55 protein-coding genes and 5 tRNA genes (1 of these 60 running past the window's edge) are annotated in these 57,671 nt (G+C 45.2%); 43 read left to right on the top strand and 17 right to left on the bottom strand.

What is annotated here, in order from left to right; genetic code table 11:
* The 6 genes in view from thiC to thiH are tightly spaced (at most 4 nt apart) and all read left to right on the top strand, a layout consistent with a single transcriptional unit that may run on beyond the window.
* Positions 1 to 68, top strand: the end of a protein-coding gene (thiC, locus tag AACR75_RS11325; protein ID WP_047690349.1) for a phosphomethylpyrimidine synthase ThiC. It extends 1,882 nt beyond the left edge of the window; 68 of the gene's 1,950 nt are visible here — the last part of the coding sequence; its start codon lies off the left edge, out of view; the stop codon is at positions 66 to 68.
* Positions 69 to 72: 4 nt separating this feature from the next.
* On the top strand, positions 73 to 1,368 hold the full coding sequence (gene thiE, locus AACR75_RS11320) for a thiamine phosphate synthase (RefSeq protein ID WP_047690347.1): 1,296 nt from the start codon (positions 73 to 75) through the stop codon (positions 1,366 to 1,368).
* The gene (locus AACR75_RS11315; protein ID WP_047690344.1) at positions 1,358 to 2,146 is read left to right on the top strand and encodes a HesA/MoeB/ThiF family protein; all 789 of its coding nucleotides are present in this window, start codon (positions 1,358 to 1,360) and stop codon (positions 2,144 to 2,146) included. The genes thiE and AACR75_RS11315 overlap by 11 nt, the downstream gene beginning before the upstream one ends.
* Positions 2,134 to 2,343: a sulfur carrier protein ThiS gene (gene thiS, locus AACR75_RS11310; protein ID WP_047690342.1), complete on the top strand. Its 210-nt coding sequence runs from the start codon at positions 2,134 to 2,136 to the stop codon at positions 2,341 to 2,343. Before AACR75_RS11315 ends, thiS begins: the two co-directional genes overlap by 13 nt.
* Entirely contained in the window at positions 2,344 to 3,108 is a 765-nt protein-coding gene (locus AACR75_RS11305) for a thiazole synthase (RefSeq protein ID WP_047690339.1), read from the top strand.
* A 2-nt stretch (positions 3,109 to 3,110) separates the two neighbouring features.
* Entirely contained in the window at positions 3,111 to 4,223 is a 1,113-nt protein-coding gene (gene thiH / locus AACR75_RS11300) for a 2-iminoacetate synthase ThiH (RefSeq protein ID WP_047690337.1), read from the top strand.
* A gap of 194 nt (positions 4,224 to 4,417) precedes the next feature.
* Here the strand turns inward: thiH and AACR75_RS11295 are convergent, their stop codons facing one another.
* Both AACR75_RS11295 and AACR75_RS11290 read right to left on the bottom strand, forming a co-directional pair.
* A complete protein-coding gene (locus AACR75_RS11295) occupies positions 4,418 to 6,208 on the bottom strand; it encodes an aminopeptidase P family protein (protein WP_047690334.1) in 1,791 nt (596 codons plus the stop codon).
* Between the two features lie 158 nt (positions 6,209 to 6,366).
* Complete coding sequence (locus tag AACR75_RS11290; RefSeq protein ID WP_026027502.1) at positions 6,367 to 7,308, bottom strand: LysR family transcriptional regulator; 942 nt, start codon at positions 7,306 to 7,308, stop codon at positions 6,367 to 6,369.
* 116 nt (positions 7,309 to 7,424) lie between these two features.
* On the opposite strand from AACR75_RS11290, the gene AACR75_RS11285 reads away from it, so the two are divergent.
* Together AACR75_RS11285 and tsrA are read left to right on the top strand one after the other, a co-directional pair.
* Positions 7,425 to 8,624, top strand: a complete 1,200-nt coding sequence (locus AACR75_RS11285) for a multidrug effflux MFS transporter (RefSeq protein ID WP_010319414.1) — start codon at positions 7,425 to 7,427, stop codon at positions 8,622 to 8,624.
* 90 nt (positions 8,625 to 8,714) lie between these two features.
* The gene (gene tsrA / locus AACR75_RS11280; RefSeq protein ID WP_017044523.1) at positions 8,715 to 8,996 is read left to right on the top strand and encodes an H-NS-like global regulator TsrA; all 282 of its coding nucleotides are present in this window, start codon (positions 8,715 to 8,717) and stop codon (positions 8,994 to 8,996) included.
* A gap of 85 nt (positions 8,997 to 9,081) precedes the next feature.
* On the opposite strand, the gene asnC is transcribed toward tsrA, so the two are convergent.
* On the bottom strand, positions 9,082 to 9,546 hold the full coding sequence (gene asnC, locus AACR75_RS11275; protein WP_047690332.1) for a transcriptional regulator AsnC: 465 nt from the start codon (positions 9,544 to 9,546) through the stop codon (positions 9,082 to 9,084).
* Positions 9,547 to 9,700: 154 nt separating this feature from the next.
* Between asnC and AACR75_RS11270 the strand changes: the two genes are divergently transcribed.
* Both AACR75_RS11270 and AACR75_RS11265 read left to right on the top strand, forming a co-directional pair.
* A complete protein-coding gene (locus AACR75_RS11270) occupies positions 9,701 to 10,480 on the top strand; it encodes a class I SAM-dependent methyltransferase (RefSeq protein WP_047690329.1) in 780 nt (259 codons plus the stop codon).
* 111 nt (positions 10,481 to 10,591) lie between these two features.
* Positions 10,592 to 11,038 (top strand): hypothetical protein, encoded by a 447-nt coding sequence (locus AACR75_RS11265; RefSeq protein ID WP_013855620.1) that lies wholly within the window; start codon positions 10,592 to 10,594, stop codon positions 11,036 to 11,038.
* A gap of 134 nt (positions 11,039 to 11,172) precedes the next feature.
* Here the strand turns inward: AACR75_RS11265 and AACR75_RS11260 are convergent, their stop codons facing one another.
* Both AACR75_RS11260 and AACR75_RS11255 read right to left on the bottom strand, forming a co-directional pair.
* Positions 11,173 to 12,048 carry a carboxylate/amino acid/amine transporter gene (locus AACR75_RS11260; RefSeq protein ID WP_026028509.1) on the bottom strand — a complete coding sequence of 292 codons (876 nt, stop codon included), beginning with the start codon at positions 12,046 to 12,048 and terminating at the stop codon, positions 11,173 to 11,175.
* 56 nt (positions 12,049 to 12,104) lie between these two features.
* Complete coding sequence (locus tag AACR75_RS11255) at positions 12,105 to 12,530, bottom strand: universal stress protein (RefSeq protein ID WP_010319581.1); 426 nt, start codon at positions 12,528 to 12,530, stop codon at positions 12,105 to 12,107.
* A 154-nt stretch (positions 12,531 to 12,684) separates the two neighbouring features.
* Between AACR75_RS11255 and ftnA the strand changes: the two genes are divergently transcribed.
* The 5 genes from ftnA (at position 12,685) to AACR75_RS11230 (ending at position 17,519) form a co-directional block, all read left to right on the top strand.
* A complete protein-coding gene (gene ftnA, locus AACR75_RS11250) occupies positions 12,685 to 13,212 on the top strand; it encodes a non-heme ferritin (protein WP_013855622.1) in 528 nt (175 codons plus the stop codon).
* Positions 13,213 to 13,282: 70 nt separating this feature from the next.
* Positions 13,283 to 13,606, top strand: coding sequence for a universal stress protein UspB (gene uspB / locus AACR75_RS11245; protein WP_010319583.1), 324 nt, complete (start codon positions 13,283 to 13,285; stop codon positions 13,604 to 13,606).
* 145 nt (positions 13,607 to 13,751) lie between these two features.
* Positions 13,752 to 14,573 (top strand): HDOD domain-containing protein, encoded by an 822-nt coding sequence (locus AACR75_RS11240; RefSeq protein WP_019282127.1) that lies wholly within the window; start codon positions 13,752 to 13,754, stop codon positions 14,571 to 14,573.
* Positions 14,574 to 14,715: 142 nt separating this feature from the next.
* Entirely contained in the window at positions 14,716 to 15,903 is a 1,188-nt protein-coding gene (locus AACR75_RS11235) for an NAD(P)/FAD-dependent oxidoreductase (RefSeq protein ID WP_047690326.1), read from the top strand.
* Between the two features lie 653 nt (positions 15,904 to 16,556).
* Positions 16,557 to 17,519, top strand: coding sequence for a zeta toxin family protein (locus AACR75_RS11230; protein WP_047690322.1), 963 nt, complete (start codon positions 16,557 to 16,559; stop codon positions 17,517 to 17,519).
* Positions 17,520 to 17,747: 228 nt separating this feature from the next.
* On the opposite strand, the gene araH is transcribed toward AACR75_RS11230, so the two are convergent.
* The 3 genes from araH to AACR75_RS11215 form a co-directional block, all read right to left on the bottom strand.
* Positions 17,748 to 18,737 (bottom strand): L-arabinose ABC transporter permease AraH, encoded by a 990-nt coding sequence (gene araH, locus AACR75_RS11225; protein ID WP_017044518.1) that lies wholly within the window; start codon positions 18,735 to 18,737, stop codon positions 17,748 to 17,750.
* A 14-nt stretch (positions 18,738 to 18,751) separates the two neighbouring features.
* A complete protein-coding gene (gene araG, locus AACR75_RS11220) occupies positions 18,752 to 20,263 on the bottom strand; it encodes an L-arabinose ABC transporter ATP-binding protein AraG (RefSeq protein ID WP_047690319.1) in 1,512 nt (503 codons plus the stop codon).
* 75 nt (positions 20,264 to 20,338) lie between these two features.
* Positions 20,339 to 21,340, bottom strand: a complete 1,002-nt coding sequence (locus tag AACR75_RS11215; protein WP_047690318.1) for an arabinose ABC transporter substrate-binding protein — start codon at positions 21,338 to 21,340, stop codon at positions 20,339 to 20,341.
* A 365-nt stretch (positions 21,341 to 21,705) separates the two neighbouring features.
* Between AACR75_RS11215 and AACR75_RS11210 the strand changes: the two genes are divergently transcribed.
* From AACR75_RS11210 to araC, 5 genes are read left to right on the top strand one after another with little or no spacing between them, the layout of a single operon-like run.
* Positions 21,706 to 23,412: a ribulokinase gene (locus tag AACR75_RS11210; protein WP_047690313.1), complete on the top strand. Its 1,707-nt coding sequence runs from the start codon at positions 21,706 to 21,708 to the stop codon at positions 23,410 to 23,412.
* On the top strand, positions 23,402 to 24,163 hold the full coding sequence (locus tag AACR75_RS11205) for an L-ribulose-5-phosphate 4-epimerase (protein ID WP_013855631.1): 762 nt from the start codon (positions 23,402 to 23,404) through the stop codon (positions 24,161 to 24,163). Before AACR75_RS11210 ends, AACR75_RS11205 begins: the two co-directional genes overlap by 11 nt.
* Positions 24,164 to 24,172: 9 nt before the next feature.
* Positions 24,173 to 25,675, top strand: coding sequence for an L-arabinose isomerase (gene araA / locus AACR75_RS11200; RefSeq protein WP_047690310.1), 1,503 nt, complete (start codon positions 24,173 to 24,175; stop codon positions 25,673 to 25,675).
* Between the two features lie 54 nt (positions 25,676 to 25,729).
* On the top strand, positions 25,730 to 26,269 hold the full coding sequence (locus AACR75_RS11195) for a hypothetical protein (RefSeq protein ID WP_017044513.1): 540 nt from the start codon (positions 25,730 to 25,732) through the stop codon (positions 26,267 to 26,269).
* 48 nt (positions 26,270 to 26,317) lie between these two features.
* Positions 26,318 to 27,157: an arabinose operon transcriptional regulator AraC gene (gene araC / locus AACR75_RS11190; protein ID WP_029189931.1), complete on the top strand. Its 840-nt coding sequence runs from the start codon at positions 26,318 to 26,320 to the stop codon at positions 27,155 to 27,157.
* Positions 27,158 to 27,204: 47 nt separating this feature from the next.
* Here the strand turns inward: araC and AACR75_RS11185 are convergent, their stop codons facing one another.
* Complete coding sequence (locus AACR75_RS11185; protein WP_017044512.1) at positions 27,205 to 28,098, bottom strand: DMT family transporter; 894 nt, start codon at positions 28,096 to 28,098, stop codon at positions 27,205 to 27,207.
* Positions 28,099 to 28,238: 140 nt separating this feature from the next.
* Between AACR75_RS11185 and rmuC the strand changes: the two genes are divergently transcribed.
* From rmuC to tatC, 7 genes are read left to right on the top strand one after another with little or no spacing between them, the layout of a single operon-like run.
* Positions 28,239 to 29,783 carry a DNA recombination protein RmuC gene (rmuC, locus tag AACR75_RS11180; protein WP_047690307.1) on the top strand — a complete coding sequence of 515 codons (1,545 nt, stop codon included), beginning with the start codon at positions 28,239 to 28,241 and terminating at the stop codon, positions 29,781 to 29,783.
* 49 nt (positions 29,784 to 29,832) lie between these two features.
* Entirely contained in the window at positions 29,833 to 30,615 is a 783-nt protein-coding gene (gene ubiE, locus AACR75_RS11175) for a bifunctional demethylmenaquinone methyltransferase/2-methoxy-6-polyprenyl-1,4-benzoquinol methylase UbiE (protein WP_010319838.1), read from the top strand.
* A gap of 9 nt (positions 30,616 to 30,624) precedes the next feature.
* Positions 30,625 to 31,230 carry a ubiquinone biosynthesis accessory factor UbiJ gene (locus AACR75_RS11170; RefSeq protein WP_047690304.1) on the top strand — a complete coding sequence of 202 codons (606 nt, stop codon included), beginning with the start codon at positions 30,625 to 30,627 and terminating at the stop codon, positions 31,228 to 31,230.
* On the top strand, positions 31,227 to 32,861 hold the full coding sequence (ubiB, locus tag AACR75_RS11165) for a ubiquinone biosynthesis regulatory protein kinase UbiB (protein ID WP_047690302.1): 1,635 nt from the start codon (positions 31,227 to 31,229) through the stop codon (positions 32,859 to 32,861). Before AACR75_RS11170 ends, ubiB begins: the two co-directional genes overlap by 4 nt.
* Positions 32,862 to 32,912: 51 nt before the next feature.
* Positions 32,913 to 33,149, top strand: a complete 237-nt coding sequence (gene tatA / locus AACR75_RS11160) for a Sec-independent protein translocase subunit TatA (RefSeq protein ID WP_010319841.1) — start codon at positions 32,913 to 32,915, stop codon at positions 33,147 to 33,149.
* 3 nt (positions 33,150 to 33,152) lie between these two features.
* The gene (tatB, locus tag AACR75_RS11155; RefSeq protein ID WP_017050163.1) at positions 33,153 to 33,560 is read left to right on the top strand and encodes a Sec-independent protein translocase protein TatB; all 408 of its coding nucleotides are present in this window, start codon (positions 33,153 to 33,155) and stop codon (positions 33,558 to 33,560) included.
* 60 nt (positions 33,561 to 33,620) lie between these two features.
* On the top strand, positions 33,621 to 34,373 hold the full coding sequence (tatC, locus tag AACR75_RS11150) for a twin-arginine translocase subunit TatC (RefSeq protein WP_010319843.1): 753 nt from the start codon (positions 33,621 to 33,623) through the stop codon (positions 34,371 to 34,373).
* A 280-nt stretch (positions 34,374 to 34,653) separates the two neighbouring features.
* Here the strand turns inward: tatC and AACR75_RS11145 are convergent, their stop codons facing one another.
* Positions 34,654 to 35,415, bottom strand: a complete 762-nt coding sequence (locus tag AACR75_RS11145) for a TatD family hydrolase (protein WP_047690298.1) — start codon at positions 35,413 to 35,415, stop codon at positions 34,654 to 34,656.
* A gap of 188 nt (positions 35,416 to 35,603) precedes the next feature.
* On the opposite strand from AACR75_RS11145, the gene hemB reads away from it, so the two are divergent.
* The 4 genes from hemB (at position 35,604) to AACR75_RS18610 (ending at position 40,418) form a co-directional block, all read left to right on the top strand.
* The gene (hemB, locus tag AACR75_RS11140) at positions 35,604 to 36,650 is read left to right on the top strand and encodes a porphobilinogen synthase (RefSeq protein ID WP_026028265.1); all 1,047 of its coding nucleotides are present in this window, start codon (positions 35,604 to 35,606) and stop codon (positions 36,648 to 36,650) included.
* Between the two features lie 582 nt (positions 36,651 to 37,232).
* The gene (locus tag AACR75_RS11135; RefSeq protein ID WP_156117117.1) at positions 37,233 to 37,400 is read left to right on the top strand and encodes a hypothetical protein; all 168 of its coding nucleotides are present in this window, start codon (positions 37,233 to 37,235) and stop codon (positions 37,398 to 37,400) included.
* The gene (gene polA / locus AACR75_RS11130) at positions 37,384 to 40,176 is read left to right on the top strand and encodes a DNA polymerase I (protein ID WP_047690352.1); all 2,793 of its coding nucleotides are present in this window, start codon (positions 37,384 to 37,386) and stop codon (positions 40,174 to 40,176) included. Before AACR75_RS11135 ends, polA begins: the two co-directional genes overlap by 17 nt.
* Before the next feature lie 194 nt (positions 40,177 to 40,370).
* Entirely contained in the window at positions 40,371 to 40,418 is a 48-nt protein-coding gene (locus tag AACR75_RS18610) for a hypothetical protein (RefSeq protein WP_438356636.1), read from the top strand.
* A 494-nt stretch (positions 40,419 to 40,912) separates the two neighbouring features.
* On the opposite strand, the gene yihA is transcribed toward AACR75_RS18610, so the two are convergent.
* Positions 40,913 to 41,620 (bottom strand): ribosome biogenesis GTP-binding protein YihA/YsxC, encoded by a 708-nt coding sequence (gene yihA, locus AACR75_RS11125; protein ID WP_047690296.1) that lies wholly within the window; start codon positions 41,618 to 41,620, stop codon positions 40,913 to 40,915.
* Positions 41,621 to 41,787: 167 nt separating this feature from the next.
* On the opposite strand from yihA, the gene AACR75_RS11120 reads away from it, so the two are divergent.
* From AACR75_RS11120 to hemN, 5 genes are all read left to right on the top strand, one after another.
* On the top strand, positions 41,788 to 42,405 hold the full coding sequence (locus AACR75_RS11120; protein ID WP_013855644.1) for a c-type cytochrome: 618 nt from the start codon (positions 41,788 to 41,790) through the stop codon (positions 42,403 to 42,405).
* Positions 42,406 to 42,621: 216 nt separating this feature from the next.
* Positions 42,622 to 43,260, top strand: a complete 639-nt coding sequence (locus AACR75_RS11115; protein WP_013855645.1) for a class I SAM-dependent methyltransferase — start codon at positions 42,622 to 42,624, stop codon at positions 43,258 to 43,260.
* Positions 43,260 to 43,814, top strand: a complete 555-nt coding sequence (gene yihI, locus AACR75_RS11110) for a Der GTPase-activating protein YihI (protein WP_013855646.1) — start codon at positions 43,260 to 43,262, stop codon at positions 43,812 to 43,814. The genes AACR75_RS11115 and yihI overlap by 1 nt, the downstream gene beginning before the upstream one ends.
* Before the next feature lie 8 nt (positions 43,815 to 43,822).
* Positions 43,823 to 44,311 (top strand): DUF2489 domain-containing protein, encoded by a 489-nt coding sequence (locus tag AACR75_RS11105; RefSeq protein WP_017042451.1) that lies wholly within the window; start codon positions 43,823 to 43,825, stop codon positions 44,309 to 44,311.
* 138 nt (positions 44,312 to 44,449) lie between these two features.
* Complete coding sequence (gene hemN / locus AACR75_RS11100; protein ID WP_047690293.1) at positions 44,450 to 45,838, top strand: oxygen-independent coproporphyrinogen III oxidase; 1,389 nt, start codon at positions 44,450 to 44,452, stop codon at positions 45,836 to 45,838.
* A gap of 65 nt (positions 45,839 to 45,903) precedes the next feature.
* Here the strand turns inward: hemN and ilvY are convergent, their stop codons facing one another.
* Entirely contained in the window at positions 45,904 to 46,794 is an 891-nt protein-coding gene (gene ilvY, locus AACR75_RS11095) for an HTH-type transcriptional activator IlvY (protein ID WP_013855649.1), read from the bottom strand.
* Between the two features lie 143 nt (positions 46,795 to 46,937).
* On the opposite strand from ilvY, the gene ilvC reads away from it, so the two are divergent.
* Complete coding sequence (gene ilvC / locus AACR75_RS11090; RefSeq protein WP_013855650.1) at positions 46,938 to 48,422, top strand: ketol-acid reductoisomerase; 1,485 nt, start codon at positions 46,938 to 46,940, stop codon at positions 48,420 to 48,422.
* 191 nt (positions 48,423 to 48,613) lie between these two features.
* On the opposite strand, the gene ubiK is transcribed toward ilvC, so the two are convergent.
* The 4 genes from ubiK to AACR75_RS11070 all read right to left on the bottom strand — a co-directional run bounded on the left by ubiK (position 48,614) and on the right by AACR75_RS11070 (position 53,858).
* Positions 48,614 to 48,865, bottom strand: a complete 252-nt coding sequence (ubiK, locus tag AACR75_RS11085) for a ubiquinone biosynthesis accessory factor UbiK (RefSeq protein WP_010319855.1) — start codon at positions 48,863 to 48,865, stop codon at positions 48,614 to 48,616.
* 122 nt (positions 48,866 to 48,987) lie between these two features.
* On the bottom strand, positions 48,988 to 52,110 hold the full coding sequence (locus AACR75_RS11080; protein ID WP_013855651.1) for a multidrug efflux RND transporter permease subunit: 3,123 nt from the start codon (positions 52,108 to 52,110) through the stop codon (positions 48,988 to 48,990).
* Positions 52,111 to 52,121: 11 nt separating this feature from the next.
* On the bottom strand, positions 52,122 to 53,228 hold the full coding sequence (locus AACR75_RS11075; RefSeq protein WP_017042454.1) for an efflux RND transporter periplasmic adaptor subunit: 1,107 nt from the start codon (positions 53,226 to 53,228) through the stop codon (positions 52,122 to 52,124).
* Positions 53,229 to 53,246: 18 nt separating this feature from the next.
* The gene (locus AACR75_RS11070; protein ID WP_013855653.1) at positions 53,247 to 53,858 is read right to left on the bottom strand and encodes a TetR/AcrR family transcriptional regulator; all 612 of its coding nucleotides are present in this window, start codon (positions 53,856 to 53,858) and stop codon (positions 53,247 to 53,249) included.
* 139 nt (positions 53,859 to 53,997) lie between these two features.
* Between AACR75_RS11070 and rep the strand changes: the two genes are divergently transcribed.
* The gene (rep, locus tag AACR75_RS11065) at positions 53,998 to 56,016 is read left to right on the top strand and encodes a DNA helicase Rep (RefSeq protein WP_047690291.1); all 2,019 of its coding nucleotides are present in this window, start codon (positions 53,998 to 54,000) and stop codon (positions 56,014 to 56,016) included.
* Between the two features lie 69 nt (positions 56,017 to 56,085).
* Here the strand turns inward: rep and AACR75_RS11060 are convergent, their stop codons facing one another.
* Positions 56,086 to 56,493, bottom strand: coding sequence for a c-type cytochrome (locus tag AACR75_RS11060; protein ID WP_088718017.1), 408 nt, complete (start codon positions 56,491 to 56,493; stop codon positions 56,086 to 56,088).
* A 298-nt stretch (positions 56,494 to 56,791) separates the two neighbouring features.
* Between AACR75_RS11060 and AACR75_RS11055 the strand changes: the two genes are divergently transcribed.
* From AACR75_RS11055 to AACR75_RS11035, 5 genes are all read left to right on the top strand, one after another.
* Positions 56,792 to 56,868 (top strand) — tRNA-Arg (locus tag AACR75_RS11055).
* A gap of 43 nt (positions 56,869 to 56,911) precedes the next feature.
* A tRNA-His gene (locus tag AACR75_RS11050) sits at positions 56,912 to 56,987 on the top strand.
* Positions 56,988 to 57,137: 150 nt separating this feature from the next.
* Positions 57,138 to 57,214, top strand: a tRNA-Pro gene (locus AACR75_RS11045).
* Positions 57,215 to 57,289: 75 nt separating this feature from the next.
* Positions 57,290 to 57,365 (top strand) — tRNA-His (locus tag AACR75_RS11040).
* 56 nt (positions 57,366 to 57,421) lie between these two features.
* Positions 57,422 to 57,498, top strand: a tRNA-Pro gene (locus AACR75_RS11035).
* The last annotated feature ends 173 nt before the right edge of the window (positions 57,499 to 57,671 follow it).

The raw sequence follows: 57,671 nt of genomic DNA, 5'->3' as shown, positions 1-57,671 counted from the left end.
TTAAAGCCTCAGGATCAGAGCTTTATCATCCTGCTGTTACTCAACGGTCAGTCGTTAGTGAGGAGTAATTAGATGATTCAATTACTTATCCCCCGTAATGACATTGCGTTGACTGCTCAAGTACAACAGGTTTTGCTATTGGCCAAACATCATGGTTTTGATATCGATGATATTTATTTGGGTGCCAGCCCAACTTTATATTGTCAATTAGTAACGCCTTCATACTCATCTTTGATTGGCAGCGATTGCTTAGCCTCGTGCGAAGATGCGCTAAGTGTTTTAACTGATAAGCCCAATTTATTCTTGCAATACCAAGTCAATTTTTGCGCTCAAATGCCATTTGAGCACTCCCAGAAACGAGAAACTTGTTTGGTCAAGATAGGGCTTACAGCTGCTGACTCACACGACTATGTTGATGAGTGGTATCACGGAGAAGAGCTGCGTCGTATAAGATATTCTACGAATGCTCATGCTGCTGATGCAAAGAGCGAGCACTTTGCTTGGGTTCTATCATTGTTGTGTCTCGACTTTCTACTAGAGGATGCTTTAGTGGTTGCTCGCGCGGCAATGAGTGTTTCACGTGAAACATGGCCAACGGATAGCCGATATTTTCCTCAGCTACAACATTCAGTAGCTGGCATCTTTGCTGACGATAAACAAAATCATATCTGTTTTCCAAAGATAGACAAAAATATTGGCCTTTACCCTGTTGTGGATAGCGCTGAGTGGGCCGAGCGGTTATTGAAGTTTGGTGTAAAGACAATCCAACTGCGAATAAAAGATTCAACGCATCCTGATCTCGAATCACAAATTATTGCCGCTATTGAGCTTGGAAAAGCCTACCAAGCACAGGTTTTCATTAATGATCATTGGCAGCTTGCGATAAAGCATGGTGCTTTTGGCGTTCATCTTGGACAAGAAGATCTCACCAATGCAGATTTAGCACAAATTGCTCAAGCTGGGATCTGTTTAGGCATTTCAACTCACGGCTATTATGAGATTCTGAACATCGCTTCACTAAATCCCAGCTATATCGCTTTGGGTCACATATTCCCAACCACCACCAAAATTATGCCCTCTAAGCCACAGGGGCTTGTTAGGTTGAAACTTTACCAGCAGCTAATTGAGAGTTTAAGTTGTGCCGCCAACTCAGATGAAGTTGTAAGTGCAAAAATACCCACAGTTGCAATTGGCGGAATTAACCTAGAGAACGCATTGCAAGTTTGGCAGTGCGATGTATTAGGCTTGGCCGTTGTACGTGCAGTGACAGAAGCAAAATCACCTCAGTTGGTCATTGATAGTTTCAATCGAATCATACAAAACCGATTACCAAGTAGTGCTGAGGAGGTATGTGATTATGCTTTCTGATGCGCAATTTATCCGTTATCAAAGGCAACTTGCGCTCCCTGAAATAGGTGAGAATGGACAGCAATCTTTACTTGATAGCCGAGTGCTGGTTATTGGTTGTGGTGGTTTAGGGTCTGCGGCCGTTTTGTATTTGGCGAGTGCAGGTATTGGACAACTGGTAATAGTGGATGATGACCGAGTTGAAAGCAGCAACTTACATCGGCAGGTGATCTACCGAGAGAGGCAAATTGGTCAAACCAAAATCGATGCGATGGCAGAGCAAATTAAAGCCATCAACCTTGATTGCAGAGTAAGAGCGATATCTAAACGCCTTATTGGTACTCAGCTCGAACTGGAAGTGCTTAATGCTGATGTCGTTCTTGACTGCACGGATAATATCCACAGTCGTCAGCTAATTAACCAGTTGTGCCGTAAACTAATTAAGCCATTGATTTCAGGTTCGGCTATTGGATGGAAGGGGCAAGTCATTGCTTTTGATCAACTGCCGTTGTCACCTTGTTATCACTGTTTAGTGCCTGATAGCGAACTGCCTGCCGCGCAGCGTTGTAATGAATTCGGTATTCTGGGGCCTGTCGTCGGAATCATCGGAACCCTGCAAGCTTTACAAGCCATCATGATATTGACTCGACAGACGATGCGTAATGCTAACCAACTGACACTGTTTGATGCTCATTTGTTTCAATTCCAAACCTTAAATGTCGTTAAAGATCCCCAGTGCGAGGTGTGTGGGTACCCACAGACTGATCAGATGAAGGGAGAAGCCACATGTCAGATATAACCATCAAGATTAATCAGCAGTTTCATCAAGTTTCAGCGGGAACCAGTATTGCGGATCTCACCAAACTGCTTTCGATCACTATTACCGGCTATGTGTTTGCCCTGAATCAGAGCGTGGTGCCACGTAGTGCGTGGTCAACGACCCTATTAAGTGAAGGCGACCAAATATCGCTGTTTCAAGCCATTGCAGGAGGCTAAATGTTAACGATAGCGAATAAACAGTTTGAATCTCGCCTGTTCACTGGAACGGGGAAATTTGCCAACCGAGAGTTAATGACAAAAGCTATTGCCATATCTGGTTCACAAATGGCGACGATGGCATTAAAGCGAGTCGATCTTAATCAATTAAATGATGATATTTTAGCGCCACTTATCGAGTCAGGCGTCCATCTTTTACCCAACACATCGGGTGCGAAAAATGCGAAGGATGCGATTTTTGCTGCCCATTTAGCGCGTGAAGCGTTATCGACATCGTGGCTGAAGCTAGAAATTCATCCCGATCCTAAGTATCTGATGCCTGACCCTATCGAAACGTTAAAAGCAGCGGAACAATTGGTGAAAGATGGATTTACCGTATTGCCTTATTGTCATGCTGACCCTGTACTCTGTAAGCGTTTAGAGGAGGTGGGGTGCGCGGCCGTAATGCCATTAGGTGCGCCAATTGGATCGAATAAGGGACTGGTCTCACGAGATTTTTTAGAAATCATCATTAACCAAGCTCGTGTACCCGTGATTATTGATGCCGGTATTGGCGCGCCATCGCATGCGGCTTTTGCGATGGAATTGGGCGCGGATGCTGTCTTAGTTAACACCGCAATTGCGGCCGCGCGCGATCCGATACAAATGGCGTTGGCATTTAAGTTGGCGGTGGAGTCGGGTCGAATGGCTTATGAGGCTGGGCTTGCAACTCAGGTTCATCATGCTATCGCATCCAGCCCTCTAACTGCATTTTTGGATCACTAGCGATGAGCTTTTTAGAACGTTTCAAACAACTCGATTGGGACGATATTGCGTTATCAATCCGTTCCAAAACAGCGTCAGATGTCGAGCGAGCATTGCATAAAGAGAAGCGCGATTTGGAGGATTTCAAGGCATTAATCTCTCCTGCTGCTGAGCCTTATATCGAGCAGTTAGCGCAACTTTCTTACGCACTGACGAGGCAACGCTTTGGCAATACTCTTTCTTTTTATATCCCGCTTTATCTTTCAAATTTGTGTGCCAATGCGTGCACTTATTGTGGATTTTCGATGGAGAATCGCATCAAGCGGCGTACATTAAGTTTGCATGAAGTTGAACGTGAATTGGCAGTTATCAAGCAGATGCAGTTTGATAATGTCTTGCTGGTCACTGGTGAGCATGAAACCAAAGTAGGCATGAACTATTTCCGGCAGATACTGCCGTTGATAAAGCGTGAAGTCAGCTATGTTGCTATGGAGGTTCAACCGCTTCAGCAAGCGCACTATGCGGAGCTAAAGAGCTTAGGTTTAGATGCGGTAATGGTATATCAAGAGACTTATCATCCATCGACTTACGCTTTACATCATTTGCGAGGCAACAAAATGGATTTTAACTTTCGCCTTGAAACACCGGACCGACTTGCCCGGGCGGGGATTGATAAGATTGGTCTTGGCGCTTTGATTGGCTTGGAAGATTGGCGGGCCGATTGTTTTTACGTGGCCGCTCACCTGGATTATCTTGAAAAGAGATATTGGAAGACGCGCTATTCGATTTCGTTTCCTCGCTTGCGACCTTGTGAAGGTGGTCTGCAACCTAAATCGGTTATGTCTGACAAGCAACTGGTTCAGCTCATCTGTGCATTTCGCTTGCTCAATTCAGAAGTGGAACTCTCGCTTTCTACCCGCGAATCGGCGCACTTTAGGGATAAGCTCATCCCACTGGGGATTACCAGCATATCGGCGGGATCAAAAACACAGCCTGGAGGTTATGCAATGCAAGAGGCCGAGCTTGAGCAATTTGTGATTAGCGATGAACGTGCAGCCGCACAAGTTGCCGCCGCTGTTAAAGGGCAAGGCTTTGAAGTCGTGTGGCGAGATTGGCATGCTGCCTATTCTGGATGAGGTTATGGCTTGCACGTTTCACGTGAAACATATGGATGCATTCATTAAAGTATGGTGATTTGACTAATAAGGTGAATTCGAGTTAAGAGAATCATAAGTTAAAGTAAAGGCGACCCGAGGTCGCCTTTCATCTTTCTAGGTTAAGTTACTACACAGAGACTACTTACAGCGCATTTGTTTGATCATACTGCAGTTTAATCATGCTCAATAGGCAGCGTCGCTTGGTGCAACCACGCTTTGTTATCACCCTCAACGAGTGGACCAACTTGATCCCATACTTTTTGATGGTAGTCATTTAGCCATGTGAGCTCTGGTCGAGTTAACATATTGATGTTGATCGCGCGCTTATCAATCGGGCAACGTGTGAGTGACTCAAACCCCAACACAGAGAAATCACCTTGTGTTTCAACTTCGACCACCAGTTCTAAGTTTTCAATACGAATGCCAAACGCATCGGCACGGTAATAACCGGGCTCGTTCGACAGCACCATACCCGGAAGCAGTGCAACGTTGTTGAAAACTTTGCTGATGCGTTGTGGCCCTTCATGGACACTCAAAAAGTGGCCGACTCCATGACCAGTGCCATGATCATAATCGAAGCCATTAGCCCATAGGTGCTGACGGGCAAGTACATCAAGCTGATGACCACAAGTGCCTTTTGGAAAGCGTGCTCTGGCTAGTGCAATATGACCTTTAAGCACTAAAGTGAACTGTTTTTTCATCTCTTCACTGGGGTTACCAATGGCAATGGTACGCGTAATGTCAGTCGTACCATCACAGTATTGGCCGCCAGAATCGACAAGATAAAGTGAGTCTTGGGCTAATTGTCCTGGTTTTACTTGGTTGATGTGGTTGTAATGGCACATAGCTGCATTACTGCCTGCCGCTGAAATAGTATCAAAACTAAGATCGGCTAGAGTTGGGTCTTCCTCTCTAAATGCTTGTAAGCGGTCAGATAAATAGCCTTCGTCGTGCAGTCTTTGGCTAGCCACTTCATTATCCAACCAAGCAAGAAATTTGGTCATCGCCACACCATCACGCACGTGGCACGCTTTCATTCCAGAGACTTCGGTTGCATTTTTTGCCGCCTTTAGCAGTAAGCACGGATCGGCGTCATTAATGATTTCAGCAGCGGAATTTTGTAAAGTCAGCGTAAACCATGCATTACTGGTAGCAGGGTCGATTATCACTTTTTTACCTGCGAGTAAATTAAGCTGCTTTTCTAGTTGATCTGGATGGTTAACGCGAACGCCGCCACCGACATGCTTGTCAAATTCCGCAGGAAGACGAGCAGGGTCAAGGAAGAAATCGACGTTGGAGTCAGCATAAATAATGGCATGGGAAAGTAAGACTGGTAATCGGGAAACATCAAGGCCACGGATATTTAGCAGCCAGCAGATGGAATCAAGTTCTGTCAGTACCGCCGCATCAATCTTTTTCTTACTCAGCTGATGGGCTATTTGCTCACGCTTATCATGGCTACTGATACCGACGAGTTCATTACCCATTAGGCGCACTGCTGAAATTGCAGCGCTAGGACGGTCCTTCCATAACTCATCGATTGGGTTACTGCCGACGGCAATAAGCTGTAACTCATCAGATAATTTTGCCTGTGCTGCTTTAAGCCAGCTTGCTCGATGCATGCGCGGATCAAATCCCACTTTACTACCTGAGACCAATGCGCTTTGGAGCCAATCAAGAACGGGCTCTTCAATCAAGTGACGGTACTCAAAGGTTGCCTCTGGCACTTGTTTACGAACTTGCACGGTATAGCGGCCATCCACAAAAATAGCCGCGTTATCGTGGGTGACCACAGCCGCGCCTGCCGAGCCAGTAAAACCAGTTAACCAATGCAGGCGTTCGTTGTGTTGCGGTACATATTCCCCGAGATATTCATCTTCGTGTGGAATGATGATGGCATCAAGCCCTTGTTGTGTGAGCCAGCCACGTAAGGCTGATACGCGTTGTGCGATTGAATCATGCATCTGTGTTATATCCTTTCTTATAACCGTCCGTTGTAGGTGTAGGGGGCTGTGCAAATCCATAGCAAACCCTGACTTTATTATTGTGTCTATGGGGTTGTGGCGATGGGGACGAGCTTCAATAAGCTACTCTTTTTATCGAACTGGCGCAAACCGCAGCTTCACCTGAGATGCAGAGTTTTGGTTTGGATCATCTGCCTTAACCAGCTCAATGCGGGGTCACTTTCTCTGTCTCTGTGCCAAAATAACGTATAAGCCATAGGTGGAAATTCCATCGGTAATGGCAACACGACGAGATCCATCTGCTTAGCTACTAGGTGGGTGAAGTGGCTCGGCGCGGTAAAGATAAAATCAGTATAGGTACAAAGGCTGGCGGCACTATTAAAATCCGGTACTGTAATTGCGATGTCCCTTTCTCGGCCGATATCCGCCAAGCGATAGTCGAGTAGCCAGCGATCATTACCATCGCAGCGTACTTGTACGTGACGTAGCGATAAATAGCGCTCTAACGTCCAATTGTCTCGTAATGCTGGGTGGTCTTTACGTACCACGCACATTTGGCTATCTCGATAGATCTCTTGCTCACAGATATCACTGGGTGGCAGCATCGTTAATTTGGCATCATTGATATCAATGTCCTTGCCGGTAATGCCTAAATCCAACTCACCAAGCTGCAATTTCTTAAAGGTTTGGTCATTCCAAGAGTGAGTATTGATGTTGAGATTTGGACCTTGGCTGAAAATAGCGGGCAAAAAATGGGGGAGAATCAATGGGTAGACGCTTTCTACTGCCGCAATATGAAAACGGTATTCACTGCTTTGTGGTGAAAACTGTTGTGGTTGAGTGAGTAGCTCGAGCTGATTGATGAGGGTGTCGAGTTTGGGTTTGAGATAGAGCGCCTGCGGTGTGGCCTTTAAGCCATGTGAATTACGAATAAACAACGGGTCATTAAACTGCTGACGAAGCTTGGCAAGCGATTTACTGACGGCAGATTGACTCAAACAGAGGCGATGGGCGGCGCGTGTTACGTTCAGTTCTTCTAGCAGTACGGACAGACAAACAAGCAAATTAAGATCGATTCTGGCTAATTTTTCTATATTCATCTGTATTTCCATTTGGGAATAATTGTGATGAGTATAAGCCATTTCTATTCATATCATCATTGCTCTATTATAGCCGAGTTGTAAAAGTGTGTTCTTTCTCATTACTGGAGTGTTTCGTGAAGCAAATAACCTCTGACGCGCATAGCAAGCGTCAATTGGCATTACTGATTTTGTTGGTTCTGTTTAGCCCGTTAGCGATTGATATTTATCTACCAGCTTTGCCGCAAATTTCTCAAACGTTTCACGTGGAACACGCTTATGCACAAGATACGATTACTTGGTTTCTGTTTGCTATGGGAGTCGGTCAACTCTTTGCTGGCCCGCTAGCGGACAAACTCGGTCGTCGAACTGTTGCATTAGGAGGGATCAGTATTTATGCATTGAGTGCTTGCTTGGCGTGGGCCGCTCAAAGTATTGAATGGATGCTGATGGCTCGGCTACTACAAGGCTTCGGTGCGTGCGCGACATCGGTAGCGGCTTTTGCAACAGTTCGCGATATTTTTGGCCCACAACGTAGCGGCAAAATGATCAGCTACTTAAATGGTGCAATCTGTTTTATTCCTGCATTAGCGCCAATCCTTGGTAGTTGGTTAACTCAGCAATTTGGCTGGCGCAGTAACTTCAGCTTTATGGCTGGTTTTGCCGTGGTCGCGGGTTTAATGATGGTGATTGGTATGAAAGAAACCAACCCGCAAGCCACCGAACAGCAAGCGTTCTTTAAGTTATCGCGTTACTGGTCCGTATTGAAAACACCATCTTTTCTCTTCCATGCTTCATTGTGTATGTTAGCGATGGCGGTTATTTTAGCCTATGTCACTTCTGCCCCAGTGGTATTGATGGAAGGTTATGGATTAACCATGAACGAATTTACTTTCTGGTTTGGGCTCAATGCCATCATTAATATCGTTGCCTGCCTAAGTGCGCCGAAATTTATGGATAGGTTTGGTACCCATATGGCGCTGGTGGTTGGAATTGGCACGTTATTGGTTGCGGGGACTACCATGGTCGCGCTGGCACAACAGAAAACGGCGATTGCCTTTATGCTGCCCATTTTTATGTCATCAATCGGTTTTGCTTGGATTCTGGGAGCGGCCGCAGGAAAAGCACTGGCGCCATTTGGTGACCGTGCAGGAACCGCCGCGGCACTGCTTGGTTTGTTTCAGATGAGTGGTGCTGGCCTATTAGTTGGCACCATGCAGCGTGTTGGGTTAGAACCTCAGATATTAATTGCACTGCAAATGTGGCTGATTGCGCCAGCGTTGTTTATCCTGTTTTCTAAAGCAGGGCGTTATTGGCATCAATTAGTGGTGAATTAATAAATTGTCACCTGCTGTTTTATATTCTTTTTAACGGGTGTATATTTAGCCACTTAATTATTTCAATTGCACTTTGGAAACGAAACAACAATGTCAATGACAACCTATGAAATGGCTCGAATTTGGGAACAACTCGACGAGTCTCCAGAAAAGGTCATGTTCGGAAAATTGCTGAATGAATTAGGCAACCAAAGTAGTGAGCGTATTCGCAGTGCCGCCAAACAAGTACCATTACCAGTTCTGCGTGATTTAGTCTTTCAGTTTCAACAAGTGATTGAAGCGCGTAAAGGCGAGCAAGTCGAAATCATGGCGAAGGAATTGGCAAAGCAGGGTATTTCGGCTGAAGAGCTTTTAACTTATCTGAACAAATAATTTATTATCAGTACCGATGCCATAGCCCGGAATTTAGTTTCGGGCTTTTTATTGCGTTATTGCGTGGTGTTTGCGGCTTCGGTGATTAAGGATTCACATTTCGGTTAATCGGGTTCTGCAAGGAAATAAGCGTCTCTGTGGATTGCACTTCATCAATTGCCTGTAATTTGTCGATCAGCACAAATTGTAATTCCTCAATCGAGCGGCACATTAACTTCACAAAAATATTATAGGCTCCTGTGGTGTAATAGGCTTCCACCACTTCATCCAGCGCATTGAGTTTGGCGAGCGCCGAATGGTAGTCTCGCGCGGCATTGAGATTGATACCGATAAAACAACACACGTCATAACCCAATTTTTTGGTATTGACGATCACTTCCGTACCCTGAATGATATCGGCCGATTTCATCTTTTCAATGCGAACATGGATAGTGGCAGGACTAACGTTGAACTGCTTGGCCATTTCTGCGTAGGGCGTGCGTGCATCGTCCATTAAAATTTTTAAAATGGCGCGGTCGAGTTCGTCCAGTTTAGCGGTAGTGGTTTGCATCACAGCATCCTTATCATTGAAATGGTTCGTCAGTTTATCACTGGTCGTTGTTTCTCGTAAGCCGCCGTTTAAGAAAAGCGATAAGCTTTAGTCACGTCAGTGAAAATTGGGTAAACTCAAGCCTCCTCATTATTTCCTTGGTTTCGGAGTTAACTTGCAGCTACAACTGATTTGCGAAGTTCCTGCTCAGCAAGCACATTTGGATACATTAGCCGCGCGTTGGGGATTAAAACCATGCGCCGAGAGCCCATTTGCCTTGGTATTAACTCAGTATCGTCTTGAGTTGCGTAAACTGGATGAGCCTAAACTCGGCGCTATTTATGTCGATTTAGTCACGGGGGCGGTTGCTCACCGACGTAAATTTGGTGGCGGTAAAGGTCAGTCGATAGCCAAAGCTGCTGGACTAAACAAAGGAGCGACACCGACCGTGTTAGATGCAACGGCAGGGTTAGGTCGTGATGCTTTTGTGTTGGCCTCGCTCGGCTGTAAAGTTCAAATGGTCGAGCGGCATCCCGTTGTGGCCGCGCTGCTTGATGATGGTTTAGAGCGTGCCAAGCAAGATGCAGAGATTGGCGGCTGGGTAAGCGAGCGAATGTCGTTACTTCACGCTTCGAGTCATGATGCGCTCGAAAAACTGGCGCAAGATGAAAATTTTGTAAAGCCAGATGTGGTGTATCTTGACCCCATGTACCCGCACCCGGAAAGTAAAAAACAAACGGCTTTGGTAAAAAAGGAGATGCGCGTCTTTCAATCGCTGGTGGGCGCTGACTTGGATGCTGATGCATTATTAAACCCAGCCTTAAGTTTGGCGACCAAACGCGTGGTGGTGAAGCGTCCTGACTATGCCGATTGGTTAGACAAACAGAAGCCGAGTATGGCGATTGAAACCAAGAAAAATCGTTTTGATGTGTATGTGAAAGCGGCGATGATCTAACGCATTCAATACGTTAGCTTTGGCGAGAAAATCTCGTGGCCCATAGATGTAATTTAGTGCTTGCTTAATCGTGTTTGGAATTGTATATCTAACTAATAATTATTCCTATTCGTGATCGAGGCGTACATGAATAAGCGTTTATGCAAATTGAACCGACACGATATTACTAGCCAGCTTGGGGATATCCATCAGATTGTGGCTGCGCCAAAATTTCTTTGTCGCTCATGTGCTCGTTCATCATCGGATAAAAACACGCTGTGTAAGCCTGCTGCTATTCCGAGTGCATCGACAAAGCTTGTTTCGGAAGGGAAGAAACAACTGCGCTCTGGTACGTCAAATGGCATGACGGACAAAGGTAAAAAGGCCGCCAAGCGATCGGAAAAACAGAACAAGAAAGCGTTAAAAAAACAAAAAAAAGTACTGAAGAAGTTAGAAAAAGTGCTGAAACAGCAGCAAAAACTGTTAAAGAAACATCCTGCATTACAAGTAAAGTTTGCCGATGTGAATCAACGAATTTCTTCGGTTAGTGAACGTTCACTACAACGGCAGATTCACTAAAAACAGATAGTTTACTAAAAATAGATGGTTTACTGAAAGCAGATGGTGAGTTAAACCGAGCCACGATAGCCCCTTTTTCAACAACAAAGCCCGCGATGATTGCGGGCTTTGTTGTTTTTAACACTCAACCTGATTCAGTGAGTACGGCTGGCAGCGACTTTGCGCTTTACCCAAGTTTCATTGACCCACAGTGAGAGCAAAATGATCACGCCGCCAATTGCAAGGCGCATTAAATCTACGTCGCGATTCCAAATCAGAATGTTCACCACTAATCCGGCGGGAACCAGCGCATTATTCATAATCGCTAATGCGCCGGCATTGACTAAACAGGCTCCTTTGTTCCACACGAAGTAACCAAGCCCAGAAGCAATTACCCCTAAGTAGATCAAAATACCCCATTGCAAAGAGGTAGTGGGCAGTTTTTCACTATTGCCAAACAGTAAAAATGCCACGCTTGCTACCACCAATGCACCTAAGTAGAAATAACCGAATACGCTGTGTTGCGCTAAAGTGATGGTCTCTTTTTCCATGACGTATTTATAAGCCACTTGGCCGATAGCAAAACAGAGGTTAGCCCCTTGCACCACCAAAAAACCCAGCAAAAAGTGCTCGTTTATTGCTGCAAATTTAATAAAAACGGCACCGATTACGGCAATGGCCGCCGTCACTAAGTACCACGGAGAAAAGCGGCCTTTCAGTAGATCGTAGATCAGCGTGACGTAGATTGGTGTAAACACCGTAAACAGCAAAACTTCAGGAACCGATAGCAGTAAAAATGATTGATAGTAGAAACAGTACATCAGGCCCAGTTGGATTCCACCAATGGTCATCAACTTAGCGATCAACGGAGCGGGAACGGTTTTAAACCTGATCAAAGGTAGAAATACTAAGCTCGCTAATGCAACGCGCATCCAAACCGCGAACCAAGAATCAACTTGACCGGCGAGATAAACGCCGATCAAGCTAAATGAAAATGCCCAAAGTAGGGTGACTGCAGAGAGATAGGCCATAACAAACAACGCTGAACAGTAAATAACCTGCAGTCTAACCGAGTTTTGGCTTGTCGTCAGTCGTGAAGTGGTATTACAAGCATGTCGACTGGCGAACAGTTAATCAGTTGCCGAGTGGATGAGAGTAACTTGCTCCAAAAATCTTGATGATGACCGCAGACCACCAAATCAACACTGAATTCGGCGATGGTTTCGCATAGCTCATTACTAAGGTCGCCGCTGCCTACTAGTGTATGGCGGATAGGGTATTGCGCGTGTTCCGCTAAGGCTTGCAGCTGCTTTTGTGACGCTTCCATCGCGTGATGTTGAGTTTCTGCTAAATTGATATCAATGAGTCCGGTATACAGCTCGGCATAGTTGACATCAATGTGAATGAAAGAAACGTCAGCATCGAGTGGTTTTGCCAGTGCAACAGCTTTGTCGACTAAGAGTTTACTGTCTTCTGAAAGATCAATGGCAACCAAAATATGTTGATAACTCATTGTATTATCTCCTGATGGGGTACTGATTAAAGATTAGCACTGAGGCCGAGAGTTTTTTGTCGTCGTGATCTCATATCCGCATACCTGACTCAAAGTGTTATGGTGAGGTTCATGGTATAGTCAATTCAAATCGTTACATAAACTAGGAGTCGACATGTTGTCACAAGCTATGGTTGAAAAACTGAATGAACAAATTAATCTGGAATTTTTTTCATCCAATCTATACTTACAAATGAGTGCTTGGTGTGAAGATAAAGGATTTGAAGGTGCTGCCGAGTTTTTACGCGCTCATGCCGTAGAAGAAATGCAGCACATGCAGCGTTTATTCACCTACGTGAGTGAAACGGGTGCACTGCCTATCCTTGGTGCGATCGCAGCGCCAAAACATAAGTTTACGAGCCTTGGTGAAGTGTTTCGCGAAACTTATCAACATGAGCAGATGATTACTCAGCAGATTAATAAACTCGCTCATGCGGCGTTCACATCTCAAGACTACTCAACGTTTAACTTCCTTCAGTGGTACGTTGCGGAGCAACATGAAGAAGAGAAGTTGTTTAAAGGGATTTTAGATAAGCTAGAGCTTGTGGGTGATGATGGTAAGGCGCTGTTCTTCATCGACAAAGACCTAGCCGCAATGGCAAAAGCCGGCTCATCTTCTGTAATGGATACCCAAGCTGTGTAATCGCAGCAGAAAGAGTATGAAGCGATCGTCTTTTTCTTTGGGTTCTATGCAAAGGTGTAGGGAGGAAAAGATGATCACTGGGGATACAATTTTATTTGCGCTAATGCTGGTCACTGGGGTTAACCTAGTCAGGTATCTTACGGCGCTACGCTCACTTATTTACATCATGCGTGAAGCTCATCCATTGCTTTATCAACAAGTGGATGGCGGTGGCTTTTTTACCACTCACGGTAATGTCACCAAGCAGGTTCGTCTTTTCCACTATTTGAAAGGTAAAGAGTATCACCATCACCACGATCCCCTATTTACGGGCAAGTGTGATCGCGTTAGAGCGCTGTTTATCTTGTCGATGTCATTGCTGGCGGTGACAACCTTCGCGGCTTGTATCGTATAACTGAGCCAGTCATTGTATTGATTAAAGGAGCTATCGTGCTCCTTTTTTATCGTCTGTATAAAGTCATCGACTTATTTCTTCACTATTATGCATCTTCATTGTGCGGCGACTATTATTAGCAAGAGCAATCGAAAGGAGAAAAATAATGGATGAAAAAGCACTGCTCGCACGTTTGAATGAGTTACCTCGTATTCAACAAGTATTACAAGAACTACTCGAAATGGTTAATAAGGAAGAGGTCGATTTTGGTGCGCTCACAAAAAAAATTGCCATGGAACAAGTGTTGAGTGCGCGGCTGCTTCGCCTTGCAAATTCGGCACATTTTGGCGGAAGCCGCACAGTGGCCTCTATCAATGATGCGGTGATTCGTGTCGGAAGTGGCTCGGTGAGAACTATGGTGGTGGCATCGGTATTATCCAGTGCTTTTCCTAAAATTGACACCTTGGATCTGCAGCAATATTGGTCCGATACCTTTGAAATTGCCATTATCGCCAGCAAACTGGGGGCCGCTTGTAAACTCGATGCCAATAGCGTCTTTACTACCGGAATATTGCACAACATTGGCCAATTGATGATCCACACATTAGCGCCGCAAGAAGCGTTGAAAATTCGCCTTTGTGTTGATGCTGGTGAAGTTGAACTAGAAGCACAACAGCAAATCATCCATACCGATGCGAATGTACTGGGGGCGAAGCTAGCCAAAGCTTGGAAGTTTCCTGATGAGATGGTCGATGCGATCGCCTACTCTGCGCAGCCAGAAAAAGCGCAGCTTTCACCAAAACTTGCCCGTGTATTGCATTTTGCCCGTGATATCCACCATCAATGGGATATCCTGACCGAAAAAGAAAAACGTTTATTTCTGGCTGAGCACCCAGATGCTCGTGTGCTGGCAATATCTGCCACATTTGCTGAAACAATTGACGCCGTTCGCGGAAAAGGGCGCGAGCTTGCCGAGCAACTCGTCTAATACCGTCGCTGGTGGATTAACCTTGTCTTCACTCAATTAGTCGTTAAAATGTCCCCCATTGATAAGGATGTACGCCACCAGCGCTGCATCCTTTTTGTTTGTCATTAGGTGCGTGTGCGTCTAGTTAAATGAAGGTGAAAGCATGAGTCAGTCGTTTGATGTTGTCGTTATTGGTGCTGGCGCCGCCGGGCTAATGTGCGCCGCGCAAGCTGGCCTGCGCGGGCGCAGCGTATGCGTTCTCGATCATGCCAAAAAGCCTGGCCGTAAAATTTTGATCTCAGGTGGCGGTCGCTGTAATTTCACCAATTATGAACTATCGGCCGCCAACTACTTATGCCGCAATCCCCATTTCGTTAAATCAGCGTTATCGCAGTACAGCCAGTGGGACTTTATCTCGCTGGTCAGTAAATACAATATTGCGTTTGAAGAGCGCGATCATGGCCAGCTCTTTTGCCTTGATTCGGCGAAGGACATCGTCAATATGTTGCTAAAAGAGTGCGATTTACCGACGGTCAAGCAGCGTTATCAAGTCGAGATTCAATCGATAGATAAGGTGCCAAACGGCTTTCAGCTCACCACCAATGACGGGCCGATCGAGTGCCAGTCATTGGTGGTCGCAACGGGCGGCTTGTCGATGCCCAAGCTTGGTGCGACTCCTTTTGGTTACAAAATTGCAGAGCAGTTTGGACTGGCGGTGATCCCAACCACGGCCGGGCTCGTGCCTTTTACACTGCATAAACAAGATAAAGAAGATTTCGCCGAACTGGCTGGCATTGCCATTCCAACTGAAATCACTACTGAAGATGGCACTGTGTTTAAAGAAGCACTGCTGTTTACTCATCGTGGTTTATCTGGGCCGGCGGTGTTGCAAATTTCTTCTTACTGGAAAGCGGGGCAGAAGGTTAGTATCAACTTAGTGCCGGAAGTAGACATCGAGCGGTTATTGAATGAATCACGTGAAGCACACCCAAATCAAAGCTTAAAAAACACACTCGCGAAAGTACTGCCTAAGCGTTTGGTTGAAGTGCTGATTGAGCGTAAAGCTTTTGTCGATAAACCGCTCAAACAGTTAAACCCACACGAAATAACCGCTATCGCACACGACTTACAACATTGGCCGATTCTTCCCAATGGTACTGAAGGTTATCGCACAGCCGAAGTCACATTAGGTGGCGTAGACACCGATTGCCTCTCATCGAAAACCATGGAATGCAAATCGGTTCCGGGCCTCTATTTTATTGGTGAGGTAATGGATGTAACGGGCTGGCTTGGCGGCTATAATTTCCAATGGTGTTGGTCAAGCGGTTATGTCGCCGGACAGTGGGTGTAAGTGTGTAGAGAAGGCCCAAAAGGGGTGACGAGGATCACCCCAAGGATACAAACTTTATTATCTCTACACAGTGCTTTCACGAACGGACTAGCCTGTCTCATTTGTAGGCGTTGATAGCCTCACTTGCCCGCAACGGGGCAAGGCGTTGTTCAAATAAGGTCGGCTGGTTTTTGCACCAGACGCAATATCAGGAAAAATCTTCTCGCCCTTACATTACTCAAGCGAATGCGTCTGCATATCAAATGCTTGGTTCTTTGTACTTATCCTTTGATATCCAAAAATCATAAAAAGTTCGCGCTATCCTTCTGCTTTTTGTTTACTCGAAGATTGAACATAGCAACGGCTTTTTCATGCTTATCACTTTTAGCTCAAAGCATGTGATTCGATATGCTGTAAAAGTATGAATAAATGTGCATTTTATTGAACCAGTAAACGGCTAAAAATTATATTCACAACGGATGTAAACTCATCTGGATGAAATCAATCTTCTACATTTACTCACAAATAAAGACATGACCTTTTAGTCATCCTCACGTCCAATAAGATGCATCTCTATACATCATACCGCGGTGATAATATAGCGCCTTCCACTGTGCTGACTATGGTTCGCTTAGATATCGTTTGAACAAAGCCTAATTTTATAAGGATTTGAAATGAAAACATCTTTTACATTTACGGAGCCTCAAAGCTATTCCCTCGAACGGGCAACATCACTACAAGAACCATTCTTTGTTAAACAGGTAAAGAATGTACCAGTCAGTGCAACGCAAAGCGCTTTGGAACTTCGCCAGCGCCGGGTAAAAGATATGGATGATAATCGGTTCCTCTCTGAACCGAGTGATAAAATTAACTTATTAAAACATGTGCAAGAGAAGCTATGCCAAGGGGTTACGCCTCAAGAACAACCAAGCGCCTTTGTTGTTACAGGGCAAATGGGCGCTGGGAAATCGACCGCGATAAAAGCATGTTCGTCACAGCTCAAGAATAACTGTGTGGTGGTTGATTATGATGAACTGAAAAAATACATTCCAGGTTATTCGGAGTTAGCAAGCAATGGGCACCCAAGCACGGTGTCAAACTGCCAACAAACGGCGTTGTTTCTCTGCGAAGGTTTAATAAAGTACGGACTTGAAAAAAAATTCAACATGGTGATACAACGCTCCATGTTAGATCAGCAACACTCAATATTACACGTTCTGGATGATTGTAAAAAACATGGCTTTAAGACTCATTTGACGGTGCTAGCCGTTGATAAGTCGTTAAGTATGATGGGGGTTTTCACAAGGTATGAGTCAGCACTTAAAAGTATTAGAGAAGGAAAGTTAGTCCCTGATGGTGCTAGAAGAACGCCATTGAACAAACATGATGAAGCCTATAGCGATATGGAAAGTGTCGAGAAGTTTCAAGAGCTTCTTCCATTATTAGATACGATCACTGTGACCTCAAGAGCGGGAATAGAGCTCTATACAGGAAGAAATCCTGACGAAATTGTCAAAGCTTTACAAGATGGTCGAACGGCTAGTAAAAACGATAAACATTTACAGATGGAGGCATTTAACACTCTAATCGGGCTAGTGCGGTATAACGTCCAATTCCCCAATTACGACTATAACTAAGTGGTCGATTCTGTCGAAACCTTTGACGTTTTAAGTCTAGATACCCTCTGATAGGTCAGTGTATCTAGAGGCCGTTACCTGTACGTCAAGAATAAGTTTTGCGATAGAAGCCATCCTTAGCGATAAATGTCACTAAAAAGCACTGTCAAACCAATGGATAGTTTTTTAGAAAAAAGAAGAGCTGCACAGGTTAGCCCTTCTTTTTTGTTGTGTGGCAATGAGTTGCTTCTAGCTGGATTTATTTTGTTTATAGCGGTCAAAGATAACCGCCGCGAGCAAAATAGTTCCTCGCACTACGTATTGAGAAAAAGGTGACATATTCAGTAGATTCATCGCATTCTCTACCGTACCGAGGATGAGCACACCCGCAATAACGTAAGATACTTTACCTATCCCGCCTTTGAGCGATACCCCACCGAGCACACAAGCCGAGATGACCACTAACTCAAAACCGACGGAAGTCATCGGCTGACCGCTGGTCATACGCGCGGCTAAAATAACCCCAGCGAGCGCAGAGATAAAGCCAGAGATAGTGAAAATGATGATTTTAGTTTTTACGACGTTGACACCCGCTAATCGTGCGGCCTCTTCATTACCGCCAATCGCTAATGTATTGCGCCCATAAACCGTACGATTTAGTAAAAAGGCAAAAATAGCGAAGGTGACTATGGTTAACCAAATTGGCGTAGGGATACCAAGTAAAGAGGAGTTACCTAGGGTGAAGAAATGTTCTTCAGTGATCCCAACCGCCTTACCGTCAGAGATGATATAACCAAGACCTCGAGCTATTTGCATCGTTGCGAGAGTCGTTATCAGTGCATTGATCTGCAATTTGGCAATAACGAAGCCATTTAGCAAACCAAAGAGTACACCTGAAAGTAAGCCTGCGCCGATACCCAATACCACACTGCTGGTTGCGTTAATCGCTACCGCCGTGACTACGCCAGAGCAGGCAATAACCGAAGCAATCGAGAGATCTAAATCCCCGCAGGCTAGGCAAAATAGCATGGCGCACGCAACCATGCCGCTCATGGAAATAGCCAGACCGAGCCCTTTCATATTAATGAATGTAGCAAAATAAGGGACAAATAAACTGCAAAGCAAAAATAGGCCAGCAAAGACCATCAGCATACCGAACTTATCCCAGATGGAAGAGAACTTAAAAGAGCGAATCGGGCTCTCGGTATTGTCTATTTTGGTTGAACTCGTTACAGCCATTAGGATATTCCTTTTTACGCAGCGACGTCGTTGCCAATCATGGCAAGACGTAACGCAGATTGTTCGTTAAATTCAGTTCGTGTTAATTCACCCGTTACTTTGCCATCTTTCATAACCAGTAATCGGTCAGCGATACCAAGCACTTCAGGCATGTCACTAGAGACAACTAAGACAGTCACGCCATTTTCTGCCAATTTGAAGATCAACTCGTATATCTCAGACTTAGCGCCAACATCAATGCCGCGCGTCGGCTCATCTAGCAAAATGACGCTCATATCGGTAGATAACCAACGACCAAGGATCACTTTTTGTTGATTGCCACCGGAGAGCTCGCCAATGGGTTGATCTAACGAAGCAGTTTTGACGTTTAATGACTGGTTTTGTTTGAGGGCATTGCTCGACTCCCACTGGAAGTTGATTAACCCGCCAAGCTTTAGATGCCATGGACGAGCGCTAATGTTGGTGTTTTCTTGCACCGATAAAATAGGCACGATACCGTCTGCTTTGCGATCTTCAGGGCATAAGGTAATGCCCGCCCGAATGGCATCTTCAGGTTTAGTAATCCGTATTTTTTGTCCGTGAAGATAAACATCGCCCGCGGTGGCTTTTTCTGCTCCGAAAATCAAACGGGTAAGTTCTGTTCTGCCCGCACCGACCAGACCAAACAAACCTAATATTTCGCCTTGCTTTATTTCTAGCGAGAGAGGAGCGGTGAGCCCTCTGCCCATCAGGTTTTTAATCGCTAATCCACTTTGACCAAGAGGACGAGAGCGGTAGTTGTAAATGTCATTGATTTCCCGGCCAACCATTAACTCAACTAAACGGTCATGAGTGAGAGTCGAAAGGTCATAACAGGTTTGCACATGGGTACCATCTTTGAAGATGGTGATTGCATCACACAGAGCGAATATTTCTTCCATACGATGAGAAACGTAAAGAATGATTTTGCCGTCGTCGCGCAATTCGCGGATCACTTTAAATAGGTTTTCAATTTCACGTTGAGACAAGCTACTGGTTGGTTCGTCAAAAGCGATGATGTGTGCATTGCGACTTAGCGCTTTAGCAATTTCAACCATTTGCCACTGGCCAATAGAAAACTCTTTTAATGGGCGAGAGGGGTCAAAATTTTCCCCCAAGCGCAATAGCTGTTTACGTGCGTTACGATTGAGGGTTTCGGTATCGACCCGGCCATGTTTAGTGGGAAGTTGCCCTAAGAAAATGTTTTCTGCCACGCTGAGTTCAGGAACCAAATTAAGCTCTTGATAAATAATGGCGATACCTTGCTCTAATGCGTCAACCGTTGATTGAAATGTTACTGGATGCCCATCAATGAGCAGCTTGCCGTGAGTGGGTTGATGCAGCCCGCTTAGCGTTTTCAATAGAGTCGATTTCCCGGCCCCATTCTCTCCCATTAAGGCATGAACACTACTGCTGTTAACGCGAAAGCTAATGTCGGTCAGTGCCTTAACACCCGTAAAGTGTTTTGATATTTGGCAAAACTCTAAGCAAGAGTGTGAAGCTGCCATAGTCTGTACTCCTGTTTACTTCGCGAAAGCGGTACGAAGAAGCTGTACCGCTTTTAGCCATTGACGACGAACGCCTTACAGGCCTTTCTTCGCCAGTTCTGCTTCGTAGTTGTCGCGAGTAATTAAGACAACGTCCGTCACTTCAACGAATTTTTGTGGTTCAACACCGTCTTTCACCCATTTATAAAGTGATTCGATGCTTTTGAAGCCGTGTACATCTGGGCTCGGTAAAAGAGAACCATAGAACCCTGTTGGTTTCGATTTAGCTAATTCACTGACAGCATCGACGCCATTAATGCCAACACCAATAACATTACTTGCGTTAAACCCTTGTCCTTCTGTCGCACGAACTCCGCCGAGAACGGTATTGTCGTTCATACCGACGATAAGCCACTGCTTGACCATTGGGTATTGCACCAGTAGCGAGTTTGCTGCATCCAGAGCGCCAGGGATGTCATTTGCTTTGGTTGGCACGCGGTAAATTTGGTTGGATGGGAAACCCGCTTCTTTCAGTGCCTTAATCGAACCATCGACACGACGACGCGCGGTATCCAGCTCGTCTGCGGTTATGGCCATAACGCCCGTTGTTGCGGTATCCCAGTTACGTTTTGTCATCTCTTTGTACAGTTCAGAACCTTGGCGATAACCAATTTCACTGGCAGCCATCATCACCAAAGGCACGTTTGTCATCGGTTCGCCTTTCGCATTAAGGAACTGGTCATCAACCGTGATGACTTTCAAATCGTAGCTTTTTGCTTTAGCCATAATTGCAGGCCCAAGCTTAGGGTCAGGTGTGCAGATGACAAAGCCTTTGGCGCCACTTGCCGCTAGCGTATCGATAGCGTTCAGTGTTTTTTCTCCATCAGGCACCGCCATTTTGATCACTTCAAAGTTATATTGCTTACCTGCTTGCTCAGCAAAATTCCATTCTGTTTGGAACCAAGGCTCTTCAGGTTGTTTTACCAAATAACCTAATTTGAGTTCATCGTTGCTACCGAAAAAGGCATTAGCAGAAATACTGAATAATGCGGTTCCGGTGAGTATTGCGGCAGCGAGTGTGGTTTTTATGCTTTTCATCTTATTTGTCCGTCCACTGGTAGGGTTGTTTCATCTCCATACTTAAGGAAGTTGACGAGCTTTGAAGTGATGAAAATCACAGCAGAAAAATGTAGCGTTTTTGTCCATTCATGTAGCGAGGTAGGGCATGAAGTACCTCTCACTTTTTATGGTTTTATGTGTTTGATTTTATATGTCCATCGGCTATTTGGCGTTTTTATGCGCTTTTTTTTCTGGAGAAAAGCTGAAGTGATGATTTTAAAACCATTAGCACAGAATGAGTGTGTCGACTAATTTATCCATATTTTTAGCTATTGGGTTCATGGTGATATTGACGTAAGACCGTTATAAAAATAGGCAGTTAATCGGTCTGATGTGGAGTGACCATGAATAATTTGAATATAGATTCACCTTACGTGATCGGCTTAGATTTTGGCTCTGATTCTGTACGAGCTTTATTGGTGAATGCTCGCAATGGTGAAGAGGTTGCGTCTGGCGTGGCTAACTACCCAAGGTGGGCAAAAGGACAATACAGCGACTCGAACCAATCTCAATTTCGTCATCATCCTCTTGATTATATTGAGTCTCTGACCGTTGCTGTCCGAGAAACGTTGGCGCAGGTTTCCACAGAGATCGCACAATCTGTTGTTGGCATTGGCGTGGACAGTACGGGTTCAACTCCAGCCCCTATCGATAAAGAGGGTAATGTGTTGGCGTTGCTTCCTGAGTTTGAGCATAACCCCAATGCCATGTTTATCTTGTGGAAAGATCATACTTCCGTGACCAAAGCGGAACGCATTAATGAGCTGGCCCATTCACACACTTTTCCAGACTACACCAAATACATCGGGGGATTGTATTCATCGGAGTGGTTTTGGGCGAAAGCCGCGTGGGTAGCGGAACAAGATGCAGGGCTTGTTCCTTATATCCATAGCTGGGTTGAGTTGTGTGATTGGGTTCCAGCTCTCCTTGCAGGGTGTCAGCATCCTACAAATTTACGCCGCGGTATTTGTGCTGCAGGGCATAAGGCGATGTGGCATGAAAGCTGGGGCGGTTTACCTTCGCAAGATTTTTTATCGGCCATTTCTCCCACGCTCGATGACATGCGAGATCGAATGTTTACTGAGGTATACACCTCAGACCAATTAGCTGGGCATCTGAGTGCGGAGTGGGCGCAGCGGTTAGGCTTACCAGAGGGAATTGCCATTGCCATTGGTGCTTTTGATTGCCATATGGGCGCGGTGGGCGCTGGCGCTGGCGAACATGATTTAGTGAAAGTTATTGGTACGTCAACATGCGATATTTTGATGGTGGATGCACAAAGTATCGGTGATCGAACCATTCATGGAATATGTGGCCAAGTTGCGGGTAGTGCGATGCCAGACTTAATGGCACTGGAGGCTGGGCAATCAGCATTTGGTGATATTTATGCTTGGTACAAACGTGTGATGTTGTGGCCAATCGCACAACTGGCTAAGCAAAACCCACAATTAGGAGTTGATCTGGACGCCGCTGAGGCCTTGTTAATTCCTCAACTTACGGCGGAAGCACAGTCAAAACGTCTGCAACTGGAAACGCCTCTTGCCTTAGATTGGCATAACGGGCGGCGAACGCCTTATGCCAATCAGCGTCTCAAAGGCGCAATTACGGGGCTGAATTTAGGCTCTAGTGCACCAGATATCTTTGCATCACTGGTGGAATCAACGGCTCATGGCGCGAAATCAATCGTCGATTGTTTCGTTGAGCAAGGTGTCGAAGTGAAACGTGTCATCGCCATTGGCGGAATTTCTCAGAAGTCACCATTTGTGATGCAAACCTGTGCCAATGTCATTGGGCGAGAAATCGCCGTTGTTGCTTCAGAGCAGTGTTGTGCATTAGGTGCGGCCATTTTTGCAGCTATTGCGGCCGGGGTTTATAGCGATGCCGAGCAAGCTCAAACTCAAATGGCGAGCCCAATCTGCGATGTTTACTACCCAGATGCTGATACCAAAGGGACCAGCGAATGGCGTTATCATGCTTATCGCCAGTTAGGGCGGCAGATCGAACAATTTTCTGAATTCTTGTTGGCACAGGAGTGTACTGATGAGTGTTAAGACTTCTCTAGGCTTCAATTTAGCAAGCGACCCACAAGCAAAGCAACGTCTGAGTGAGCTTCGGCAGCAAGTATGGCAAGCCAATATGGCGCTACAGACCCACGGTTTAGTTACCTTTACTTGGGGCAATGTATCAGGCATTGACCGCTTAACAGGGTTAGTTGTGATTAAGCCAAGTGGCGTCGAATACGAAGCACTCAATGCCGGCAATATGGTGGTGGTTGATCTGAATGGCTTAGTTGTCGAGGGCGATCTTAAACCCTCTTCTGACACGGCTACCCATTTGGCCTTATATCGCGCTTACCCAGAACTTGGCGGCATTGTGCACACGCATTCTCCTCATGCCACCTCTTGGGCTCAAGCAGGTAAAGCCATTCCAGCATTGGGTACTACTCATGCTGACTATTTCTACGGCAGCATTCCCTGTACTCGCCCCTTGACCAATGCCGAAATCGCAACCGACTACGAACACCATACAGGCAAGGTCATCATTGAAACGATCAGTGGTGGTGAAGTGTTGGCCATTCCTGGGGTTATTGTTAATGAACACGGCCCATTCAGCTGGGGTAAGGATGCTGATCACGCCGTTCATAACTCAGTTGTCATGGAGGTTGTCGCCAAAATGGCACTGCAAACTTTGCAGATCAACCCTCAAGTGACATTCATCAATCAAGCCCTACTGGATAAACATTACTTACGTAAACACGGAGCTAATGCTTATTACGGTCAAAGTAATGTAAAAAATAAATAAGGGATAACAATGAACACGTTTACCAATCAACAAGTGTGGTTTGTCACTGGGTCGCAGCACCTTTACGGACCTCAAGTATTACAAAATGTCGCGCAAAATAGCCAAGAAATTATCCATGGTTTAAATCACTCTCCAGCCATTTCAGTTCCTTTGGTGAACAAAGGTACAGTGAAGACGCCAGATGAGATATTAGAGGTTTGTCGCCAAGCCAATAATGATGATTCATGTATTGGTCTCGTGCTTTGGATGCATACTTTTTCGCCTGCAAAAATGTGGATTTCAGGGTTAAGTCAGCTCAACAAGCCGTTCTTGCATCTTCATACTCAATTCAATGCGGCCTTACCTTGGGATGAAATTGATATGGGTTTTATGAACCTAAATCAAAGTGCCCATGGTTGTCGTGAGTTTGGTTTTATTGGCACGCGACTGGGGATTGATCGAAAAGTAGTCGTGGGGCATTGGGAGAGCCCGATTGTTCACCAACAGGTGGATGATTGGTGCCGTGCAGCGATTGCTATTCATGAAGGGAAGTCGCTTAAAGTAGCGCGTTTTGGCGACAACATGCGTCAAGTCGCGGTGACGGAAGGAAACAAAGTCTCTGCGCAAATTCAATTTGGTTATGAAGTTCATGGCTATGGCTTGGGTGAGCTGAGCGAGAGCGTCAATCAAGTTTCAGACAGTGACGCTAAGGCTTTAATGGATGAATACGCTTCTTGCTACACCATGAGCCCTGAGCTTTTTAAAGACAGCACAAGTATCAATATTCTAACTCAAGAAGCGAAGTTGGAATTGGGCATGCTGCGTTTCTTGGATTCCGTGGGCGCGAAGGCGTTCACCAACACCTTTGAAAATTTATCGGGTATTTCGAACTTGCCAGGCTTGGCCACACAACGCTTGATGGAAAAAGGCTTCGGGTACGGCGGTGAGGGGGATTGGAAGACCGCAGCGATGACTCGCATTATGAAAGTGATGGGGCAAGGCCGAGTGGGCGGAACATCGTTCATGGAAGACTACACCTACAACTTTGGTCAGCAAAGCCAAGTGCTCGGCGCTCATATGCTGGAAGTTTGCCCTTCCATTGCTCAAGACAAGCCAAAGATTGAAATTCATCGTCACACTATTGGCTGCAAATGCGACATTGCTCGTATGATGTTCAGCGGAAAAGCGGGGCCTGCGGTAAACGTATCCTTGATTGATCTTGGAAATCGCTTTCGCATGATAGTCAATACGGTCGATACTCAAGCTCCACCACAATCGCTACCTAAATTACCCGTGGCGCATGCGTTATGGACGCCGCAACCCAACCTTGAGACGGCAGCCGCAGCATGGATCCATGCGGGTGGCGCGCATCATACCGTATACAGCCAAGCGGTGAGCGTTGAGATGTTAGCGGATTATGCCGAAATGGCGGGGATCGAAATGGTATTAATCGATAACCAAACCTCCTTGTATCCATTCAAGTCCGCACTCAAAACAAACAGCGTTTATTACCGTTTATCTTCAGGTATTTAAACCCGCGGAACACTCCCTCATCTGAGGGAGTGTTCATTAAGCTATGGTGTGAACATGAATGCTCTTCCTTTATCCACTGGCTTACCATTACTGCGTTATAAAGAGTGGTATTTGGAATTAAAAGCCGATACACCCGATCAATTTCAGCTGTGTTGTGAGGATAAACCTGTATTCGTTGGGCAGCTTGAGCTGATCAACAATGGGCTTATCATTGATATGCGCTCTGTGGTTTGGCATTTCAGATCTAAGCAAAACCATTTAGAGCAGTGGTGCAACATTCAGCTTAACGAAACACTCTCATTGAGTATGACTTACACCTTTTTTCAAGGTGCATTGGTGATTGATTATCTTGCGCGAAACAGCATCCCAACTCGGCTTGATATTCGACATCACATTACTCAAACAGACGTTAGCCACCAACTGGCCACGCAACCTGAAGACATCATCTCTTCGATTAAAGGTTGGCAAAGAAAACGTAATGACCAACCCAGTGAATACTTAATCGAACCCGTAGGACATGGCTTCTGTGAGGCTTTTTCTGCGACCCAATGGATAGTCTTAGATGAAAAGTGTGAACTGAAAAATCGTACTTAACGAAGAGGTTGCTTACACTACACGTAAATTACAGTGAATATTGCCCCCATGCAGAATAACCCTCTAAAACCTGGATATAACTTTAATGCTCATTTAGTGGCTGGACTAACGCCAATTATTGAGGGAGATGAACTGGATTTTACGATTGATCGACCTAATGGCATGAAAGGTTTTATTGTCAATTTTACGAGCAAAGGCGAGGGAACCATTTTTTATGGCGAAGATGAGTTTCACGTGAAACCTGGAGACTTACTTCTTTTCCCTCCAACAGCGGCTCACTATTATCATCGAAAAAAAGATTGTGCTTCTTGGTTTCACCGTTGGGTTTATTTTCGGCCACGAGCCTTTTGGCATGACTGGCTAACATGGCAACAGCAAAAAAATGGCGTCTACTTAACGCAAGGGTTGGATGAGAATACCATTCGATATATTGAAAACCTGTTTATCGATATTGAATACACTTCAAAACAAGATGTCCCTTATCGAAATGATTTGTCGATTAACTTGCTCGAACAATTATTGATTAGATGTAAGACACTGCAACCGGACGTTGTCAGCAAACCGCTTGACCCTAGGGTGGTGGAAGCGATGAATTATATGACGCAAAACCTCAATCAAGACTTCACTATCGAGGATGTTTCGGCCCATATCTGTTTATCACCATCGCGTTTAGGCCATCTATTTCGTTCTGAAATGGAGATGACCATAACCCAATGGCGCGACGACCAAAGGATCAGCCGAGCCAAACAATTACTGGTCACGTCTAACTACTCGGTCAATCACATTGGTCGAATTGTGGGCTATTCAGACCCACTCTATTTTTCTCGTGTTTTTAAACGTAAGGCCGGTGTGAGCCCTAAGATTTACCGCGATCAAATTACTTTGTAAACCTATGCAATCTGTCCGTTTGGGCTTTTCGTCAATTTGGGTCGCTGTCATTGAGTGATCGTTTTAGGCGTTTTAAACTGCTGCACGACAAGCCCTGTGATGATCAGCACTAAACCAATCAGAGTGGTGGGGTGAATAGTTTCGCCAATAATAGTAGCCAGCAACAGCAGTGAGATGAAAGGTGAAGCAAAAATGAGATTGCTGATCCTTGCGGTGTTGGCCGTGAGTTTTAATGCACTCAACCACAGCACGAAGGTGATCCCCATTTCAAACAAGCCGACATAAGTTACCGCGCTCCATCCTTTAATCGTAATCTGATGCCAGCTTGCACCTTCATAACAACTTAAACCAATCGCAAAAGGGATGGCGATCAAAAACCCCAGTAAAACGCCAATCACGGGGTCGGCGGTGTTTTTGGTATTAAGAATCCAGTAGCCAGCCCAAAGAAGCGTTGATAGTAGTGCCAGCCCAACACCCAGCGGGCTATCAAACTGCATGGCTAAAATATCACCCTTAGTCGCGATAACCACTACACCAAAATAGCTCAGTGCACACGCTATCCAATCTTGTTTACGGATGGTTTGTCCTAAAAATACAGCGGCCATCAGTGTCAGGGTGATGGCCCAACTGTAGTTGATCGCTTGCGCTTGAGAGGCGGGCAGCAGTGAGTAGGCCTTAAACAGAATGAGGTAGTATGCGAGAGGGTTAATTAAGCCCAACAATAAGTAATACCAAGGGTTAGCGAGAAAGGTACTCACCACTTGGTTGAGCTTGCCTTGCAGCGCGCAAATGCCCAGCAGTACGCACCCAGAGACAGCACTCGCAACCGTCAGCATCTGGATCGGCGTAAATTCAGCCAGCGTAAGTTTGAAAGCCGTGGCAACCGTTGACCACAATAATACGGCAGATAAGCCAAAGCCGAGTGCGCGTCGTTCGTCCATGAATCCTCGTTAGAATAATTGTTGAAATAGTGTTCAGCGGCGCAAGTCTATAGTTTGCTGTTAACTTGTACAAACTGGACATTTATCCAGTATCGAAATACCATTTGTCCATGACTGATAAAATGAGTTAACCCGTTATCATGCAATGGATTATCGAAAATCAAGCGTTAGTGCTTTCAACGTTAGGCAGCGCCGTACTGAGTGGCTCAGTCGCTGGCTGGTGGGTTAAGCAGAAGCTCAATTTGAAAAGTGAGCTATTACAACAGCAGTTAGAGACTCATCAAGCCCATCATCAGCAGCAGATAATCGAACTCAAACAAGCTTTGCAGCAGGCGCGACAAGAGTTGGATGAGCTGGATGAAGAACGAGATAAAGCCGCATTTGAGCTTAAGCAATCGCACGGGAAATTCATGGCCGCGATGGAAAAGTTACGCTATTTCGAAGTGGTTAAGCAAGAGCGGCAACAGAGCATGGAAGATGCGCACGCTCTGCGTGAGCAGAAATCGCAACTAGAGGCTCAACTGCGTGAGCAAGAAGCGCGGCATGAACAGCAAATTCAATCGAGCCAAGAAAAACTACAGTTACTTGAACACGCTGAGGAACGCCTAAAGCAGCAGTTTGAGCAGCTAGCCAATCAGTTATTTGAAGTCAAAACTGCGAAAGTGGATCAGCAGAACCGTCAAAGTTTGGAAGGGCTACTTTCTCCACTGAAAGAGCAGCTCGAAGGGTTTAAAAAGCAGGTCAATGACAGCTTCAATCATGAAGCGAAAGAGCGCCATACGTTGGTTCATGAATTGAAAAACTTACAACGCCTCAATGAACAGATGGCGCAAGAGGCACTCAATTTGACCCAAGCACTGAAAGGCGACAATAAACAGCAAGGCAATTGGGGCGAAGTGGTTCTCGCGCGGGTGCTGACCGAATCGGGCCTGCGTGAAGGGCACGAATATCACACTCAAGTCAGTTTGCAAAACGAGGCTGGTAAGCGCTATCAACCGGATGTGATCGTCAATTTGCCACACGACAAACAGGTGGTGATTGACTCGAAAATGGCGCTGGTGGCTTATGAGCGTTATTTCCATGCTCAAACTGAAAGTGAACGTGCTCGCGCATTAAGTGAGCATTTACTTGCACTGCGCGCCCATATAAAAGGACTCGGCCAGAAAGATTATCATCAGCTCAAAGGGCTACAAAGTTTGGATTACGTGCTGATGTTTATTCCCGTCGAACCTGCATTCCAAGTGGCGATTCAAGCTGATCCCAGCTTGGTAAAAGAGGCGATGGAGCAAAATATTTTGCTGGTTAGCCCAACCACCTTGTTGGTTGCGCTGCGTACGATCGATAATTTATGGCGCAATGATCGACAAAACCAGAACGCGAAGTTGATCGCTGAGCGGGCCAGCAAATTGTACGATAAATTACGCTTGTTTATGGAGGACATGGAAGGGCTTGGCAGCGCGTTAGACCGTGCAAACCAAAACTATCAAGGGGCGATGAATAAGCTCGCGACAGGGCGCGGCAACGCACTGCGTCAAGCCGAAAGTTTTAAACAGCTTGGCGTCGAGATAAAACGTTCCATAAACAGTGAATGGGTCGAACAAGCACAAAATGAGGCATGGGCAGACAGTGCGGTGGAAAATGCACCTTTAGTAGAAAGACATCACGCTGAGGATAAAGTAAACTGATCGCTCGCAGTCGCCTTTAACAAAACAGTGCTGCCCAAGAGGAACCTTCATGACGGATACCAGCGTGCAATCAAAAACAGCATTAGAGACACAAAATACCACTCACTTTGGTTTTGAAACCGTAGCGAAAGAAGAAAAAGTCGCCAAAGTCGCGCAAGTTTTTCACTCGGTTGCGGCCAAATACGACATGATGAATGACCTGATGTCTGGTGGCATTCATCGCTTATGGAAGCGTTTTACCATTGATTGCAGTGGCGCTCGCCCGGGCCAACGTATTTTGGATCTTGGTGGTGGTACGGGCGATCTAACCGCCAAATTTTCACGCATTGTGGGCGAAAAAGGTCATGTTATTCTGGCTGATATCAACAACTCGATGCTCAATGTCGGACGTGATAAATTGCGTGATAAGGGTGTAGTGGGCAACGTACATTACGTGCAAGCGAATGCCGAAGAACTGCCTTTTCCTGATAACTATTTCGACTGCATCACCATCAGTTTTTGCCTGCGTAATGTGACGGACAAAGATAAAGCGCTGAGCTCGATGTTCCGCGTTTTAAAACCGGGTGGTCGTTTGTTGGTACTTGAGTTCTCCAAGCCAGTGCTTGAGCCATTATCCAAAGTATACGATGCGTATTCGTTCCATCTATTGCCGAAAATGGGCCAAATCATTGCCAATGATGCCGACAGCTACCGCTATCTTGCGGAATCTATCCGCATGCATCCCGATCAAGAAACCTTAAAAGGGATGATGGATCAGGTTGGTTTTGAACAAACGAGTTACTACAACTTAACGGGCGGTATTGTTGCGCTGCACCGTGGTTACAAATTCTAAGGATTGGGCATGCCGTTTGAGCCTTTAGTTACCGCCGCGATTGAGACCACACTCAACACCTTAATTCAAGACGATCCTGAGTTGGTGCGCCGATTATCACGCCTGAAAGGGCAAGTCATCCAAGTGCATCTCAAAGAGTTCAATAAAACGCTGACCTTCATTTTTAGCCAGCAAATTGATGTGTTAGCGGCTTACGAAGGCGAGTCGAATTGCTACCTGTCGCTCAATGTTTCCATTTTGCCCGAGCTACGCGAGCAAGCGAACATCACCCAACTGATCAAACAAGATAAGTTGGTGCTGGAGGGCGATATTCAACTGGCGCAAAAATTTGCCCAGTTGATCACCGATTGCAAGCCGGATGTTGAAGAGTGGTTGTCACGCCTGACGGGCGATGTGCTGGCTCACGCTTTAGTGCAGGGTGTGAAAGACATAGGCCAAGCGCTGCAATCACAACGAAGCAAGCATCAAAACCATCTCAGCCAAGTGTTAACGGAAGAGTGGCGTTTATTACCCAGCTCGCTCGAGGTGGCCTATTTTTGTGACCAAGTGGATGATCTCAATAGCCAAGCGGCGCGTATCGAAGCCAAAATTCAACACTTGTTGGAGCAAGCATGACGCCAACTGAACTCAAGCGGTTGTACCGAATTATCAAGGTACAATTGGAATATGGTCTAGATGAACTGTTGCCAGAACATCAACTCACTAAAGCGCCAATATTAGCGCGTAAAGGATTGTTCTGGATTAAAAATCAGCATGCGGACAAACCATTAGGTGAGCGCTTGCGCTTAGCCTTGCAAGAGCTTGGCCCAGTATGGATTAAGTTTGGTCAGATGATGTCAACGCGGCGTGACCTGTTTCCACCGCACATCGCAGACCAACTTGCGTTACTGCAAGATAAAGTCGCTCCGTTTGATGGTGTACTTGCTAAAACTCAGATGGAAAAAGCGTTGGGCGGCGCTTTAGAAACTTGGTTTGATGAATTTGATATTGAACCACTTGCTTCTGCATCGATTGCTCAAGTCCATACCGCCAAACTCAAATCATCTGGCCGGGAAATCGTACTCAAGGTGATTCGGCCAGATATTCGGCCAGTGATTGATGCCGATATCAAACTCATGTATCGCATGGCGAAAATTGTTGCCAAAGCATTACCTGAAGCAAGGCGACTGAAGCCCGTTGAAGTGGTACGTGAATACGAAAAAACTCTGCTTGCTGAACTCGACCTACGCCGAGAAGCAGCCAACGCCATTCAACTGCGTCGTAACTTTGAAAATAGTGAAGAGTTATACATTCCAGAGATAATTCCTGACTTTAGTAATGAAACTGTCATGGTTTCTGAGCGAATATACGGCATTCAAGTTTCTGATATTGAAGGTTTAGCGGCCAACGGCACTAATATGAAGTTGCTTGCTGAACGCGGGGTGAGCGTATTCTTTACCCAAGTGTTCCGCGACAGTTTTTTCCATGCCGATATGCACCCGGGTAATGTCTTTGTTAATCCCGCGCATCCTGACAATCCACAATGGATTGGCTTAGATTGTGGTATTGTCGGTACCTTAAACAGTGAAGATAAACGTTATTTAGCCGAAAACTTCTTAGCTTTTTTCAACCGAGATTACCGCCGAGTGGCACAATTGCACGTTGATTCTGGTTGGGTTCCACGTGAAACCAACATCGATGAATTTGAGTTTGCTATTCGCGTGGTCTGTGAGCCAATTTTTGCCAAGCCATTGTGCGAAATCTCATTTGGTCACGTGTTGCTAAACTTGTTTAACACGGCTCGTCGCTTCAATATGGAAGTGCAGCCGCAATTGGTCTTGCTGCAAAAAACGTTATTGTATGTCGAAGGGTTAGGGCGTCAGCTTTATCCTCAATTGGATTTGTGGCAAACCGCTAAACCATTTTTAGAAAAATGGATGATGAACCAAGTTGGGCCGCAAGCGTTTATCCGCGCAGTGAAAGAGCGAGCTCCGCTTTGGGCTGAAAAATTACCTGAATTGCCAGAGCTGCTTTACGATAGCCTCAAACAAGGTAAAGCAATGAACCAAAGGTTGGATCAGCTGTACCAAGGTTATCGAGCCAGTAAGCGTCAACAGGCAACAGGAAAGTTTTTATTTGGTATTGGCGCTACTTTGGTCGTATGCTCGGCAATATTAGTGACCAGTGCTTATCAGCCGTTTGCAATAACCAGTGCGATTGTAGGTGTTGTATTTTGGCTACTCAGTTGGAGTGCTTACCGTCGTTAAGCGGTCTTTTATTTGAAATCAATTTGTTGAGAAATTCCTGAGGTGTAGAGAATGGGTGGTATCAGTATTTGGCAACTTCTAATTATTGCCGTGATTGTTGTATTACTATTTGGAACCAAGAAACTGCGTGGTATCGGTAGCGATCTCGGTGGTGCGGTTAAGGGGTTCAAAAAGGCGATGAGTGATGAAGAGCCTGCCAAGAAAGACGCAGATTTTGAACCTAAAAATATAGAGCAGCAGAAGACAGAAGCGACTGCTGAGACTAAAAAAGATAAAGAGCAGGCCTAACACGTGTTTGATATCGGTTTTTGGGAGCTGGTATTAATATCGGTTGTCGCGTTGGTCGTTCTTGGCCCTGAGCGTTTACCTCATGCTATTCGCAGTGTGGCAAAATTTGTTAGCACAGCAAAGAACATGGCGAACAGTGTCAAAGATGAATTAGCACATGAGCTCAAAATTCAAGAGCTGCAAGAAAACTTGCGTAAAGCAGAGCAAATGGGAATGGAAAATTTATCTCCAGAGCTGAAATCTTCTGTGGATCAGCTCAAGCAGGCTGCGCAAGATGTACAACGCCCTTATGCGAACTCATCGCCCTCTGAAACAAAAACAGAGCACGATGGACAAAGCGTTGAAGTGATTCCCGCTACAACGATTTCGTCGCCTGAAACGGCCGATAAGAAAGCCGACTCATCTCTGTAGGAGGAGTTATTGTTACCACTGTAATTCCTCCTCTTAAGCTCTATTTATACGAGGTTCGATATGTCTTCCGTTGAGCAGACACAGCCTTTAATCAGTCACTTGCTAGAACTACGCGATCGTTTATTGCGTTCAATAGCTGCGGTGATCGTGATTTTTATCGGCTTAGTCTATTTCTCTAGCGACATCTACGATTTTGTCTCCAAACCATTGGTTGAGCGTTTGCCTGAAGGGGCGACGATGATTGCGACCGATGTTGCCTCGCCCTTTTTCACGCCACTCAAACTTACTTTGATCGCGTCCGCTTTTCTCGCGGTGCCTTTTATCCTTTATCAAATCTGGGCCTTTGTCGCTCCAGGTTTGTATAAGCATGAACGCCGTTTAGTCATGCCATTGATGTTTTCAAGCTCATTGTTGTTCTATTGCGGTGTGGCGTTTGCGTACTTTGTGGTATTTCCGCTGGTGTTTGGCTTTTTTACGGCCATCTCTTTAGGCGGTGTTGAGTTTGCAACGGACATTGCCAGTTATCTCGATTTTGTGCTTGCGCTCTTTTTCGCTTTTGGTATCGCCTTTGAGGTTCCCGTCGCCATCATTTTACTGTGTTGGACGGGGGCGACGACGCCGAAAACCTTGAGTGAGAAAAGGCCTTATATCGTGGTTGGGGCATTTGTTGTGGGTATGTTACTGACGCCGCCTGATATGGTGTCGCAAACCTTGCTCGCCATTCCGATGTGTTTATTGTTTGAGGTTGGACTTTTCTTTGCTCGTTTTTATGTGCGCAAAGATGAGGAAGAGCCGGAAGATGAAAGTCATTAATACATGAAAAAAGCGGCGAATAGCCGCTTTTTTTGTACCTATGATAGTGGACTATTTAATCTTCAAAAGATAACCGCACTGAGAGCATCGATAGACTTCCTTGATGCCCAGAAGTTTTTGCCAGAAGGTTCGATGTTGACGTTGTAAGTGATTACCATGTTCACACATATTAGCCACGTTTATGTATTAAAATTTTGCCGCATACTATAGTGTTTGCATAATTATTTTTGTGATATAGATCACGCTGATGTGTATGTCACTCTATCTATAGTTCTATAAATTATAATTTAAACAGTGAGTTAGCATTAGTGTTTGTAATGTTATTCACTTCAACCAACGAGAGTTCGGTGAGTTCTGCGATGCGTTTGGCAACTAGCGTTGTGTAAGCTGGTTCGTTGCGCTTACCTCTGTGAGGGACAGGGGCTAAATAGGGACAATCTGTTTCTAGCAGAACAAAGTTCATATCGAGATGCGGTAATACTTTATCCATACCGCCATTTTTAAACGTTGATACACCACCAATCCCAAGATGAAACCCTAGCTCATTAATGGCTTTAGCTTCTTCAAGCGTGCCGCCAAAACAGTGGAATACACCGCTAAGTGAGCCATCTTGCTCTTTTTCCAGCAGTTGTAGAGTTTGAGTGATGGAATCACGGGTGTGGATGACAACAGGCAAATCGCGCTCTTTGGCCCAATTAAGTTGAGTGACGAAAGCCATCTCTTGTTCGGCCTGAAAGGTTTTGTCCCAATATAGATCAATGCCAATTTCACCAATGGCGATAAAGGGGTGTTTATCTAGCCAAGATTCGATAACCGCTAGCGTTTGCTTCACATTTCCATCCACATAGCATGGGTGCAGCCCCATCATCGATCGGCAAAGTTCAGGGTAAGCTGCTTCTGTTTTAAGCATAGGCTCAATGGAGGCAAGATCGATATTGGGCAACAAAATAGCCTCAATGCCTTGCGCCTTAGCGCGTTGCACGACCTCATCTCGATCGTGATCAAATTCAGCGGCATAAATGTGAGCGTGAGTGTCAATCATGGTGTGTCTCGATAAACAGAGAATGGGAGAGCAGTATACGGAAGTGTGAGCCTGAGGTCATTTTTCTGATTTTTGTCGATTGGCGCTAGCGTCAAAAAGCGAGAGTGATATGATTTCGCCACACTTGAGCGATAGCGGTAGTGAAGAAAGAATGCTTTCTCACACCGCGTATAAACAAGGAGAAGAGAGTGTCAGTATCCATTCAAGGTCAGTTCCCAGGGCGTCGCATGCGTCGCTTACGCAAGCATGATTTTAGCCGCCGTTTGATGGCTGAGAATCAGTTATCGGTTAATGATTTAATTTATCCCATGTTTATTTTGATGGGTAAAGATCGCCGCGAGCCAGTGGAGTCTATGCCCGGTATTGAGCGTCTCTCTATCGACTTAATGCTCGAAGAAGCGCTGTATTTGGCTAATCTCGGCGTGCCAGCCATCGCACTTTTTCCAGTGGTTAATCAAGATGCTAAAAGCTTGTGTGCTGCTGAAGCACATAATCCTGACGGCTTAGTGCAACGTGCGGTGAAATTATTAAAAGAGCATATACCACAAATGGGTGTCATTACCGACGTCGCGCTGGATCCTTTCACGACCCATGGCCAAGATGGCATCATCGATGAAAGTGGCTATGTGATGAATGATGAGACCACCGAGGTGTTGATCAAACAAGCGCTGTCTCACGCTGCAGCCGGTGCCGATGTGGTTGCCCCTTCCGATATGATGGATGGACGAATTGGTAAGATCCGCGAAGCGCTTGAAGAGGCAGGTTTTATTCACACACAGATCATGGCTTACTCTGCGAAATACGCATCATGTTATTACGGCCCATTCCGCGATGCGGTTGGTTCCTCTTCGAACCTGAAAGGGGGAGACAAGAAAAACTATCAGATGGATCCGGCCAACAGCGATGAAGCCATTCACGAAGTGGCGATGGATATCAATGAAGGGGCTGACATGGTGATGGTGAAGCCCGGCATGCCATACCTTGATGTGGTGCGCCGCGTGAAATCTGAATTACAAGTTCCTACGTTTGCGTATCAAGTGTCTGGCGAATATGCGATGCATAAAGCGGCCATTTTAAATGGTTGGCTTAAAGAACGTGAAACCGTAATGGAGTCATTATTGTGCTTTAAACGCGCTGGGGCAGACGGCATTTTAACCTATTTTGCTAAAGACGTTGCGCAGTGGCTGGCAGAAGATAACGCCAAAACGGCACAATATTTACATCAAGATAACTAAGTCGTGAATTTAGACAGGGGAGCGAATTTTTTTATCTATTTGAAAATCAATTAAAAAAAGATTTCATGAAATAGATGGGTAGGTGTTTTTAGCATGATTAGAAAATAAATGAGATTTTTTCTCATTTAGGGGTTGATAATTAAATGAGAATCATTATTATTAACCATGTCTTAGGGAATGGCGAAGTTCACAAGGACGTCGAGTTTACGATTAACGAATTGCTAGGTGTTAAAAGTAACAAGACAAATTGGCGACGAACTTGCGCAAGTTCTTTTTGACACGACATTGCTCACATTGCTTCCAGTGTAATTTATAGCTTTATCGTAAGGCTGAATGAATCACTTCACTTAGTTTTACCTGTTTTTGCTAGGCGACATCCTCGGGTGTCGCTTTTTTTATCCTCATTTTCAAGAGGATGCTTTTGTTGTGAATAAAAGGCCATCGATAGTCTTTTCCACAATCAATGATCGTAAAAAGATCATGATGGGAATGTTCGATCTTTGTTTTATTCATTTATAAACAATAAGTTAATGCCATTGTTTTCCTCGTTAATCACTGTTTAATAACCAGTGGATAAAAACTATGAACAGAGTTATCCACAGAATGTCATTTGCGGTGGTGGACAAATCAGCAAAATGTTTCGTTGCTCAAGGTGCATTGGCGTGGAATCCTCAAGACAGTCATGGCATCCTTAGTCATTACATTTCGTACTCGCTTTGGATTGCAAAAGACTATGGCTCGCATACCTGACAACCCGTTCATTCTGATTGATGGCTCTTCTTACCTTTACCGTGCATTTCATGCCTACCCAGGCACCATGAGTAATGGCGAAATTCCAACTAATGCTGTCTATGGCGTGGTCAATATGCTCCGTAGCATGATGCGCCAGTTTTCCGCTGAGCATATGGTGGTTATTTTTGACGCGAAAGGAAAAACCTTCCGCGATGATATGTACCCACAATACAAAGCTAACCGTCCACCAATGCCTGATGATCTACGTTGTCAGATTGAGCCGTTGCACAATGTCATCCGTGCGATGGGGCTACCGCTGATATCGATTGAAGGTGTCGAAGCCGATGACGTGATTGGTACGCTAGCCTCTCAAGCATCACAAGCCGGCATGCCAGTGCTGATCAGCACTGGTGATAAAGACATGGCACAGTTAGTGGACGAGAATGTCACCTTGATCAATACCATGACGAATGTGGTACTTGACCGTGAAGGGGTGATTGAAAAATTCGGTATCCCTCCTGAGCTTATCATCGATTATCTGGCCTTGATGGGCGATAAAGTCGATAACATTCCTGGTGTACCGGGTGTCGGTGAGAAAACAGCGATTGCGTTACTACAAGGCATTGGCAGCCTAGAGCAAATTTACGATAACCTCGATAAAATTGCGCAATTGGGTTTTCGCGGCTCTAAAACCATGGCGCAAAAACTGGCGGATAACCGTGAAAACGCTTTTCTCTCTTACCAATTAGCCACCATCAAGCTGGATGTCGCTTTGGAAGAGAAACCAGAAACCTTGCGCAAAACCCAGCCCAATATTGATGAGTTGATTAAACTTTATGGTCAGCTCACGTTTAAATCTTGGTTAACAGAATTGCTGGATGGTGGTAATGGGGTGATTGACGCTGATGAAAAAGTGGGTGCGGTAAACACTTCTTCTTCACAAGCAAGGGAGATGGATACAACCGCCGCCACGATTGATCGCAGCCAATATCAAACCATTTTAGATGAAGAGACGTTTAATGCTTGGTTAGAAAAACTGAAAGCGGCAGAAGTGTTTGCGTTTGATACGGAAACCGACAGCCTCGATTATATGGTAGCGAATTTAGTTGGCCTCTCTTTTGCAATCGAAGAGGGCGTTGCAGCGTATGTTCCTGTTGCGCATGACTATCTTGACGCACCAAAGCAACTGGACCGTGATTGGGTACTCGCCCAACTTAAACCCATTTTAGAAGATGAAAGCCAAGCCAAAGTGGGGCAGAACCTAAAATACGATGCCAGCATTGTTGCGCGTTACGGTATCAATATGAAAGGCATCAAGCACGATACGATGCTCGCATCTTATGTGTACAACAGCGTCGGTGGCAAACATGATATGGACAGTTTGGCGCTACGATTCTTGCAACACAGCTGTATTTCATTTGAACAGGTGGCGGGCAAAGGTAAAAACCAGCTGACCTTCAACCAAATCGAACTTGAGCAAGCGGCACCGTACGCTGCGGAAGATGCTGATGTGACTTTGCGACTTCATCACCGTTTGATGAGTCATATTGAGCAAGATGAGAAGCTCAATCGCATCTACCAACAGATAGAAGTGCCTCTTGTTCCCGTGTTGTCACGTATGGAACGTACAGGCGTGATGATCGATGATATGTTGCTTGGCGCGCAATCGCATGAAATCGCTGCTCGTTTAGAGCAACTAGAACAACAAGCGTTTGATATCGCAGGTCAACCTTTCAACCTAAGCTCACCAAAACAGCTGCAAACCATTTTGTTTGAACAGATGGGGCTACCGGTGATTAAGAAAACACCAACAGGTACACCTTCCACCAATGAAGAAGTACTGCAAGAGTTGGCACTCGACGGTTATCCTCTGCCTAAAGTGATCATTGAACATCGTGGTTTAGCTAAGTTGAAATCAACCTATACCGATAAACTGCCTAAAATGATCAACCCAACCACAGGGCGAGTGCATACCTCGTATCACCAAGCTGTAACCGCCACTGGTCGTTTGTCTTCAACCGATCCAAATTTGCAAAACATTCCGATCCGTAACGAAGAAGGACGCCGGATCCGTCAAGCCTTTATCGCTCCTCATGGCTGGAAAATTCTGGCCATCGATTACTCGCAAATTGAGCTGCGGATTATGGCGCATTTGTCCGGCGATAAAGCGCTGCTTGAAGCCTTCCAGCAAGGGAAAGATATCCATGCAGCGACCGCGGCTGAAATTCTTGGAGTGAGTATTGAGCAAGTCAGCAGTGAGCAGCGTCGCCGTGCGAAAGCGGTTAACTTTGGTTTGATTTACGGGATGAGCGCCTTTGGTTTAGCTAAGCAGCTCGGCATTCCTCGTTATGAAGCCCAAGAATATATGGATAAATACTTTGAGCGTTATCCTGGCGTGATGCAATACATGGAAGATACACGCTCTACGGCTAGTGAACTTGGCTATGTTGAAACTTTATTTGGTCGCCGTTTGCATCTGCCTGAAATTAAATCGCGTAATGGGATGCGCCGCAAAGCCGCTGAACGTGCCGCGATCAATGCTCCAATGCAAGGTACGGCGGCGGATATCATCAAAAAAGCGATGCTATTAGTCGATGCTTGGATTGAGGAGCATGGACAGGGACGCGTTAAACTCTTGATGCAAGTGCACGATGAACTGGTGTTTGAGGTGCAAGAGACGGCTTTAGCCGAAATTGAAATTAAAGTACAACAATTGATGGAATCAGCGGCAACGCTAGCGGTGCCATTGGTCGCGGATACTGGTCATGGAGACAACTGGGATCAGGCGCATTAGTTGTTTTTTGAGCAGAATTAGCTAATTTATATGAGCCGACGCACAAATGTCGGCTTTTTTATGGCCTAGAAACAAGTGTTCTTGATTTTAAACTTTGTGTTGTTTAATAAAATTTTCATGAAAAAAAACTACAAAAATAGTTTTCATTTCTGACCATTTGTTATACATTAACTCTCGTAGGGTACAGAGGTAAGATGTTCTATCTTTCAGACCTTTTGTTTCACGTTATTGGATTAGGCTGATTCAGCCGCCCCAGTCAGTATTTGACTGGGGCGTTTTTTATTGGGCCAAAGAAAATATTCACCACTGTTTTTTACGAGAATTTAGGTGATAAAAACACACTATTCTATTGCTGAGTAGTTACTTTATTTCTTTTATAAACACCCAATTCTGTAACTGGCTAACAGTCACACTTTGATTATTTCTAATGAGAAATCAAGTTCGCCTCAAACGCAAAGAATATGTTTAAATATCATTAGTATTCATTATGTTATGTTGATTTTATTGGGGTGAGCCAGAGGAGTGTTCGGTAAGTGAGTGAATTGATGACTCTTTGACCTATTGAAAAGTTGGAGGGATTAAGGAATGCTTAGCAAAACAATAATAAATTACCTCCTACTTCTCTCCCGTTGCCCCACCAGGATGGTGGGGATTTTTCTCTTTGCCGTTCGCATTTGGATTTAAAGCCTATAAAAAAGCCCCACGATTAGGTAGGGCTCTGTTGGAGTCACGATGTTTAGTGTTCTTCAGAATGGTCTGGATTCTCTTCTATCTCTTCTAAGTGAGTTGAGTCACACTCATCCATCTCTTCCACTGCTTGTTGCTCGGCTAAATGTGTGAGTGCGGGTGCAAACCACGTATCCAATTTATTACGCAGCACATCGACGCCTAAGCCTTTCAATGATGAAAAAGCATCGACAGTGACATCGCCGCCAAAAGAGCGTGCCTCTTCACGAATTTTTAACACTTGAGCTTTACGTGCGCCACTTTTTAGCTTGTCCGCTTTAGTCAGTAGTACTAGTACTGGGATGTAGCAATCGACAGCCCAAGAAATCAATTGTTGGTCGAGATCTTTCATCGGATGGCGAATGTCCATTAGCACAACCAGCCCTTTTAAGCTCTTGCGCTTTTGTAGGTATTCACCTAATGATTTTTGCCATTTTTTCTTTAGTTCCAAAGGAACTTGAGCAAAACCATAGCCCGGTAAATCCACAATATGACAACCTTCAGTGACTTTAAATAGGTTGATCAGTTGGGTTCGGCCCGGAGTTTTACTGGTTTTAGCCAAGCTCTTCTGATTCGTTAAGCGATTCAACGAACTCGACTTACCTGCATTGGAGCGTCCTGCAAACGCAATTTCGATCCCTTCATCATCAGGTAGATGACGAATGTCAGGCGCACTGGTAATGAAATGCGTGTTTTGATAATGAATTTTTACGCTCACTGTTAACTCCATCTCGACTTTGTGTAGTCGATTGATTACTTTTTTGTGAAATTGTGTAAAATAACCGTGCTCGGCATAAGGTCGCCTATTGTACCATGAGTCGCCACTGAGAGTGAGTAGCAACTGCAAAGTGGTACTGGAAGCTTGATAATTATAAATGGAATGTCATGAAGAAATTAGCGCTAATCTTGAGTCTTTTAGCCAGCTGCTCAGTGTGGGCCCAAGGCAGCATTGAAGCTGGTAAAGCAAAATCCCAAACGTGTGTTGCCTGTCACAGTGCTGATGGCAATAGTCTACTTACAATCTATCCTAAAATTGCTGGTCAGCATGAGAAATACATAGAGAAGCAATTGCATGATCTCAAGCTGGGAATGACAAGCGGTGGCAAACAAGGTCGTTACGATCCCGTAATGAGTGCCATGGCGATGCCTCTTAGCGACGAAGATATAGCTGATCTTGCAGCGTATTTTGCATCACAAACTATTTCAGCGAACTCAACGCCTGAAGACGTTGCAGTGAAAGGAAAAGCACTTTATAGCGCAGGTGATGCAGAGCGTGGTTTAACCGCTTGTATTGCGTGTCATGGTCCACGTGGTAATGGTACTGAGCTTTCAGGTTTCCCTAAAATTTCTGGTCAGCATGCTGACTACATCAAAGCTCAACTGCAAAAATTCCGCGATGACGCTCGTAATAATGATATGAATGCCATGATGCGTGATGTCGCGAAAAAGCTCAGCGACACTGACATCGAAATACTTTCTAAATACGTTGGCGGCCTTCACTAAACCCTACACCGTTCGAGCACTGTTGTTTGAAAACGCCTTAGCACTGAGCTAGGGCGTTTTCTTTTGTGCTGAAGAAAACGTAATTTTTTGCTCAATGATCGGCTTACCTATCGCTTTTTTTATCTTTTTTTGCCTAGCTGGTGAAAAAATACGCGCTGACTCTCCACTCTAATGCCACTTTCTGGTATGTTGCGCATCCCTGTTTGAGGATGTTACATGCACATTTGCCCATTATGTTTTAGTGAACAAATAGTTCCTTATTTTGCCGATAAAGTTCGCCCTTATCTGCAGTGCCAACACTGTGCACTTGTGTTTGTTAGCCCTGAACATCGTCTTGACGAAAAAGCGGAAAAAGCATTTTATGATTTGCATGAAAATAACCCGCAGGATAGGGGTTATCGCCAGTTTTTGTCACGCGTTTGTGCGCCGATGTTGGAGAGGCTTTCTCCGGCATCTAACGGGTTAGATTTTGGTTGTGGGCCGGGGCCAACCTTATCCATTATGTTGGAAGAGGCTGGGCACACAATGTCGTTATACGATATCTTTTTTCATCCAGATGAAAAGGTGTTGCAGGCGACCTATGATTTTATGACTGCCACTGAAGTGATTGAGCATTTACATAAGCCGCACCAAGTTTGGCAGCAATGGTTAAATTTAGTTAAGCCAGGAGGCTGGATTGGGTTAATGACCAAACTAGTCAAAGACGTGGAGGCGTTTGCTGGGTGGCACTACAAAAATGATCTCACACATGTGATCTTTTTTAGTCGTGAAACCTTCCAGTACTTGGCCAAGCGGGATGAGCTTGAACTTGAATTTATTGGTAATGATGTAATTTTACTGAGGAAACCCCAGTAATGAGCCGTAGTAAAAAATCGAGAAAGCCGGGTTCAGCCGGTGAAGGCGACGTGATTGTCACGCGTAATCGCAGTGAGGCAGATGTTGAAGGCCGTTTGCGTAAGCGAGTTAAAAAACAGAAAGGTCTGAAAGCGGGTAGCCGCCATTCCGATGGTTCAGATCAGCAGCAGCGAGAAGCCGCTAAAGCGCGCGATCCACGTTTAGGCAGCAAGAAAAAAATTCCTCTGGTGGTTGAGCCAGCGAAGAAAATGACCAAGCAAGAGCGTCGTTTGTCGGCTGAGCAAGAGCTCGAAATGCTGGAAAATGATGCGCAATTGAACGTGTTGCTCGATCGTATTGATAATGGCGAAAACCTAGGTGCCGGCTTACAAAAATACGTTGATGAGAAACTCGATCGTATTGAAGCACTGATGAAGCAACTTGGTCTGTATGCTGAAGAGCAAGAAGATGTTTTCGAGCCAATCGTGACTGGCGGTAGTGCCAAAAAATCACGTTCAGATGATGATTTATTATCAGATTTTGAAGGCTTCGACCTAAATGATTTAAAAGGATAGAAAGTGCCATGAATGTAACCTTGTTAGCCATTGCTGGTGGAATCATTATTCTCGGCTTAGCGTCTTACGCTGGTTACCTTCTGCTGCAACTGAAAAAGCAAAAGGATTTGCAGCTTCAACATCAAACATTGGCCATTGAAAAACGCAATGCAAATATTTTTGATAGCGTAAATACGCTTTGCATGGCTGGGATTCAAGGCCAATGTGATCTCTCCGAGATCAGCATCCGTGTCTACTGCATTATGGATTATGTTCAAGGCGAACAGAGAATCGACTTTGATAGTTCGTATCCCGCTATTTCCGAACTGTATTCTATAGTGAAGGATATGCCGCGTGGCGAAGAGCGCAGCCAACTCGCTAAACAAGAGCGAATGAAGCATAACTTAGTGCGCCAAAAGGCGGAGGCCCGTTTAATGGATGCGATTGTTGAAGAGTTAAAAGTTCTGCAAAAACGCATTGCCCCTTTGAATAGTCAAATTCCGATTCAAATGATGTAATGGCTCGACTGCCTCTTTCGAGTGAGTGATCGCGTTAGCAGTTTAGAACATTTATACACAAATTTCGTTTTGTCACCCGACGTCCATCATTGTCATGTGGCAAAATAGCCCGTCAAAGTTTCGAACGGAAAGCACAGCATGTCTTCGCAAGTCGTACCCAGCCAACAGATCGTATGGGATCAAGCTGTTTTAGATAAGTATAACTATTCAGGCCCGCGTTATACCTCTTATCCTACAGCACTTGAATTCCATGAAGCATTTACTATTGCCGATTATGATATGGCGTGTGCCCAATACCCTGACAGGCCACTTTCGCTTTATATTCATATCCCGTTTTGTCACAAACTTTGTTACTACTGTGGTTGTAATAAGGTGATTACCCGTCATTCGCATAAAGCCGACGACTATTTGGATGTGCTCGAACATGAGATTCGCCAACGAGCCTCTTTGCTGCATGGCCGTAGAGTCACACAACTGCATTTCGGTGGTGGCACACCAACCTTTTTAACTCAATTGCAAATTAGCCGTTTAATGGCCATTTTGCGTGGTGAGTTCCGCTTTGAAAATGACGCAGAAATCAGTATTGAAGTTGATCCGCGTGAAATCGAGTTAGAGATGCTTGATCACCTACGCAGCGAGGGATTTAACCGCCTGAGCATCGGCGTACAAGATTTCAACAAAGAAGTGCAAAAGCTGGTGAACCGCGAGCAAGATGAAACCTTTATTTTTGCTATGGCGGAACGAGCTAAACAGCTGGGTTTTCGCTCAACCAACCTTGATCTCATATACGGCTTGCCTAAGCAGACTAAAGGCTCTTTTGCTAAAACATTAGCGCAAGTGTTGGAGATGAAGCCGGGTCGATTGTCGGTATTTAACTACGCGCACATGCCGCAGCTGTTCGCTGCGCAGCGTAAGATTAAAGATGAAGATCTACCTACGGCGGAAGAAAAACTGGCCATATTACAAGACACGATCGCGACCTTAACGGGTGCTGGTTATCAGTTCATTGGCATGGACCATTTTGCTCTGCCCAATGATGAGTTGGCCGTCGCGCAGCGTGAAGGCATTTTACATCGCAACTTTCAAGGTTATACCACGCAAGGTAACTGCGACTTAGTTGGCTTTGGTGTCTCAGCCATTTCAATGATTGGGGATGCGTATGCGCAGAACCAAAAAGAGCTGAAAAAATACTATGAGCAAGTTAATGAGTTACGTCATGCACTCTGGAAAGGGGTGGCACTGGATAGTGATGACTTACTTCGTCGCGAAGTGATCAAGCAGCTTATCTGCAATTTCAAACTGGATAAAAGCCAAATTGAAGCACAGTTTAACGTGACGTTTAATCACTACTTCAAGCAAGATCTTGAGTTGCTACAAACTTTTATTGATGATGAGTTAGTGGAAGTCGATGAAAAAGAGATCCGCGTTACTTTGCGCGGGCGGTTGTTGATCCGAAACATCTGCATGTGCTTTGATAAATACTTGCGTGTTCGTGCTCGTCAGCAACAATTTTCGCGGGTAATTTAACGCCCTTACCATGAATCAAAAAGCCACTGCTCGTCAGTGGCTTTTTCTTTGAAAAGAGGGATGAGTTATGGTGTCAGGTATTTATTCGCTGCAACATCCCACAATGCTTTGATTAATGGGTTATCAAGCTGTGAGCGTTTGCAGCACACACCGAGCTGAAATGGTTTTACGGGTGCTAATTTAAGGCGCTGGATCTTATCTCTCACCGGGCTATTGTTGATCACCACATCTGGCGCAATGCCGATACCACAACCGAGCGCGACCATGCTGACAATCGCTTCATGCCCTGAGCTCTGCGCGTAAATATTGGGTTTGATCTTCATTTTTTTAAACCATGCATTGGCTCTATCTCTTGCCGTTCCCGCTTCAGGAACAATAAAAGGGACAACTGACCAATCGGGTGTGTCATTTTGCAGTTGTTCGATAAAGCTACTGATCCCGAGCGGCGCGATCACCGATAAGGGTATTTCACCAATCGTTTCAAATTCAACGCGAGCTGGTAGCTGTTCGGGCATGGCTGAAATGGCAATATCCGCTTCATCATTCAAAATCTTATCAATCGCTTGAGCAGGATCGCCAGTCAAGAGTTTGAACTCAATATACGGATGGCGAACTCGAAAATCGGACAGTAACTGAGGCAGGTGGCTGTAGCTGGCGGTGACTGAGCAAAACAAACGAATTTCACCTTGTAATACGCTGTTTTGGTTTTTCATTTGTACGTTATATTGCTGCCACTCTGTAATGATTTTGAGTGCAACAGGAACCAGTTTACTGCCTGCTGGCGTTAGCTCAACGCTACGATTATCACGCACAAATAAGCTTTGGCTAGTTTCTTCTTCCAGCTTCTGGATCTGCCGGCTGAGCGCGGATGGGCTGATGTGCATCGCGGCGGCAGTCTTACTGAAGTTTTTACTCTCACACAGATGGATAAACATCTGCAGGTTTTTAATGTTCATAAGTTAATCACATCACGTTGCATAAATTGCAATAACTAATTGTGAATATATCACTTTAAGCAACTTGATGTCTGCTTTAGTATCAGTTTATTCGGTTCTAGAAACCGACCTGATGGAAAGAATCTTTAAAGGAGAGCGCTAACATGGCTAACTATTTCAATACCCTAAATCTACGCCAACAACTTGACCAACTTGGTCGTTGCCGCTTTATGGATCGCTCTGAGTTTGAAAGCGAAGCCGAGTACCTCAAAGGTAAAAAAGTAGTGATTGTCGGTTGTGGTGCACAAGGTTTAAACCAAGGTCTAAATTTACGAGACTCTGGCCTTGATGTCTCTTATGCATTGCGTCAAGCAGCGATCGACGAACAGCGTCAGTCCTATAAAAATGCTAAAGAGAACGGTTTTGAAGTGGGTAGCTATGAAACGCTTATCCCTCAAGCAGACTTGGTCATTAACCTAACGCCAGATAAACAGCACAGCAATGTTGTCGAAACCATCATGCCGCTGATGAAAAAAGGTGCAGCATTGGGGTATTCTCACGGCTTCAACGTGGTTGAAGAAGGGATGCAGATCCGTAAAGACATCACGGTTGTGATGGTGGCGCCTAAGTGTCCGGGAACCGAAGTGCGTGAAGAGTATAAGCGTGGTTTCGGCGTGCCGACTTTGCTTGCTGTTCACCCAGAAAATGACCCTCAAGGTGAAGGTTGGGATATCGCAAAAGCTTGGGCGGCGGGAACGGGCGGTCATCGTGCTGGCTGTTTGGAATCCTCTTTCGTTGCCGAAGTAAAATCGGACCTTATGGGCGAGCAAACCATCTTGTGTGGCATGCTACAAGCGGGTTCGATTGTGTGCTATGAGAAGATGGTAGCAGAAGGTATTGACCCAGGTTACGCAGGTAAACTACTGCAATACGGTTGGGAAACGGTAACCGAAGCGCTGAAATTTGGTGGCATCACTCACATGATGGATCGCCTATCAAACCCAGCAAAAATCAAAGCGTTTGAGCTGTCTGAAGAGCTTAAAGACTTGATGCGCCCACTGTACAACAAACATATGGATGACATTATTTCTGGTCATTTCTCTAGCACTATGATGGCTGACTGGGCCAACGATGATGCTGATTTGCTGGGCTGGCGTGCTGAAACCGGTGAAACTGCGTTTGAAAACTACCCACAGTCTGATGTACAGATCACTGAGCAAGAGTACTTCGACAAAGGTATTTTGATGATTGCCATGGTTCGCGCTGGGGTTGAGCTGGCATTTGAAGCTATGACGGCTTCCGGTATTGTTGAAGAGTCAGCTTACTATGAATCTCTGCATGAGCTGCCACTGATTGCCAACACAGTAGCACGTAAGCGTTTGTATGAAATGAACGTGGTTATTTCTGATACAGCAGAGTATGGTAATTACCTGTTTGCCAATGTCGCAACACCGTTACTGCGCGAAAAGTTCATGCCAAAAGTATCTACTGATGTGATTGGTAAAGGCCTTGGTGAAAGCTCGAATTTCGTTGATAACGCGACCTTGATTGAAGTGAACGAAATTCTTCGTAACCATCCGGTTGAGTACATCGGTGAAGAGTTGCGCGGTTACATGACAGATATGAAACGCATTGCTGTCGGTGGCTAAAGGCTAATTCACCTTCCGGCGGTTAAGAAGGGGCCGAGAGTTCGCACCTTTTCAATGACGAGAATGATGACGTAAAGCTCCAGACTGACTGGAGAATAAATACAAAAGCAAACACAATATAAAACAAAAGGCTTGGTCGCCGTTGACCAAGCCTTTTTTATTGGGGAAATTTTTATCTCAACCGGGCAATATTATTTGGCGGTGATTTTCGCTTCTAGCTCGGCCAATTTTTGCTCCATTTCAGTGAGCTTTTGGCGAGTACGCATCAATACTTGAGTCTGTACATCAAATTCTTCACGGCTTACCACGTCCAATTTATTTAATTGGCCTTGGATCACTTGGCGGATTTTTTGATCAACGTCGGCACCCAAATCTTTTACGGGTTGAGGCATTGAATCGTGAATTTGTTTGGCAATTTGCTCAAGTTTTTTAGGGTCAAACATAGCGGCTTACACTCCTGTCAGTTTGTCTCCATTCTAAGCAATTGAGCTGAGAATGTCGTTATTCAAGGTAAGAAAAAGGCCACTGAGGTGGCCTTTTTTGAAGCAGTCTTAATTATATTGTGTTATTTATTTTCAGCGAGTCGGCGTTGTGCTGCTTTGGCCTCGTCAACTCTGGCTAGCTTTTCGAGGTCTTTATCCTCAACAAACACAGGCAGTGGCTTATGTTTTTCGGCTAGATAGCTGTAAATTACAGGCAGTACGAATAGCGTAAATAGTGTACCAATCGCAAGACCTGCCACAATCACAATACCAATACTAAAGCGCTGAGCTGCACCTGCACCCGTTGCGTACATCAACGGGATCAAACCTGCAATCATCGCTGCTGTCGTCATTAGAATTGGGCGAAGACGCACTTTGGCTGCCTCCATCACCGCTTCGATGCGAGACTTGTTATGGTGTAGCTGCTCTTCTTTCGCCACTTCACAAATAAGAATACCGTGCTTGGTGATAAGACCAACCAGTGTAATCAACCCTACTTGCGAGTAGATGTTCATGGTTGCTGCGCCCCAAGCCAGGGCAATTAATGCTCCGCAAATGGCGAGAGGAACAGATACCATGATAACCAATGGATCTTTTAACGACTCAAATTGAATCGCCAGTACCAAGAAGATGATGGCGAGTGCCAAACCAAAGGTCGCGTAGAGTGCGCTTCCCTCAGTCACGTATTGACGTGCTTCACCCATATAATCGTGGTTGTAGCCTGCGGGCAGTTTAGTCGCGGCAACATCCTCAAACCACGTAATCGCATCACCCATTGCAACTCCTGGGCCCGGTACACTTCCGACGGTTGCCGAGTTTAGCTGGTTAAAGTGCGGCAGTGAGCGCGGCTCTGCAATCACATCAATGGTAATTAGGCTCCCTAATGGGATCATTTTTCCGTCAACGGCACGCACAAAGTAGTGATTCATCGATTCAGGGTTGAGGCGATATTTACGTTCAACCTGCGGGATCACTTCATAAGAGCGGCCATTGAGATCGATGCGGTTGACATAGCCATCCGCCATCATGGTCCCTAATGTCGTGCCAATATCCTTCATCGTGATGCCATAAACCCCAGCTTTATCTTTGTCGATATTGATTTTCATCGTCGCAGAATCGTAATTGAGGTCTAAATCGGAGTACACAAACATCGGGCTTGCTTTCACTTCTGTTAGCACTTCAGTGGCAATAGCAAACAAACTTTCAAAGCTATTGGGTGTAGTGATGACAAATTGAATTGGCAATCCAGAGCCTGCGCCGGGAAGTTCAGGCATTTGGAAGGCCGTCACGGCCATGCCTGGAATATCTTGCACTAAGGTGCCGACTCGAGTGGCAACCTCAGCTTGGCTTGCCTGGCGTTCACTCCAAGGCACCATCGAGGCAATACCAAACGCTTGGTTGGAGCTTGGAACACCGGTAAAGACTTGAGCAAACTGGACTTCTGGCTGTTCAGACAGAATCGTATTCACGTCATTCATGGTGTTTTGTAAATAGTCCAAGTTCGCATTCGAAGAACCCGTACCAATTAACATGACCACGCCTTTATCTTCAGAAGGGGCAAGCTCACTTGGAATGAATTTGAACAGCATAGGCAGGCTGGCAAACACGATCACCGCAAAGGCAATCACGACAGGACGGCGCTGCATTACTTTCTCGAGTAATTTCGCGTAGCGGTTACTCATTGAATCAAGTAATCCATGCACTTTTTGTTCAAACTTGTTGGGCTCTTCGTGCGCTTTAAGCATTTTAGAACACATCATGGGTGAAAGTGTCAGTGCAACAATACCTGAAACAAATACAGCACCAGCCAGTGTGAGTGCAAACTCTTTAAAGAGTGAGCCTGTTATGCCACCCATCATCGCTATCGGTGCATAAACGGCGCCCAGTGTCAGCGTCATCGCAATTACCGGAACGGCGATTTCACGAGTACCAATAATCGCGGCACGAAATGGTGATTCACCCAGCTTAATGTGGCGGTCAACGTTTTCTAGTACAACGATTGCATCATCCACCACAAGGCCGATAGCCAATACCATCGCTAGCAGTGTCATCAAGTTCCATGAGAAGCCCATTCCCTGCATTACCATAGCAACACCAACTAAGGATAGTGGAATGGTAACAATCGGGATGATAACGGCCCGTAAAGAGCCTAGGAATAGAGTAATGACGACAAGTACGATCAAGGCGGCTTCAGCGATGGTTTTTATGACCTCGTGGATCGATTCATTGATCGCCACCGTGGAGTCATACATCACGTTCATTTCGATGTTACTTGGTAGATTACGCTTTAACTGCGGTAACAGATCCAGCACATCTTGAGCAATGTTGATTGGGTTTGCGCTAGGTGCTGCGTTGATGGCTGCTACAACCGCTTCTCGGCCGTTTGCACTTGCGCGGTAAACATCATGGCTTTTTTCTAGCGTGACGTTTGCAATATCACCTAGGCGAATAACATTGCCGTCGCCCGTTTTAACCACCAGGTTTTTCAGCTCATCGACATTTGACACTTGCGTATCGGCACTACCGTTATACAGCACGAATTCGCCAGTGGCTTGTCCTGTTGCTGATTGATAGTTGTTGGCATTCAGCACGTTCATCACATCGCCCGCAGTGAGCTGTAGTCCTGCCATTTTTGCTGGATCAAGCCAAATGCGAAGGGCGTATTTCATGCCACCATACAAGTCAATCTTAGAGACGCCGTTGACGGTGAATATTTGAGGGTTAAATACACGCTCAAGATAGTCAGTAATTTGGCTTGAACTAAGTTCATCACTAGTGAAACCAATATACAGCACCGCGGTGGTTGAGCCGGTAGACATAGTTACCGTCGGATCTTCGGCCTCTTTAGGAAGCTGTGAGCGTACCGAGTTCGTTTTTGCTAACACATCTGAAAGTGCAGCGTTGGGATCGGTATTGAGCTTCATCGTTACGGTAATCGTTGATTTACCCAATACCGAAGAAGAAGTCATATAATCAATGTTGTCGGCTTGTGCGACTGCTTGTTCCAAAGGTTGAGTGATAAAACCTTGGATTAAGTCGGCACTTGCACCGTAATAGCCTGTACTCACTGTAACAACGGTATTCGTCATTTCAGGGTATTCACGAACTTGCATTTTGAAAATAGCTTGAAAACCAAGCAGAGCTATCAAAAAGCTGATCGATACCGCGAGCACTGGACGTTTTATAAAAACATCAGTAAAACGCATGATTCCTCCAATTACAGCATCGGTGTTTCAGCAGGTGGTGTAGTCGCATTACTTTCGACTACCCGAACTTTCGAATGGTTACTTAAGCGCACTTGACCTGAAGTGACCACGATGTCTCCATCTTGTACACCCTCTAAAATATGCGCCACAGCACCTTTGCGTTCACCTACTTTTACAACGCGCTGCTCTACTCGTTTAACGCCATCTTCTTCTTTCAACACGTAAACATTATCACCATACAGGGTGAAGGTAATGGCGGTTTGAGGAAGCGTGACTTGGTTTTCTAATTTCGGCAGGATGATGTTGGCACGAGCAAACATACCGCTGCGTAGTTTACCGTCACTATTTGGAATATCGGCTTGCACTTGGATTAAACCACTTTGAACGCTAACGGCAGGCTCTATCGCAGTAATGGATCCTGTAAACGCTGCATTAGGATAAGCATCGATAAAAATATCCACTTGCTGGCCTAATGAAATACGTGAAATATCCGTTTGTGGAACGGTAAAGCGCAGACGCATTACACTGGTATCTTCCAAGCGAACAATATCGGTGCCTGGCTGTAGGTATTGGCCTAAATACACATTACGGATACCCACCACACCAGCAAAGGGAGCTTTGATTTCACGACGATCAATAGAAGCTTTTAAACTTTCAATATCTGCAGACAAAGAGTAGTAGTTTGCTTCGGCTTCATCATAAGCTTCTTTTGAAATTGACCCTTTAGCAAATAGACCTTTATAGCGTTCGTATTTCGCTTTTGCAGCAGGTAGGCGAGCTTGTGAGCTTTTTAAATTCGCTTTCTCAACCGCGGAATCAAGTAAAACTAAAGGTTGGTCTTCCTCAACTTGTGTCCCTGATTCAAATGAAATCTTATCGATCACGCCGCTGGTTTCAGATGTCAGTGTCACGCCTTGATTGGGTTCAATAAAACCAATCGCTTCAATCACTGGGATCCAATCAACAGGAGTTACATCAGTCACTGTCACTGGAAATTCAGGTTCAGGACGGTTGGCCATGAATTCGGCAATTTTTTGTTGTTTAAACAGATTAAAACCTATCACGCTACCAAACAGTAGGAAGGCGATAAGTAACATAAAGAATGTCCACTTTTTCATTCTAGTCAGAACTCCAAGTTAGTGTTGAGTAATTGCATCCCAACTGGCGTCAATCACAGCACTGAGTGCGCTGTCATCCAGTTGATAACATTCCATCGCTTTTTTACGGGCAAGGGCGACCGTTGTTTCGAAGCTTAAAGCAGACAAAATCTGGTTATCCAACGGCTTGAATAATCCCTGCTCTTTACCTTGATCAAATAGTAAATCCACTTTGGCAAACATTTTTCGCTCAAGTTCCTTAACATTGCAACTGATTGTTGTTGGCAATGATTCATATTGAACTCGGTTGCTGAGTGTTGCACTGCTTGATTGTGCTAATTCCCAGATATTAAGCCACATCATTTTAAAGCGTTCTTTCAAAGGCATCTCATCATCAATATTGGCTTGCACCGCGTCAGCAATATGCTGACAAACGTGTAAGCGAACTGTCACAAGAAGATGATCTTTGTCATCAAAGTAACGGTAAATTGTTCCCGTTGCGACACCGGCTTCTTTGGCTAATTTGTGCATCGATAAGCCTTGAAATCCAGATTCAGCGATCAGCTTTTCAGCAGCCACCAATATCTGCTGGTACTTATCCACGTGAATACAGTTAGACATGCTGACATCCCACAGTGAATGAACGTTCATTCATTATAGACCAAACTATAGCCCCTTATGCAATACACTAGTGTAGTAAAATGACAAAAATCTTATGGTGAATGACGTAGTAATCAGTAAAGCGCGGCATTATCATAGACGGCCCAAATAAAAGTGATACGAGTACCTCATGAAGCTGAATCCAAGACAAGACGAAGCCGTCAAATATGTATCGGGCCCATGTCTAGTATTGGCGGGGGCTGGCTCGGGTAAAACGCGCGTAATTACCAACAAGATCGCTTACTTGGTTCAACAGTGTGATTATAAAGCGCGCAACATTGCTGCCGTTACATTTACTAACAAAGCCGCTCGAGAAATGAAGGCGCGGGTAGCACAAACGCTTGGAAAAGCTGAGTCAAAAGGGCTGCTCGTTTCCACATTTCATACTTTAGGCCTCAATATTATCCGTCGGGAATATAAATTTTTGGGCTTGAAAGCGGGGTTCTCTCTGTTTGACGACCAAGACCAGCTTGCGCTGCTCAAAGAGTTGACAGAGAAACAGCTCGAGGGCGATAAAGATCTGCTGCGCCAATTGCTCAGCACCATCTCCAACTGGAAGAACGACATGTTGACGCCAGAGCAAGCGAAAGGTTTTGCTCAAGGTGAACAACAACAGCTGTTCGCTTACTGCTTCGATCTTTATCAAAAGCAAATGAAAGCGTATAACGCGCTCGATTTTGATGATCTTATTTTAATGCCGGTGCTGTTATTGCAAAACAACGCCGAAGTTCGTCAGCGTTGGCAAAACCGCATTCGCTACTTGCTGGTGGATGAATATCAAGATACCAATACCAGTCAATACGAGTTAGTAAAATTGTTGGTTGGAGAACGTGGCCGTTTAACCGTGGTGGGTGATGATGATCAATCCATCTATTCTTGGCGAGGGGCGAAACCGCAAAACCTCGTGTTGCTGGGGCAAGATTACCCAAATCTTAAACTGATTAAGCTTGAGCAGAACTACCGTTCAACCAGCCGTATTTTGAGAGCGGCCAATATTCTGATTGCTAACAACCCACACGTGTATGAGAAAACGCTTTTTTCTGAGATCCCTGAGGGTGAAAAACTCAAAGTTTTGCTAGCGAAAAATGAAGATCATGAAGCGGAGCGGGTCACTGGTGAACTGATTGCGCATAAATTTCTCAATCGCACCGAATATCGTGATTACGCGATATTGTACCGCGGTAATCATCAGTCACGCTTAATTGAAAAATCGCTGCTGCAAAACCGCGTGCCTTATAAGTTATCCGGTGGAACGTCATTTTTTGCCAGAGCCGAAATTAAAGACATCATGGCTTACCTCAAAGTGTTGGTGAATCCTGACGATGACAATGCTTTTTTACGCATTGTGAACACGCCAAAACGAGAAATTGGCCCAGTCACGTTAGAGAAATTGGGTAGTTACGCCAATATGCGTGGCAAAAGCTTGTTTTCGGCCAGTTTTGAACTTGGCTTAGAGCATCATTTGTCTGGAAGAGGGCTCGACAACTTGCGTCAGTTTACGCAATGGTTAGTAGCTATCTCAGATCAAGCTGAACGAGGCAATACCGTTGAAGCGGTGCGATCGTTAGTCCGAGATATTCATTATGAAGATTGGCTGTATGAAACCTCTTCCAGCCCCAAAGCGGCCGAAATGCGTATGAAAAACGTCTCTGATCTCTATTCTTGGATTGTGGCCGACCTTGAAGGTGACAACTATGACCAACAAGAAAAATCGCTCAAAGAAGTTGTACAGCGCTTAACCCTACGCGACATGATGGAGCGAAGTGAAGAAGAGGATGAGAGTGATGCCGTTCAGTTGATGACATTGCATGCATCGAAAGGCCTTGAATTTCCTTACGTTTATTTGATTGGCACTGAAGAGGGTATTCTTCCTCATCAAACCAGTATCGATGAGGACAACGTCGAAGAAGAACGTCGTTTGATGTATGTCGGGATAACTCGCGCGCAGCGAGAACTGACTTTCACTATGTGTAAAGAACGTCGTCAATACGGGGAACTGCTTAAACCCACACAAAGTCGCTTTTTGGATGAATTACCCTTTGACGATGTTGAGTGGGAACAGAGCAAAAAGCCAGTAAGTCAAGAAGAGCGAATGGTGAAAGGACAAAGCCATATTGCTAATTTGCGCGCTGCCATGTTTAAGAAATAGTGCTTAAAAAATAATAAAAACAAAGGTTTGGAATTAAAGCCAACCCTTTGTTTTATAGGAATTAATGTATTAAAGACCTGCAATCATATGCTCAATGGCGGCAACGATTTCGTCGTCAGAGCAATCCATACAGGTTCCTTTAGCTGGCATGGCATTAAAGCCTTGCAGTGCATGATTTTTCAATACATCTTTACCTTGGGCGATACGTGGAGCCCACTCTTCGGCATTGCCAATTTTAGGTGCGCCACTGATGCCTGTAGAGTGGCAAGCGATACAGAATGTACCATAAACTTGCGCGCCATCACGAGGGCCTGTCGGCTCTGCCGCAACGGGTTCACTACCCGCTAAGTAAACATCACCTACAGGTTTAATGCGATCAGCAATGGCATCGTATTCAGCTTGGCTGGTTGCCAATGCAACACTAGAAAAGGTTAAAGCAGCGAATAACACGCTTATGATTCGTCGAGACATATCCATTAAACTCACTTTATATTCCAAAGGTAAGTTCATGCTTACCTATTTATACTTAGATTTAGAGTGTGGCTGATTTAAAAGCCATTCAAGCTGTTAAATCAATGTAAATATTGGGTGATTATATCCCGATAAGTTGTTGCAATAAACAACAAGTTGCGATCTTCAAGGGGTGAGTCACATCCTTATTATAGAGGTAATAATGGTTATCTGATGAAAAAGGCGTCAAACGATAAAAAAAGTTGAAAAAGTACTAGACGCCCTAGTGTGAACTCCGTATTATTCCACTCCGCCGATAGGGCATGCGCCCGTAGCTCAGCTGGATAGAGCGTTGGCCTCCGGAGCCAAAGGTCGAAGGTTCGAATCCTTTCGGGCGCGCCATCCGGATGCTTATGTAAATAAGTAGCAAATTGGCAAAACAGTGGTGGCTATAGCTCAGTTGGTAGAGCCCCGGATTGTGATTCCGGTTGTCGCGAGTTCAAGTCTCGTTAGCCACCCCATTATTTGGTAACTTCGGTTTCCTTTCTTGGTGAAAGTCGAGAAAAAAAAGATTTACATCGATGAATAGACTAGTTTGATAGTGCATCATGATGTTAGGAATAGCGGAGCAGAGGGTTCTCTATCGCTTATTCCAAAAAATGAATTTGTATCGGTGAATAGCGCAGCTTGGTAGCGCATCTGGTTTGGGACCAGAGGGTCGGGGGTTCGAATCCCTCTTCACCGACCACTTTTCTTTTCTTCTCATTGGTTAAAAATGAAAAGAAAAATAACGGCAAGCAAGCGGTTATTGCAAAGTTTGATGGTGGCTATAGCTCAGTTGGTAGAGCCCCGGATTGTGATTCCGGTTGTCGCGAGTTCAAGTCTCGTTAGCCACCCCATTATTCGGTAACTTCGGTTTCCGTTCTTGGTGAAAATCGAGAAGAAAGAGATATATCGGTGAATAGCGCAGCTTGGTAGCGCATCTGGTTTGGGACCAGAGGGTCGGGGGTTCGAATCCCTCTTCACCGACCACCTTAATAAGCCTCAGTCGAAAGACTGGGGCTTTTTAATATCTGATGTTTGGAGCCTTAATCAAGGTAATGAGAGCCAAAGTGGGGTTCGTTTGATTTTCAAAACCGGGCTCTTCACCGACCACCTTAAAAAGCCTCAGTCGAAAGACTGGGGCTTTTTAATATCTGATGTTT

It is taken from the genome of Vibrio sp. ZOR0018, assembly GCF_963865925.1.
In the GTDB taxonomy this organism is placed as follows: domain Bacteria; phylum Pseudomonadota; class Gammaproteobacteria; order Enterobacterales; family Vibrionaceae; genus Vibrio; species Vibrio anguillarum.
This window is presented reverse-complemented; position numbering and strand designations above follow the sequence as displayed.

Coding starts and splice junctions, on each gene's coding strand:
- thiE (WP_047690347.1), top strand. CDS start 73: ATGATTCAATTACTTATCCCCCGTAATGACATTGCGTTGACTGCTCAA.
- AACR75_RS11315 (WP_047690344.1), top strand. CDS start 1,358: ATGCTTTCTGATGCGCAATTTATCCGTTATCAAAGGCAACTTGCGCTC.
- thiS (WP_047690342.1), top strand. CDS start 2,134: ATGTCAGATATAACCATCAAGATTAATCAGCAGTTTCATCAAGTTTCA.
- AACR75_RS11305 (WP_047690339.1), top strand. CDS start 2,344: ATGTTAACGATAGCGAATAAACAGTTTGAATCTCGCCTGTTCACTGGA.
- thiH (WP_047690337.1), top strand. CDS start 3,111: ATGAGCTTTTTAGAACGTTTCAAACAACTCGATTGGGACGATATTGCG.
- AACR75_RS11295 (WP_047690334.1), bottom strand. CDS start 6,208: ATGCATGATTCAATCGCACAACGCGTATCAGCCTTACGTGGCTGGCTC.
- AACR75_RS11290 (WP_026027502.1), bottom strand. CDS start 7,308: ATGAATATAGAAAAATTAGCCAGAATCGATCTTAATTTGCTTGTTTGT.
- tsrA (WP_017044523.1), top strand. CDS start 8,715: ATGTCAATGACAACCTATGAAATGGCTCGAATTTGGGAACAACTCGAC.
- asnC (WP_047690332.1), bottom strand. CDS start 9,546: ATGCAAACCACTACCGCTAAACTGGACGAACTCGACCGCGCCATTTTA.
- AACR75_RS11260 (WP_026028509.1), bottom strand. CDS start 12,048: ATGGCCTATCTCTCTGCAGTCACCCTACTTTGGGCATTTTCATTTAGC.
- AACR75_RS11255 (WP_010319581.1), bottom strand. CDS start 12,530: ATGAGTTATCAACATATTTTGGTTGCCATTGATCTTTCAGAAGACAGT.
- ftnA (WP_013855622.1), top strand. CDS start 12,685: ATGTTGTCACAAGCTATGGTTGAAAAACTGAATGAACAAATTAATCTG.
- uspB (WP_010319583.1), top strand. CDS start 13,283: ATGATCACTGGGGATACAATTTTATTTGCGCTAATGCTGGTCACTGGG.
- AACR75_RS11240 (WP_019282127.1), top strand. CDS start 13,752: ATGGATGAAAAAGCACTGCTCGCACGTTTGAATGAGTTACCTCGTATT.
- AACR75_RS11235 (WP_047690326.1), top strand. CDS start 14,716: ATGAGTCAGTCGTTTGATGTTGTCGTTATTGGTGCTGGCGCCGCCGGG.
- AACR75_RS11230 (WP_047690322.1), top strand. CDS start 16,557: ATGAAAACATCTTTTACATTTACGGAGCCTCAAAGCTATTCCCTCGAA.
- araH (WP_017044518.1), bottom strand. CDS start 18,737: ATGGCTGTAACGAGTTCAACCAAAATAGACAATACCGAGAGCCCGATT.
- araG (WP_047690319.1), bottom strand. CDS start 20,263: ATGGCAGCTTCACACTCTTGCTTAGAGTTTTGCCAAATATCAAAACAC.
- AACR75_RS11215 (WP_047690318.1), bottom strand. CDS start 21,340: ATGAAAAGCATAAAAACCACACTCGCTGCCGCAATACTCACCGGAACC.
- AACR75_RS11210 (WP_047690313.1), top strand. CDS start 21,706: ATGAATAATTTGAATATAGATTCACCTTACGTGATCGGCTTAGATTTT.
- AACR75_RS11205 (WP_013855631.1), top strand. CDS start 23,402: ATGAGTGTTAAGACTTCTCTAGGCTTCAATTTAGCAAGCGACCCACAA.
- araA (WP_047690310.1), top strand. CDS start 24,173: ATGAACACGTTTACCAATCAACAAGTGTGGTTTGTCACTGGGTCGCAG.
- AACR75_RS11195 (WP_017044513.1), top strand. CDS start 25,730: ATGAATGCTCTTCCTTTATCCACTGGCTTACCATTACTGCGTTATAAA.
- araC (WP_029189931.1), top strand. CDS start 26,318: ATGCAGAATAACCCTCTAAAACCTGGATATAACTTTAATGCTCATTTA.
- AACR75_RS11185 (WP_017044512.1), bottom strand. CDS start 28,098: ATGGACGAACGACGCGCACTCGGCTTTGGCTTATCTGCCGTATTATTG.
- rmuC (WP_047690307.1), top strand. CDS start 28,239: ATGCAATGGATTATCGAAAATCAAGCGTTAGTGCTTTCAACGTTAGGC.
- ubiE (WP_010319838.1), top strand. CDS start 29,833: ATGACGGATACCAGCGTGCAATCAAAAACAGCATTAGAGACACAAAAT.
- AACR75_RS11170 (WP_047690304.1), top strand. CDS start 30,625: ATGCCGTTTGAGCCTTTAGTTACCGCCGCGATTGAGACCACACTCAAC.
- ubiB (WP_047690302.1), top strand. CDS start 31,227: ATGACGCCAACTGAACTCAAGCGGTTGTACCGAATTATCAAGGTACAA.
- tatA (WP_010319841.1), top strand. CDS start 32,913: ATGGGTGGTATCAGTATTTGGCAACTTCTAATTATTGCCGTGATTGTT.
- tatC (WP_010319843.1), top strand. CDS start 33,621: ATGTCTTCCGTTGAGCAGACACAGCCTTTAATCAGTCACTTGCTAGAA.
- AACR75_RS11145 (WP_047690298.1), bottom strand. CDS start 35,415: ATGATTGACACTCACGCTCACATTTATGCCGCTGAATTTGATCACGAT.
- AACR75_RS11135 (WP_156117117.1), top strand. CDS start 37,233: ATGAACAGAGTTATCCACAGAATGTCATTTGCGGTGGTGGACAAATCA.
- polA (WP_047690352.1), top strand. CDS start 37,384: ATGGCTCGCATACCTGACAACCCGTTCATTCTGATTGATGGCTCTTCT.
- AACR75_RS11120 (WP_013855644.1), top strand. CDS start 41,788: ATGAAGAAATTAGCGCTAATCTTGAGTCTTTTAGCCAGCTGCTCAGTG.
- AACR75_RS11115 (WP_013855645.1), top strand. CDS start 42,622: ATGCACATTTGCCCATTATGTTTTAGTGAACAAATAGTTCCTTATTTT.
- yihI (WP_013855646.1), top strand. CDS start 43,260: ATGAGCCGTAGTAAAAAATCGAGAAAGCCGGGTTCAGCCGGTGAAGGC.
- AACR75_RS11105 (WP_017042451.1), top strand. CDS start 43,823: ATGAATGTAACCTTGTTAGCCATTGCTGGTGGAATCATTATTCTCGGC.
- hemN (WP_047690293.1), top strand. CDS start 44,450: ATGTCTTCGCAAGTCGTACCCAGCCAACAGATCGTATGGGATCAAGCT.
- ilvY (WP_013855649.1), bottom strand. CDS start 46,794: ATGAACATTAAAAACCTGCAGATGTTTATCCATCTGTGTGAGAGTAAA.
- ilvC (WP_013855650.1), top strand. CDS start 46,938: ATGGCTAACTATTTCAATACCCTAAATCTACGCCAACAACTTGACCAA.
- ubiK (WP_010319855.1), bottom strand. CDS start 48,865: ATGTTTGACCCTAAAAAACTTGAGCAAATTGCCAAACAAATTCACGAT.
- AACR75_RS11080 (WP_013855651.1), bottom strand. CDS start 52,110: ATGCGTTTTACTGATGTTTTTATAAAACGTCCAGTGCTCGCGGTATCG.
- AACR75_RS11075 (WP_017042454.1), bottom strand. CDS start 53,228: ATGAAAAAGTGGACATTCTTTATGTTACTTATCGCCTTCCTACTGTTT.
- AACR75_RS11070 (WP_013855653.1), bottom strand. CDS start 53,858: ATGAACGTTCATTCACTGTGGGATGTCAGCATGTCTAACTGTATTCAC.
- rep (WP_047690291.1), top strand. CDS start 53,998: ATGAAGCTGAATCCAAGACAAGACGAAGCCGTCAAATATGTATCGGGC.
- AACR75_RS11060 (WP_088718017.1), bottom strand. CDS start 56,493: ATGGATATGTCTCGACGAATCATAAGCGTGTTATTCGCTGCTTTAACC.